Origin of the sequence: Algoriphagus sp. Y33 (assembly GCF_014838715.1) — a bacterium.
GTDB lineage: Bacteria > Bacteroidota > Bacteroidia > Cytophagales > Cyclobacteriaceae > Algoriphagus.
Genome location: NZ_CP061947.1, coordinates 5079728 through 5137398, shown reverse-complemented (window position 1 = coordinate 5137398; position 57671 = coordinate 5079728). Strand labels below are relative to the sequence as shown.

Sequence of the window (57671 nt, the reverse complement as noted above, 5' to 3'; positions counted from 1 at the left end):
CTAAGGTTGTGCCATACTTCCTATAGAAATTGATCGCAGGCTCATTCCAGTCAAGCACTTGCCACATCATTCCCGTACAATTTTCCTCCAAGCATTTCTTCATGATACGGTCAAAAAGCAGCTTTCCTGCACCATTGCCACGCTCGGATTGAGTGACCACCAGATCCTCCAGATAAATTCGCTTGCCTTTCCAGGTACTGTAGCGGTAATAGTAAATTGCAATGCCGACAATCTCCGAAGTCTCATCTTTCACGCATACAAACATTCCATAAACAGGATTTTCACCAAACCCATCTACCTCCATCATTTCAAGTGTATTGGACACTTGCTCCGGTGCCTTTTCATAAAGCGCCAACTCATTTATCAATTCCAATACCCGAGGAAGATCCTCGATTTTTCCTTCTCTTAGCGTGTACATGTTCAAAGTTTATAAAACCGTTTAATTTTGGGAAGGCTAATTTAATCAAATCCGAGAAACAATGTTTTTAGCAATAGATGCGGGAAATTCTAATGTGGTTTTTGCGCTGTATGATGAAGAAAATAAAAGTTGGAAGAACCATTTTCGGATCGAAACGCATTCTTCCAAATTCCCGGCCCAACTTCACAAAAAAGTACCATTGTATTTTTTAGAGCATGGGATCAGCCCGGCGGATATAAGAAGAATCGGTTTCAGTTCAGTGGTCCCTGAGATCAATGAACAGATTCTTCAGTTTTGCGAAAATTACTTCGGTACGTTGCCTTACCTTATTTCACCGGCAAGTTTTGAAAAACTACCAATCAGAAGTCTGCGTCCCAATGAAATCGGTACCGATCTGATGTGTAATGTGATGGCAGCTTATTCGTTGTATTCCAAGCCCCTAATCATAGTTGACTTCGGAACGGCACTTACATTTACTGTGGTAGATGCTTGCGGTGAGATTTTAGGGGTGAATATTGTCCCCGGATTAAAGACAGCCATCAAATCACTTTTCACGAATACCTCCAAACTTCCGGATGTAGCATTAAAGCTTCCGAAATCTGCTCTAGGCAAAAACACCATTCATGCGATTCAGGCCGGGGTTTTTTATGGCTATACGAGTTTGGTAAAAGGTATGCTAGAGACGATCTCGCTGGAAACTAACATGAAATTTACAGTAATTGCGACGGGCGGATTAGCTGAGATCTTAACCCCTTTGGAAAAAGTCTTTGATGAAATCGACAGGAATCTGACACTCGAAGGGTTGCGACTGATCACCCAAGCCAATGCTTAGATCACGTTGCTTCGCAAAATCAAATTGGGGTCCGGACAGTTAGCGACATATTTATCAACTTCCCGCTTGGAGCAGACACCAGGAAAGTCTCCAACATTTCCCATCAAATCCCAGATCACCTGAAAATGCAAGTGTGGTGGCCAATCACCATTCTCAGGAAATGGTCCTATATGAGCCAGTAATTCTCCGGCTTTTAGTTTTTGTCCTACTTCTAGGTTCTCAAGGTCAGATAGAAAAAGATGTCCATAAAGGGTATAAAGTTTCCTTCCAAAGAGGTCATGTTCCAATATAATAGTAGCGCCGTAGTTTCCGAAGCCGGCATTGTCCTGAAGACTGTGAACGCGTCCATTAAGTGGCAAAAAAACAGGGGCTCCTGCTTTAGCCCAAATATCAATTCCTAAATGTATATTTCGAAAATCTGCTTCCCCAGTCCCAAAGACAGCACTTCTGCGGTATATAGCTCTGTGTTCCAAGTATCCACCTATGCCATATTTGCTGCCGGAATTTTTTATCTGCAGCATTATATATTCATCAAATGCGGCAGTATTAGACAAGTCCAAACTCTCCAAATCAGGATTAGTGTGACTAAGATTCAATGCGAAGGTATTCTCATTGCTTAGTGTTTCGCCCATGATCGGGAAAAAATCAATCTCATTCCACTTCATGCAGGGAAGATAGGAATATCATCTAGTATTCTTAAGCTACCAAACCCAAATTTAGCTAATTTCAGCGCATGAAATCGAGCCTGCTTGGCGGCCGATAGGCATGACGCAAGCTGATCCGTAATGCGGGATTTTCCCTAATCGAGTTTGGGACAGATAATGACCACTGAAAAGAAAAAAGTTATAAAATACATGAAAATTGACTTCCCATCCCTTGCTGATATCCAAGCGGCACATGAACGTATCCAGCAGTTTATTCACCGAACGCCTATTATGACTTCATCAGCAATCAACGAAATTGCAGGGTGTGAAATATTTTTCAAGTGTGAAAACTTTCAGAAAGTCGGTGCATTTAAAGCAAGAGGTGCGGCAAATGCTGTAATGAAGCTTACCGATACACAAAAGGCTAAAGGAGTAGCAACACATAGTAGTGGAAATCATGCAGCAGCATTGGCAAGAGCGGCTACTCTTGCAGGAACCCCTTCCTACATCGTGATGCCCTCCAATGCTCCTGAAATCAAAAAGAAGGCCGTGAAGGGTTATGGAGGGATTATTATAGAATGCGAACCGACCCTTGAAGCAAGAGAAACTGCTCTGGAAGAAACCGTGAAAAAAACGGGAGCTACGTTTATCCCTCCTTACGACAATATGGATGTAATAGAGGGACAAGCTACCTGTGCATTGGAGCTAATCGAGGATCAAGAAGATTTAGATGTCATTCTAACTCCTGTGGGCGGAGGAGGTTTGCTTGGCGGGACTTCTTTAGCTGCGCATTACCTAAATCTCAGCATTGAGGTTATCGGTACAGAGCCTCAAGGAGCTGACGATGCTTTTCAATCCTTCCATGCAAACAAATTAATTCCTCAAACTGCTCCAAATACCATCGCCGATGGATTACGAACCTCATTGGGTGCTTGGAATTTCAAACTGATTCAAGCCTACGTATCTGACATACTACTAGCTTCGGATCCACAAATCATAGATGCAATGCGTCTGATCTATGAGCGGATGAAAATCGTTGTGGAACCTTCTTGCGCTGTCCCTTTGGCAGCCTTATTAGCTAATCAAGATAGATTCAGTGGCAAGAAAGTTGGAATTATCCTCTCGGGAGGCAATGTGGATTTGGGTAAATTACCTTTCTAGCGAATCCTATCTCTTGCCCATTGCCTCATAAATGATATCGTGGATTTCTGTACGAATTCCTTCTTTGAGCAATTTAGTATTCGTAGCATCTGGGTAGACACGGTTCGAAAGAAATACATAAATCAGATCATTGTCAGGGTCTGCCCATACACAGGTTCCTGTGAATCCTGTATGTCCAAAGGTGGATTTTGGAGCCAAGTCTCCTGCAGATCCACCCTTCCCTACTTCAGTGTTGGGCTTGTCCCAGCCCCAGCCCCTGCGACTTTGGCTGGATTGGTTTTTGGTGAATTTCTTCACCGTCTCCGGTCGTATGAGGTCCACTCCCCCGTAGTTGCCTTGGTTCAACATCATCTGCATCATTACGGCGAGATCATTTGCTTTCCCGAAAAGGCCCGCATGACCTGCCACTCCACCAAACATGGCCGCCCCCGGGTCATGCACATATCCCCGGACTAACCTTTTTCGGAATACTATATCATTTTCAGTTGGTGCTATATTGTCAATTGGCATCTTAAAAGCCGGGTTGAACGTCATGGTGCTAAGCCCAAGAGGCGCATAAAAGTTTTGATCTAAAAATGTTTCCATAGGCTGATTCACTATCCGTTCTACTACTGCCTGCATCAAGTACATGGTAAGGTCAGAGTATACATATTTATGCTTCCCCGCTCCTCTGGGAATTGGGGTGATTTTCGATTCCACAGTCCAGTGCCAGATACTGTCACGAAGGGCGTCCATTCCAAACATGTCGTTGGAAATGGGTCTTGTAAAACCAAGTGAAGACATTGGCTTGTAATAATCCCCGCGCCATTGACCTGCTTCTACTGTTCGGGCATAATAGGGAATAAATGCAACCAGCCCTGCTTCATGCGCCATTACATCTCTCAGCACCATCTTTCCTTTATTTGTGCCTTTGAGTTCGGGAAGATAATCTTCCAGAGAATTTCCCATATCCAACTCCCCGCGACTTTCTAGAAACATCACTGCTTGGGTTGTTGCCAATACTTTGGTGATGGAAGCCAAGTCATAAACTGTCTCAGAATTCACAGCAGGACTGGACGTGTACTCTAACTTCCCATAGGATCTCTCAAAAACCACTTTTCCATTTTTCACAACCAAAACATTTGCCCCAGGGGTAGCTTGGATTTTGATTGCCCGATTAGCCACTTCATCTATCTTATCGAGCGTCTTGCCATCCAGTCCTACACTTTCGGGAGTGCCATACGATAGCCTATTGATAGCCTTCATGTATCCTCCTACCCCAGCCGTAAACTCTCCACTCACCGTTACCGGCAAAATACCTGTTGCATTTCTGGCTCCGAAAAGTATCTGGGGAGCCAGCTCTTGGGTCACCGGATTATTTTCATAAGCAAATACGACATTCCCGATTCCCTCCAATTGCTGTGCGGCATATGCATTGCCAAAAAGCACCGTCACCACCTTTTGACGCTTTGCAAGATCCTTTATGAATTTCACATCACTATCAGAAATGCCAAATTTTCTTTTTGGACTGTTCGTCACACCCATTAAGCCGACTACTACTACATCGAAGTCTTCCAGCTGCTTCATGGTATTGTAATGAGTTGTCTCGTTAGCAGCCTTGGCTATACTGAAATGTTCAAATTTAGCGTACTTGGATAGGTATTTCTGAAAATCTTTTCCTTCATCACCTATGCTCAGGCTTGCAAAACGGGTTAGATCTAGGTTTTTGAAAGGAAGTAGATTGCCTTTATTCACAGCGACTGTGATGGCATCGGCATATAGCTCCTCAATGATTGTCTGCGTCTCAGGCGTATCCAGTCTCTCTGCAAGCTTATAGGTGTTGATGGGTTTGTACGCATTCAGTCCAGCCCAGTACTTAGCACGCAAAATCTTTTTTACCCTACGATTAATTTCCTTTTCAGAAATCCTTCCATCCGCTACTGCCGATTTGATAAGTGTTTTGGCTTTTAGTACATCCTGAGAATAGAGCAGAACATCATTTCCTGCCAGCAATGCCTTTAAATCTACTTCTCCAGGGGCATTGGAGATGGCGACACCCTTCATATTAAGCGCATCCGTAAAGATCAAACCCTGAAAATTCATCCGGTTCTGAAGTAGGTCTGTCACCACTTTTTTGGAAAGACTGGTAGCCATATTTCCCGCATCGTCTAGACTGGGAACATTTAAGTGAGCTACCATTACAGACATTAGGTTTTCCTTGAAAAGTTCCTGATAAGGGTATAAATCCACATCCCAGATCCGTTGCTCATGATTTTTGATCACCGGCAAAGAATAATGGCTATCGGCTTCGGTATCTCCATGGCCGGGAAAATGCTTTGCATTTGCAATCACCCCGTTGTCCTGTAGTCCTTTCATATACGAAATAGCATGGCTGGTTACTACTTCTCTATCTCCTCCAAATGCCCGGTACCCGATCACTGGATTTTCAGGGTTGGAATTCACATCCACCACAGGGGCGAAGTTGATGTGCATACCTAGTTCCTTAAATTGTCTTGCAATTTCCTTCCCCATAGTATACACCAAGTCAGGATTTTGCACAGCACCCAACGTCATCGCTTTTGGAAAATCGGGCACGGAATCCAGTCGCATACTAATTCCCCATTCTGCATCCATGGCTATCAGCAGCGGAGTTTTTGATTGAGCTTGGTAGTAATTGGTCAGACGTGCCTGTCGATTAGGTCCTCCCTGAAAAAAAATCAACCCACCAAGATTTTCTTTTTTTATGAGAGTGCTGATTTCATCTACATGCTTCTGATCCTTATTGGAGTAAGCCGCAACCATAAAAAGCTGACCCAAGCGCTCATCAAAAGTAAGACTACTGAAGACAGAGTCTACCCAATTGAGTTGATCCATTGAATCCGTGGTAGAAAGCGGATCTGCTATTTTTAATGATTCATCGAGTTTTCCCGAAGAAAATGTAAGAGCTATAATACCAACTGCGAAAATTCTCCAAAGCTTATTGCTCATTCTTGAGTAAATTTTTAATCCTTAACTTTCTAAATAAATTTGTGAACCGACCGATTCGATATCCTTTGGCTTTTGCAAACCTTCTAAGCCCAGTGGCTACTCCATTTACGAAGTTTAGAACTTCTTTAGTTGAAGATACTGAAAGATAAGGTAACATTCAGCCCTAAACCGGGTTAAAAAGGTGATAAATTTGATATCCGGTCAATATGCTGGAACTTATTCCCACGATGTGCTTTTAACTTAACGTGAAGCACACTTTAAAAATTACAACGTCATGAAATCGAGCATGTGGAAGACAATACACATTTGGATTATTATAATCCATGAGAGGTTGTCCCGAATCGAGTTCGAGACAGGTTCTCCCGTTTCTTTCGTCAAGGTACGGGTTATGGCCACTTAAAGAAATTTATAATCATATGAAATCGAGCATGACGATAACTTCACTCGTAGGGATGATTGTCCTACCTTGCGGGATTCCATATGACCACTTAAAGGAAAATATAAACATATGAAATTCCCATCTGTATTTCGCACCGCCGCTCCCATGAGATTTGATATCAAACCACGGTATTATGATCCGGTGCGTGAGGAGATCGAGCATAGAACCTCCCAGATCAAAAAAGACTTGGAAGCTCAGGGACTTCTGGAGAAAAGTGATGGAACCTCACGGGATTTCGGCTCTTATGGCGCAGGTATTCGTGGGTCCTTTGCGCAACATAAGGGGATAAAAGAGCGTGATGGAGCAAATATCTTTGCTTCTACAGCGATGATACGGACCTTTATATTTTTATTGCTTCTGGGATCTATTTTTGGGTACGTGTATTTGGGTCCTGTCATATTTGAGTACATGGGATACGCAGGGGCACTTGTAGCGGCGATCTATTTTTTCTTCAGGCTAAAACCCAAGAAAAAACATGAGTGATGTCATCCAGCTCCTCCCTGATGCGATAGCCAATCAAATTGCAGCGGGAGAAGTAGTTCAAAGACCCGCATCCGCACTCAAGGAACTTCTTGAGAATGCTGTGGATGCAGGTGCTTCCCAAGTGCAAGTGGTGATAAAAGAATCAGGGAAACAACTAATCCAAGTAATTGATAACGGGAAAGGCATGTCTGCTACCGATGCCCGTATGAGTTTTGAGCGCCATGCTACATCCAAAATCCGCAGTTCCTCAGATCTTTTTTCTATCAGGACATTTGGGTTTCGGGGAGAAGCGCTGGCTTCTATCGCCGCAGTAGCTCAGGTGGAATTGAAAACCAGACAAGCAGAGTCTGAACTGGGAACATTGATCCAAATAGAAGGATCAGAAGTGAAAAAGCAAGAACCGTTTGCAGGAAATGTAGGAACCTCGGTTTCTATGAAAAACCTGTTTTATAATGTGCCCGCCCGAAGAAATTTCCTGAAGTCCAATCCCGTGGAAATGCGTCATATCGTGGATGAATTTCAGCGGGTGGCACTTTCGTATTCTGAAATCGGATTTTCGTTGTTTCAGCAAGACCTGGAAGTATTTAGCCTTACGCCAGGCAAGCTTAGTCATAGAATTGTGGGGCTTTTTGGCAAAAACTACCAAGGACAACTTGTTCCCTGCGAGGAACTAACCCCTCATGTGAACGTGAAAGGATATATAGGAAAACCTGAAAATGCCAAGAAAACCCGGGGGGAGCAGTTTTTCTTTGTCAACAATCGTTACATCAAAAGCAGCTACCTGAATCATGCTGTAAGTTCGGCTTTTGAAGGATTGCTACAGCAGGATCAGCATCCATTTTATGTGCTTTTTCTGGAAATCGACCCTTCTCATATCGATATCAATGTCCACCCCACCAAAACTGAGATCAAGTTTGACGACGAACGGACAATCTATGCGGTGATTCGCTCTGCGGTAAAACAGGCTCTGGGGGCACATCATGTCGTTCCTTCACTTGATTTTAGTCTTGACGTGAATTTTAACGAAAAGTGGGACAAAGATCCTGAGAAAAAAGTGCAGGTGGATCGTGAATATAGCTACAAATCATTCAATACACCTGAATTCAAGCAGGCAAGTACATCGGGCTGGGAGAAACTATTTGAAGGCACCCAGCCAACTACGAGGGAAGTTAAACAAACTATCCAGCCCGAAGAGACGGAAGTTTTGACTTTTGAAAGTAGAGCAAAACCGGATGATGCCGGTGAATTTATCCCGAAACGTACTGAAACGGAATCTACCGGAGCTACTTTTCAGGTTGAACTTAGCTATGTAGTCGCCCAGATGTCCACAGGTTTTTTGATTATTGATCAGCAGACTGCTCATGAGCGGGTTCTCTATGAGCGCTATTTGCGACAGCTGAAACTCGCTCAAGGGACTTCACAGCAATGTCTCTTCCCTCCGACCATCAATCTCGGCCCCTCGGATTATGCGTTGGTGATGGATATTATGCCTGAACTCCACAGTTTGGGTTTTATGGTTTCAGAGTTTGGCAAGGATACAGTACTCATTCAGGGTGTCCCTGCGGATATACCTGTCAAAAACGAAAAAGAGCTTTTTGAAGGGCTATTGGAGCAATACAAGCATTTCAAAAGTGAACTTTCGCTCGATACAAGAGAAAATCTAGCGCGCTCATTAGCCCGCAAATCGTCCTTGAAAAAAGGGCAAAAACTAAATTCACAAGAGATGGAAACCCTGGTAGGTCATCTATTTGCCTGTCAAAACCCAAATTATGGATTGGGAGGGAACAAAACGTTCGTGAAATTAGATTTAAGCAGTATTCATTCCTTCTTCGGCAAATAGCATGTTTAGAAATATAACTCCTGTAGTCCAAAACCTACTGATCATCAACATTGGGCTACTTATCGTGTCCCAATTTATCTTTCCGCAGTTGAATCAGTGGTTTGCGCTTTATTATATTCACAGCCCTTATTTCAAACCATTTCAGTTTCTGACGTACATGTTTATGCATGCTGATTTTTGGCATTTGTTTGGCAATATGTTTGGATTGCTGATTTTCGGGCCTTTGTTAGAGCAGTTTCTGGGACCAAAGAAACTACTGATCCTTTGGATGGTTTGTGGTATAGGATCTGGGGTCTTATATTCTGGCTATACCGCTTACCGGATGAACAATCTGGAGGAAAAAGTAGCTATGTTCCAGAGCAACCCTGATCCGGAAACCTTCAATAAACTGGTAATCGAAAATCGTGGTTTTTTCAAGCGGACTGTATTCGATTTTGTGGATGATTATAGCCGCAATCCTGATGACCTAAATATAATCAGCCAGGCTAACCAAACTCTTGATGCAATTTTGGAGGTACAGAGAAACGTACCTATGGTCGGAGCCTCAGGTGCTCTTTTCGGGGTTTTGATCGCATTTGCGATGCTTTTCCCCAATACTCAATTATTCTTGCTCTTCCCCCCTATCCCCATCAAGGCAAAATATATGGTGCTTTTTTATAGCCTTTATACCATATATAACGTATTTGTGAATAATCCACTGGACAATGTGGCACACTTCGCCCACCTGAGCGGATTGGTGATTGGCGGAGTTTTGGTTTACTTCTGGAAAAAAGACAGAAACAGCTTTTATTAACTATGTACGGTAACTTTTGGGAAAATCTTCGGAATGCTTTTAAGCACAGTGACAATAGCCTTTACAAGCTGATTGCCATTAATCTTTTGGTGTTTTTCGTTGTGCTGATCTTTCGGGTGTTTATGACTATCGGTGGATTGGGTGATTTGTACACCACCGCGCTTTCATATCTGATGATGCCTGCTGCTTTACCGAGACTCGGTACACAGCCATGGAGTATTTTTACCTACATGTTTTTGCATGAGGGAATATTCCATATTCTCTTTAACATGCTTTTCCTCTTCTGGTTTGGACAGCTGATTCATCAGTTTCTGGGAAGTAGAAAGCTAGCCAATCTCTACATTCTTGGAGGTTTGGCTGGAGCACTTTTTTATGTACTGATATACAATTTGGCTCCTTATTTCAGTCAGTCTATCAATAGTTCCCTGATGCTTGGAGCGAGTGCAGGAGTATTTGCTATCGTGGTAGGAGCAGCTACCCTCAGTCCTAATACTACATTCTTCCTATTACTACTAGGGCCGGTAAAGATCAAATATATTGCGATCTTCTATGTGATTCTATCATTTGCCAATTCTGTAGGTGCTAATGCAGGCGGAGAACTGGCACACTTGGGAGGAGCATTGCTTGGTTATCTCTACATCATTCAGCTCCGTAAAGGAAATGATTGGGGAGTGCCTGTGCAGAAGGTTGGGATTTTTTTCGAGGATCTTTTCTCCGGGAGAAAAAGCAATGTAAAAGTCTCCTACCGTAAAGCAAAAACCACCAGTGGGGGTGGATTTTCCTCTTTCAAGAAGTCTTCTAAATCTACTTCTACACCCGTTAATTCCGGTGAGGCAACCCAAGAGGAAATAGATAAGATACTGGACAAAATCGCCGACAGAGGTTACGAAGCACTGAATAAGGAAGAGAAACGGAAGCTGTTTGAGTTTTCGAAAAAGTAGAATTTTAGCCGCAAAGAGCACAAAGAAAACGCAAAGGTCACAGCCAAGCTTGATCATTGATTAGGACGAATAGTGAATGTGGCTTATTATTCTATCACATAGTTTCTAGGCTCTAGGTTCTAGAATCTAATATCTTACATCTTGATACTTGCTACTCACTTACAATGGAATTGCCAACCCAACTCTAAATCCGACTTCTCTTGGAAAAGGGCTTTGGAAGCGAAACTCAGTACTTAGGCCAATAAACTCCGTCACGCGTACATACGCTCCCACACCCATATTAGCTCCTTTTTGGTTTCTTCTCGTACCTGCTCCATCCGGCTGGGTATCTACCCAAGTCTGACTATATCCTGCCATAAAATAAAGCTGGGAAGGTCCTTCTGAAACATAATACCGCAAATCGGCACTGAGGTTACTTTCCTTTCCCACCTGCGGAAAGACAAACGTATAACTGGGCATCAGGGCGAATTTGTCTACAAAGAAATATTCTATTCCAGCACCGACTCCGAAGTTATGGTACCTCAAACCATAGGTTCCATAGCCATGAAACCGTGCATTTCCCTGTTCCTGGGTTTGAGCTGCAGTGACAAAAGAGGGCATAAAAACTGTCCAAAAAATCAGTAAAGCCTTGTTCATAACGTATGTTTTTAAAATAGATTAGTAGTTAGATGGCTTTAGCGAAGAAAGCAAATCTCAGGCGGTATTCAGTTCAGCCACTTCGTTTTTATTGGCCAATTGTCCACAGGCTGCATCGATATCCTGGCCACGGGATTTTCTTACTTTGGCTATGATTCCCTGTGACTCCAATACCCGTACATACATGTCCACGGCTTCTTGCTTAGCCTGTCGGAATTCTCCCTCGTCTATTGGATTATATTGGATCAGATTGACTTTGGAAGGGATGATCTTGCAGAATTTTGCCAGCGCACGGGCATGTCTCTCGTCGTCATTGATCCCATCCCAAATCACATATTCGTAGGTGACTTTCCGTTTGGTCTTTTCGTACCAGTATTTTAGAGATTCCCCCAGTTCTTCCACGGGATTACTGTCGTTGATAGGCATCAAGCGTGAACGGGTTTCATTGATGGCTGAGTGAAGCGATACCGCCAAGTTGAAGCGAACTTCATCATCTGCGAGTTTACGGATCATTTTAGTCACGCCTACGGTAGAAACAGTGATTCTTCGGGGTGCCATTCCCAGCCCTTCGGGTGAGGTGATCTTATCTATTGCTTCCAGCACATTGGCATAGTTCAGGAGCGGTTCTCCCATTCCCATAAAAACAATATTGGTCAGTGGACGCTGAAAATAGGTTTCCGCTTCATCTTTGATCGCCACCACCTGATCGTAGATCTCGTCTGGGTTCAGGTTACGCATGCGCTTCAATCGTGCCGTGGCGCAGAAATTACAATCCAGGCTGCAACCCACCTGAGAGGAAACACAGGCAGTAATCCGCTTTGTCGTGGGTATCAGAACTGACTCTACGATCTTGTTATCATAGAGCTTTACCGCATTCTTGATCGTCCCATCAGAGGAATGCTGCATCAGATCCACACGGATATGGTTGATCTCAAAATGCGCTTTGAGCATTTCCCGTGTACTCAGCGAGATATTGCTCATCTCATCAAAGTTCTTCAGAGACTTATTCCACAGCCATTCATATACCTGTTTGGCGCGGAATTTCTTTTCCCCATGAGCCAAAAAGAATTCTTCCAACTGGGAAAGGGATAGCTTACGGATGTCTTTTTTCTGAATTGCTTCCATAGCACAAAGGTAAGACTTTTCAGACTAGCAAGTAGCTAGAGAAAAGCATCAAGATACGAGAGCCAAGATTTTAGAATCAAGGAATTTCGACTTGAAAGTAGAATTTGGTGAAATTCTAATTAGGTAATTTCCATGGGTTCTGGGAATAATTATAAAGTGTCCGATTTTGCATACCCTATACAGGGTGTTTTTAGTGAACTGACGATTTTTTCGTTTTAAAGATTTGGATTGAAATAATAATAATATGTTACGGCTAGCTAATCAGTCGGTTAGTCGCTCTTGGCCAAGAGGTAGTTAAAAAATTGAAATTTTAAAACCACGAAAAAAGTAATTTTAGGAATAGGAATCGTTGGCATGATGACTTTATCATTCACTCCAATTACACAGACTCCAGCAAGTGGAAGTTATTGGATACAAACGATTGATTGCACTGGAGGGGGAAGTGTAACACGCTGTAGATTTGATGGCTCCCAAACTTGTGATGTATCAGGTCAAAAGCATTGCGATGAAGTTGGAACAATAGGGTAATTAGGTAAGCTGCCTGTGGAAGACAGGCAGCTATAACACAGAATAATGGGCAAAACAACTATACTTTACTTTCTTGTTTTTTTTACTCTTTTGTCATGTAAGCAATCCTCCAAAAAAAGTATTGTAAATGAGAGAGTGATAAAAATTGATTTGGACAATTCCACCCAACAGAAGTTATCGGACATATTCAAAGGGATAAGTTATACTTTATTAAAAAGTGATGATGCTAATCCTTTGGTAGAGCCCTATCAAATTCATATAAATGACAAGTTTATTTACGTACAAGATTATTTTAACAGCAATGTACACAGGTTTGACAGATTTGGAAATATTGATTTTATATTTAAAGCCAACGGTCAAGGACCAGGAGAATACCAACAAGTGGAAGTTTTTCAGGTTAGGGAAGACACTCTTTTAATTTTAGATAGAAGTCTGAGGAAGATAGTGTCATTTGACACTGTCCAATCACTATTAACAGAGGAAAAAATTCCAAAAAATGCCTCTTCATTTATTGCGAGAAGTGGAAGAACCTTGTTTTTTATGAACAATATTAGGGACGGATCAGATTACAATTTTCTAGTATTTGAGGGAAAGGAACTTATTGAAGAAGCAATCGAAATCAGACTAGGGTTCGACAAATTTCAGTTTGGGGTCCGTAATGGTTTCAGTCCCGGTTTTGAGGGAGGATTTGTTTTTCCTATTCCTTATACAAGCCAAGTTGTTTTTTTCGACGAGAAGTTAAAATTCAAACAGCGTTTGGAATTTGATTTAGGGTTACAGGGTGTAAATGAATTGGATTTTATTAGATTAAATAGTGTTGATAGAGATACTTACCAAAATTTCATCAGGGAAAATCAGCTAGTGGAACACATTTCAATGTTTACTGCATTGGGAGATTTATATTTTATGTCTTTATACCAATATAATAAGGGCATACATTTTATCTTATTAGATAAAGAATTCAATATTTTGTCCCAAGTTTCTGGTTTTGAAAACGATATAGATGAAATGCGGATCAGAAATATCCCATGGACATACTACAATGATCAAGTGATTTATAGTATTAATTCTATTGATTTTTATAATGACTATGCTAATAAATTTGCTGGGGAAAAGGTAGAAATCGAGCCAGATAACATCCATGATTTTTTTCAAAAGAATAAGGAGGAATTGATGAATGACCAAACTGTATTGGTTTCATTGAAGCTTCGAAATGACCTTTCTTCTGTTTCTAAAGTACAAAGGTAAGCCTTTCTGGAGTAGGATGGAGATTTAACTATTTTAAAACTCAAGAACCACCAGCATGGTGATTGAAAATCTCTAACTAATGGACTTCCATAGAGTGATTTGGCTCAAAAATGTCCAAAACCATCTAATTCTGCTCATTCCTTCCACGTGCCGTATTTTTATTCAAATTGAGCTGGTCATCGTAAAACATGAAATAATTACTTGTGCATTTAAGAAGCTCATTTGAATTAAAGCATTTCTTGCCTGCCTTTTCCTTACTTTTGCGGCATGAATTACCTTTCGGTCGAAAATCTCAGTAAAGCGTTCGGTGAGCGCAAGCTTTTTTCCAATATCTCTTTTGGCATTTCCCAAGGCCAGAAAATCGCCCTTGTAGGCATCAACGGCGCAGGCAAGTCTACCCTGATGAAAATAATCATGGGCTTGGAGATTCCTGACACAGGTCAAGTTGGAACCAATCAACAGGTGAAAGTGGCCTATGTGCACCAAAACCCGGTCTTTGAGGGGACAATGAGTATTTACCAGACCATTTTCGATCAAAGCAATTCTGAAGTGCTCAAGGTGATCGAAGACTATCACAAAGCCATGCTGGAAGCAGAGCGGGGCATTGATAATTCTGATAAGATGTCGGTATTGTTTGAGAAAATGGACGCGTTCCAGGCTTGGGATTTTGAATATCAGGTGAAAGAAGTGCTCGGCAAACTGGGGCTTCATGATACAGATCTTCCTGTAGGGACACTTTCCGGCGGGCAGCGTAAGCGGGTTGCCTTGGCAAAAGCGATTCTGGAAAAACCTGATTTGTTGCTACTTGATGAGCCGACCAACCACCTTGATCTGGAAACCATTGAATGGCTGGAAGACTATTTGGCGAAAGCCAACCTTGCACTTTTTATGGTCACTCACGACCGCTATTTCCTGGAAAAAGTAACCAACGAAATCCTAGAACTCGATCAGGGAAAAATACATCGCTACCAAGGGAACTATGGTTACTTCCTTGACAAGAAAGAGGAGCGAATGGAGATCGAAGATATAGAACTCGAAAAAGCCAAAAGCCTATACAAAAAGGAACTGGATTGGATCCGTCGTCAGCCAAAAGCAAGAAGCACCAAGGCAAAATACCGCGTGGATGCTTTCGAAGATACCAAAGAAAAAGCCTCCCAAAAGCGTGAAGAACGTGATATTCAGTTGACTGTAACTACTCAGCGGCTTGGTAATAAGATTATAGAAATCGACAAGCTCCAAAAGTCTTTTGGAGACAAGCCCATCGTCAATGATTTCTCCTACACCTTTAAGAAGAAAGACAGGATCGGAATAGTAGGCCCAAATGGTGCCGGAAAGACTACTTTCCTCAATATGATCACGGGTCAGCTTGCCCCTGATTCCGGAACCGTTGCTATCGGGCAGACTACAGCTTTTGGTTACTACAAGCAGGAAGAAGGGAGTTTTGATGAGGAAAAGCGTCTGATTGACATTGTAAAGGAAGTCGCAGAAGTGGTGACGATCGCCGGTGGTGCTACGATTACCATATCCCAGTTTCTGACTCAATTTGGCTTTCCCCCAAAGCAACAGCATACGCCAATCGCCAAACTCAGTGGAGGAGAGCGTAGAAGACTTCAGCTATTGATGGTTCTGATCAAAAATCCAAACTTCCTAATTCTGGATGAGCCGACCAATGACCTGGATTTGATGACGCTGAACACGCTGGAAGAGTTTTTGGATACCTTCCCGGGCTGTTTGATCATCGTTTCCCACGATAGGTATTTCATGGATCGCTTGGTGGAACATTTGTTTGTCTTCGAAGGAGAAGGCGAGATCAGTGATTTTCCGGGAAATTATTCTGAGTTCCGCGAGACAGAAAAGAGCCAAGAATCTAGAACCAAGAGTCAGGAATTCAGAACCAAGAGTCAAGAAGAAAAGACACAAGCAACAAGTAGCAAGAATCAAGATGCTGAAGCCAAAGTTTCGGCTCCTACAAAGGCTAAAGCCAGTTTTAAGCAAAAGCAAGAATTCAAGGAGGTGAATGCTTCCATTGCCAAACTGGAAAAGGAAAAATCTGTTATTACCGAAAAAATCTCTGCGGGAATAGATGATCATGAGGAATTGATCAAGCAATCCAACCGCATGGGAGAAATCAATGCTGAGTTGGAAGAATTGGAATTGACTTGGTTGGAATTAAGTGAACTGGACGGGATAGAGTAACTGAAATGTTAAGCGTCATTGAGAACGACGAGGGAGTGAAGCAATCTCTTTTCAATTAAGCTGAAGGAAAGCTATAGGGCACGAAAAACACAATGGAAAGTAACAAAACCTATCATTTACTATTTAAGTACGGCCTATTGGGCATTGGTCTTTTAGTAATATTTGTGCCACTGCTGTCCTTTGTTTTTCCATCGGCAGTTGAGTTAAATGGAGAAGCTGGTGTTATGAGTCCAATTACAACTAGTGTATTTGGAATTATTGGAGTGATTCTCATAGTACTTTTCTTTTCAATCAAAGAGAAGTTTGCAGTTGTTGAGGTAGGGAATCAAACGATAACTATAAAGCAAAATGGAGAAGAAAAAATCTTCGAATGGTTAGCGATCGACTCAATTTCCCAATTTCATTTTATTTTTCCTCCGCTGTATAGCCTCAAAATTAAAGACAAGACAGTTTGGTTTAATACAGAGCCAAAATATACAAGTGTTGGTGGCTATACCACTGACCACAGCGAGATGGGGAATTTGATTAGAAAAAAGAAAAGAGAACTTGGGATTTAAAAATTAGCTCTAACTTCCTAGAAAATCCCCCCTGCTACCTTTAATTGATTCTCAAATCCAAATCAGCCAAGTAAGCCAAGGGGGAGTTGCCAAATTCGCGCCTCTTACCTCTAGATTCTCGGCTCTAATATCTCTAGTCCTGTTACTAGCTACTTGCTACTAATACAAAAACGCCACTTTCACTCCACCATACCAATTCCTAGTCGGAGCGGGCTGATAATATCTTCCGCCAAAGGCATTGAGATCGTTACCAAGTGAGTGGCTTTCATTCAGCAAATTGTCTGCCCCTGCAAATGCTTCCAGTTCCCACTTTCCCGCAAAGCTTCTTGCCCAGCCAAACCGTAGATTCACCAGATTATACGCATCCTGATAAACCGTATTGGCATCATCTAGCGGGATTTCATCTACATATTGATGTGTGAAATTCAAATAAACCCCAAATTTGGTGCGTAGATCCAATCGGTTGACCAAGGTGTTCGGAGCAACTCCCGTCAGGTCATTTCCCGAGAAGTCATTAGCTGCTTTCTGATAATCCTTGAACGTGAAATAATTACCTGTAAATGCTGTTCCAATCTTTAGATCACGGATAAAGGTGGTTTCATTTCTAATCAGGGCATAATCAATTGCTGCTTCTATTCCTTTTTGATTGGTGGAACCTGCATTCCTGAATAGAACTACCCCTTGAGGATTGGTATAGGTGGTAATTGTTTGATCGAGCTTGAAATAAAAAGCGGTTAGCTCCATATTCAACTTGCCTTTTCCCCTTCTATATCCTACTTCGTAATTCACTCCTTTTTCTGCTTCCAGGTCAAGGTTTAGACTCCCCTCATTCGTCCTGACTTCATCTACGGTCGGTGGGGAAAAGCCGCTGCTGATACTTCCATAGATTCCTGAATATTGATTAAACTGATAATTCAGCGCAAAGCGGGGAACCACTATCGGATCAAACGTTCTCTTCTGAAGCCCGATTGCTGCTCCGGAAGCATCGATCTGCCTGTCAATTTCCAAGCTGCTGAAATTTTCGCTGAGGGCAAAAGTCAGCATAAAGTTCTCCATTAAATTCCACTCAGCCTGCTGAAACAAAAATCCCTGGGTAGCCCGAAGTTTGTCTGCAAATCGTACCGTATCGGCTACTCCGTTTACATTTCCAAAGTTCTGCGCATCTGTCAAGCTAGTCTGGTATTCTCCGCCGGCAATTATTCTCAGATCTTTTCCTGCCAATTTCCCGTCAAACGTAAACTTGGTTCTACCCCCAAAACCATACCCCAACTCCTTTTTATAATCCAGAATAAAAGGATTTTCAAAATCATTGGTATTTAGATAGAGCGTAGTGGAATTCTTGAGCTTCGAAGAAAATCTATACAAATGTCCCAGAGAAGCGAAGACAGATTGCTGGGAAATGGAGCTGTTTTGGGTAGCAGATCCAGGTCTGGCCTGTGTTGGATCCTCTGCTAATTGATCAGAATTTAAAGGGCCGGGAATCTGGTATTTGAGATCAGAAATCAATAATTGAGTTCGGATTTCCTGCTTGTCTGAGACAGAGAGAAATCCTCCCAATTGGAAGACCTGCCTATCCATTGCCGAATGCTCGCGATAGCCGTCCGCTTTTTGGCTTACATAGGAAGCCTCAAATCCGCCTTTCCCCACTTGCTGGGCAACGCCCAATTTGTAGCGTGTCATCCCAAAGTCTCCCACCATAAAATCCGCTGAAATTCTTCCACCGGAAGGATTGGCCGGACTGTATAGATTGACTACACCACCATTACCGGCACCATAGATACTTCCCGAAGGACCTTTGATCACTTCGGCATTTCGGATATTGGATAGGTCGAGAAGATTCAATGCGGTGGTTCCATCCGGTGAAGTGAATGGAACTTCATTCCAATACACTTTCACATTTCGCACACCAAAAGGGGCACGGAGTGAGCTGCCCCGGATAGAAATTCTATAACTGGCAGGTGCGCGCTCTTCGATTCGGACTCCCGGCTTTGTGTTGAATGAATTAACAAGGGATGTTTCATTGAAGCGACTGAAGTCCTGTTCGGAGACCACGGCAATTGAAGCGGATTGTTCCAGCAGAGGACGCTCAGACTCAAAAGCAGAAACAGTGATCTCCGAGAGATGTATGATTACTTTGGTAAGTGTAATTATTACTAATTCCCCAGAGGAGACTTCCTTGGTTTCCCGTTTATAGCCCTCTACTTCGAATTCGATCGGTAGTTTCCCAGACGAATCAATTGTTATCTCACCTTCCACATTACTCGAAGACAAGTACCTGCCATTTGTACTAGCCCTTACATTTTCTATAGGCAGACGGGTGGATGCGTCCAGTACTTTGATATGGATCTGGGCTTGACACAAAGTTGAGATCAGTAATAATACAAGTGCAAAAATTTTATTCATGCCTACAAATTAACTGCTTTCTCCTGAAGTATGTAATTCAAAGTTATCAAAGGTTATTTTCAACACTTCAAAAGCACATTTCGCTTTCGATTTCCATCCAAAAGAGCTAATATTCCAGCTTAATTCACCTAATAATGAAAAATACACTTTGGCTGGTACTGTTATTAGCCCTTTCTTTTTGCACTGAAAAAGCAGCTCCACCAACCCCTGTTTTACCTGTTCCTGAGCCCCGTCAGATTGCTTGGCAGGAACTGGAATATTATGGTTTTTTGCACTTCAATATGAATACTTTCTCTGATAGAGAATGGGGATTTGGCGATGAAAAACCGGAAATGTTTGACCCCTCTGACCTTCAGCCCAGACAATGGGCAAAAGTAGCGGCAGAAGCAGGAATGAAAGGATTGATCATCACGGCCAAACATCACGATGGATTTGTGCTGTGGCCGTCTGCATATACAGAGCATTCTATCAAAAACAGTCCTTGGAAAGATGGAAAAGGCGATTTGATCAAAGAGCTTGCTGAGGCTTGCAAGGAATACGGATTGAAGTTCGGGATTTATTATTCGCCTTGGGACAGAAATCATCCGGACTATGGCAAGCCGGAATACATTACTTACATGAGAAATCAACTGACCGAATTGCTTTCCAATTATGGGGAGATTTTTGAAGTTTGGTTTGATGGCGCCAATGGTGGTGACGGCTATTATGGCGGGGCAAATGAAACCCGGAAAGTAGATAAATTGACCTATTATCAATGGCCGGAGGTTTACCAACTCGTTCGGGAATTGCAGCCGAATGCTGTGATGTTCAGTGATGGTGGCCCGGATGTACGATGGGTTGGAAATGAACACGGAGAGGCTTTTGAAACAAACTGGGCCAACCTGATGCGTGACTCTGTCTATGCAGGAATGCCTGATTATCCCGAAAAATATGCAGCCGGGCAAGAATTCGGCACGCACTGGGTGCCGGCCGAAACGAATGTTTCCATACGTCCGGGATGGTATTACCATACCTATGAAGATCACAAAGTCAGGAGTCTTCCAAACTTGCTAGACATTTATTACAACAGTATAGGAAGAAATACCTCTTTGCTGATCAACTTCCCCGTGGACACCAGAGGTCTAATTCATGAAAATGACGTGGACGCGATCATGAAACTTGCTGCTAAAGTGGAAAAGGATTTTGCTGTAAATCTGGCATCGAAAGCTACGGCAAGGGCGAATGATGAGCGGGGAAAAGGCTATGAGGTCAAAAACGTATTAGACGAAGATTATGAGACGTATTGGACCACTTCTGATGGAACAGAAGAAGCAGAGATTAAACTGGAATTTGGAGAAGAATTAAGCTTCAATCGCCTTATGCTCCAAGAATATACCCCACTTGGACAGCGGGTAAAATCCTTTGTTTTGGAAAAAGAGGTAAACGGAAGCTGGGAGAAAATTGCCGAGGGGACTACAGTGGGTTACAAAAGAATCTTAAGATTTCCTGATGTGACAGCAAGTACTGTCCGTGTTCGGTTTACGGATGGCAAGGATATTCCGTTAATCTCGAAAGTCGGGATTTATGATGCTCCAAAATTGATCATCCCTCCTACATTTTCCAGAAATAAGTCTGGAGAAATTACACTTTCCAGCCCTGACCAGGGACTTAATATTTATTATTCACTTGATGATTCTGATCCCAATGCAGAAAGTCAACAATACACTAATCCGTTCAAAGTCGATCAAGCAACAACTCTGAAGGCCATTTCAGTAGATCCCGTTTCGGGTAAGATAAGTGAAGCGGAGAGGATAGATGTGGATATTGCCAAATCCAATTGGAAGGCCAGTCAGGCAAACGGTGAACTGGCAATAGATGAAAATCCGGAGAGTTATTTTGAAAGTGGTGATAATAACCTGACTATCGATCTGGGAGAAGAACTCATTATAAAGGGCTTCACGTATATGCCTATGCAAGGAAGATATCCTAAAGGATTCATCACCAATTTCATCTTTGAGGTAAGTACAAACGGCAATTCATGGAAACAGGCTGCTTCGGGAGAATTCTCTAATATTGTGAATAGTCCAATTGAACAAACCATCCGTTTCGATGGGGTAAAAGCAAAGTTCATTCGCCTGAGAGCAAGTAAAACTGCGGACGGAAATGCGGCGACTTTCGCAGAAGTGGGTGTATTGACCAAATGAATCTTATTGCTCCTCCTATAGTATATTATGGCAAATAAGAACCGATTTGGCTAACTTAAACCCCAGATTTATCACCCTACAATCTAGAACCTATGAACAGACGAATTGCACTTAGACATTTGGCGTTGATTTCGGGAGGGCTTGCCTTGATTCCCTCCTGTGATTTTAGTGCTGAAGATATATTGGCAGCTTACAACAACCTAAAAGTAACGGCTTCCCAAAAGCAACTTTTGGGAGAAATATCTGATGCAATTATTCCTGCGGGAGAATTAAAGGGAGCACTGGATTTGGAAGTGCCCGACTTTATACTTGTGATGGTAAATGATTGTTTGAGCTCTGAAAACCAGACTCTTTTTACCAGTGGGCTTGCTGCATTCTCCGATTTTGCCAAGAATCAAGGAGGTAAAAAGTTTGGCAAACTCAGCACTAAGGAAAAAGAAAACCTGATTCAGGCGGGCATAGACCTCCAGCCTGCTGAAAATGCGGAAGGAGAAAAGGATAGTGCTGTCTCTTATTTCCTAAATACCACAAAGAGACTTACCATGCAGGGATATATGGCTTCTGAGTACATTCAGACGGAGATAATTCCTTTTTCACTTATACCTGGGCCATATAATGGCTCCGCTTTAATCTCAGAAACCCAAAAATCCAGAATCAATGGCTAATTTGAATATCCAAAATAAACAAGAACGAACATATCAGGCCATTGTAGTAGGCTCAGGTGCCAGTGGAGGATGGGCAGCGAAGGAATTCGGTGATTTGGGTGTGAAAACTCTTTTGTTGGAGCGGGGAAGAAACGTAGAGCATATCAAGGACTACCCTACTACCAATATGCTTCCTTACGAATTTAAGCATAGAGGAAAGCTTTCGCAGAAAGTTCTCGATGAGAACCCGATTGTAGCCAAGTGTTATGCATTTGGTGAGGATTCGGAGCATTTTTTCGTCAAAGACGCTGATCAGCCCTATGTACAGGAAAAGCCTTTTGATTGGATCAGAGGCTATCAGGTAGGAGGGAAATCCCTACTTTGGGCAAGGCAGGTGCAGCGCTGGTCAGACTATGATTTTGAAGGGCCGGCGAGAGATGGATTTGCTGTAGACTGGCCGATTCGATACAAGGACATAGCTCCATGGTATAGCCATGTAGAGAAGTTTGCCGGTGTGTCGGGTAATCTGGATGGCCTCGATGTGCTGCCCGACGGAGAATTCTTGCCGGGCTACGACCTGAATATTGTTGAGAAGCATTTTGCCCAGAAGATGAAAGAAGTCTACGGTGACCGACATATGATTTCTGCTCGCTGTGCTCACATTCATGAGCCCAGACCGGAATTTACGGTACAAGGAAGAGCATCTTGCCAAAACAGAAACCTTTGTCAGCGTGGCTGCCCTTTTGGGGGATATTTCAGCAGTAATTCATCCACTATTCCATGGGCGTTGAAAAGCGGAAATGTTACGTTAAGACCGGATTCGGTAGTCCATTCGGTAATTTATGATGAGGAAAAAGGCAAGGCCACAGGGGTGAGAGTGATAGATGCCCATACCAAAGAAATGGAAGAATTCTATGCGGATGTAATCTTCATTAATGCTGCTGCGACCAATTCTAATGCTATTCTGATGAATTCCACTTCAGCAAGGTTTCCAAATGGGCTGGGAAATGACAGCGGAGTTTTGGGGAAATATTTTGCTTTCCACAATTACCGGGCTGGAGTGAGCGGTGCGTACGACGGTTATATGGAATATACCACATCCGGAGGACGGCCTACAAGCGGCTATATTCCTAGATTTAGAAATGTGAAAAAGCAGGAAACTGATTTTCTTCGCGGCTACGCAGGCGGTTTTAGCGCATATCGGGGTGGAGGCTATGTGGCGGATGCTAGAGTCGGGATGGAATTGAAAAACAGCATGCTGAACCCTACTCCTCCTGATGGTCCGTGGAGAGTAGGATCCCATATGATGGGAGAGACGATTCCAAAAGAATCCAATTTTATTGCTCTGGACACGGAGAAACTTGATCCTTACGGACTTCCCACATTGAAATTCAATGTAGCGTATGATGACAATGATGAGAAAATGATCATTGATTATCAAGAGCAAATCTCAGAAATGTTTGAAAAAGCAGGTTTCACGGACATTTCAGTACGTGATGACCACCGTGTGCCCGGATTGGATATCCACGAAATGGGTGGTGTTAGAATGGGCAGAGATCCTAAAACCTCCATGCTTAACGCAAACCATCAGCTTCATGCCGTGCCCAATGTGTATGTCACTGACGGGGCATGTATGACTTCCACTGCTACCCAGAACCCCACGTTGACTTATATGGCTTTTGCTGCCAGAGCTGCACATCATGCAGTAAAAGAAAGTAAAAAAGGATAAGTAATGGATTATCCGCAATGATGCCAATAGCCATATTTTCTTTGTTTTACTGGCTGGAAGACCCTCTACGGCGAGGAAGACCGACGACTAGAGTGACCTAAATGATAAATTTCACCAAATCCTTTGCTGCTTAGTGGTAGAAAAGCGGATATTATACATTAATAATAACTTAAGTGACTAGCTAGCAAAAACCCTTGGGAATAGATTTTCTCAAGGTTTTTTTTGGAAACCTGTTTTAACCTGAATAATTATTTTGTTAGAAGTACTGATATTCAATAAAATACAGCCATTATTTCATAATAAATCGATAATTAACAGCGAAATTGAACAAAACGGGAGTTAATGCGTGTTAAAAACCAGGTTAATAAACCAGTCCAGAGTATTATGAAAATAGGCATTGTTTGCTACCCGACTTTCGGAGGTAGTGGGGTAGTTGCGACAGAACTAGGCAAAGGTCTTGCGAAGATCGGTCATGAAGTTCATTTCATTACCTATAAGCAGCCGTCCCGGTTAGACTTTTTTAGCGAAAATCTATACTATCATGAGGTAGACATAAAGAGTTATCCTCTTTTCGAACATGCCCCCTATGAACTTGCGCTTGCAAGCAAAATGGTAAGTGTGGTGAAATATGAGAAGCTTGATTTGCTTCATGTTCATTATGCGATTCCCCACGCCTCCGCAGCCTATATGGCCAAGCAAATTCTAAAAACCCAAGGCATTCAAATTCCGGTAGTTACCACACTTCACGGTACTGACATTACCTTGGTAGGGAAGGATCCCAGCTATGAACCGGTGGTTACATTCAGCATTAACCAATCTGATGGAGTGACGGCTGTATCCGAGGATTTGAGAAAAGAAACCTATGCGTTCTTTGATATACAGCGGGAAATTGAAGTGATTCCTAACTTCATTGACTTGGATCGTTTCAAAAGGCAGAAGAAGGAGCATTTCAAATTAGCAATCTGTCCAAATGGTGAAAAGCTACTAGTCCATACCTCTAATTTCAGAAAGGTAAAACGGGTTGAGGATGTAATTAAGGTGTTCTATGAAGTTCGAAAAGAAATTCCGGCAAAATTACTGCTAGTAGGTGATGGTCCTGAGCGTGATAAAATGGAGCGTCTTTGCCGTGAATTGGGAGTTAGCGATGATGTGCGTTTCTTAGGGAAATTGGATGCGGTGGAAGAAGTGCTTTCAGTTGCGGATCTATTTTTGATGCCTTCTGAGAAAGAAAGCTTCGGCTTGGCGGCTCTTGAAGCGATGGCCTGCGAAGTGCCAATCCTTACTTCCAATGCGGGAGGAATCCCTGAACTGAACATAGACGGAGTTACGGGGTTTGTCTCCGCGATTGGTGACATTCAGTACATGAAAGAAAAAGCACTCTTTATTTTGGATGATGCAAACCTGTCCACCTTCAAGAAAAATGCGCTTGCTAGGGCGAAAGAGTTTGATATTTCAATGATTTTACCGCACTATGTGGCTTATTATCAGAAGACAATCGAATCAACTATGGTGGAAATTTGATCATTACCTGATTATTGTCAGTAAAATCACAGGGACTAAAGACAGTTTTAAATTATCTTTGCAGAATAAAGCCCAATTGAGTGTTGGGTGATTAAGTACAGTTTTATTAAGTAACGTATGAAAAAGATTGGAAGATTGGATAAACCGGATAATTTCGGAACAGCCCGGATGTTCTCCAACCCTATTCTTGAAAGAATAACACGTACTCCTATTTGGATGCCTATCACGATGTTTATCATTTTGGGGGCCGTTTCCATATACTTTGGAATTGAAAAAACTTCAGTGGGGGTAGGAACAGCTGTGTTGCTGTTTGTGGTGGGTTACATTGGATTTACTCTTGTGGAGTACATGATGCATAAGCATTTTTTCCACATGGAGCCTAATACGCCGATAAAGGACAAGTTACAATATACGGTGCATGGGGTGCATCATGATTATCCCAAGGATAAAGACAGATTGGCCATGCCTCCGTTTGTAAGTGCAGCTTATGCAGCCATCCTCTATCTGATATTCAAATTAACTATGGGAGACCTGGCTTACTACTTCCTGCCGGGCTTTTTGCTTGGATATGCGCTGTATCTGGGAATTCACTATTTGGTGCATGCTATTCAGCCTCCAAAGAATTTTATGAAGGTTCTCTGGGTACACCATGCAATTCACCATTACAAGGATCCCGATGTGGCCTTTGGAGTAAGTACACCATTATGGGATTATATTCTGGGGACAATTCCTAAGAAAGACTAATTACCAAGAACCTCCCTCAGTAAAGGGAGGTTTTTTTCTTAAAGCCTTTTAATCGTGAAAGACGCAAAGGTTAGCAGAGGGCACAGTATTAGAATAATAGTCTGGCTGAACACCGCCCGCAAGTAGGTATATCCTTTCTTCCGTAAGAAGTTAATCTTCATGAATATTTTTCTTGAGCATCAATGACAAAAATTTCTATAATAGGTCTCGGATGGATAGGATTGCCTCTAGCGCAACTTATGATCAAACAAGGCTATGACGTAGTAGGGAGCACCACCTCGTCTGAAAAGCAAACCAGGCTTAAAGCCAGTGGTGTAAATGCGATTCAATTTTCACTGGTCCCTTTTCCCCAAGGGAAAGGGTTTCAGGAACTTTTTACGAGCGAAGTATTGGTCATTAATATTCCTCCAAGATCCCGCACCACAGACGGAAAATTTTATTTGGAGCAATTGAAGTTTTTGAGAAGTATGGTAGATCAATCCGGCATCCGTAAAATCATCTATGTATCCAGCACAGGTGTATATCCTGACGAGAATCGCCAGGATGCCTATACAGAGGAAGAGGAAATTACTGCGGCTACCACCGGAAATCTCACCCAACTGAAAGGAGAATTGACATTTCAAGGGGTTAGGGAGTTAACCATAGTGAGGTTTGGAGGATTGCTGGGCGATGATAGAATTCCCGGCAAGTATGTCGCTGGACGTGATAATGTAGCGGGACATACCCGTGTAAATTTTATCTACCGAAATGATGCTACACGAATGCTAGCCTGGGTCATCGAAAAGGAGATCTGGAATACTACTTTGAATGGTGTAGCGCCTGTACATTCCCTACGGAAAGATATCTATGAACGTAACGTGCTTGATCTTGGATTAGAAGCCCCAAAAAGCTACCAAAACTCTTCTATAGAAAATGACAGGATTGTTTCAGGAGATAAAATCCTCAGGGCAGGATTTGAATTTGACTATCCGGACCCCTTGGACTTTCCCTATTCACTTTAACTTAAAGAGAAATATTCCTCAATTAGGACTTTCCACCTGCCGGTTACGTAGGCTATGAATACAGCAAGAATGAAGTGTGATTAAAATAGGGCTTCGACTCAGCCAAGAAGGTGCGTAGTCTGAGAAGCTTTGACTTGACCTCAGGCAGGCACTTAATTTGCCAAACTTAGACGTTTCTAAAAACGCTCCCTCTAATGCAATTTGGCTCCATTTGGCACCTTCCGCTCTACTGAAGTTAGGACTATCCCTTCTTCACTTGATTCAAATCCGGTAATCAAAATCTCAGACATAAAATCTGCTATTTGTCTGGGAGCAAAATTACAAACGCATACGACTTGCCGACCTATTAAATCCTCACGGTGATAATGGACAGTGACCTGGGCGGAGGATTTCTTCACGCCAATTTCCTTACCCAAGTCAACCCAAATTTTATAAGCCGGTTTGCGGGCTTTTTCAAATGGTTCAACCCTCACAATCGTTCCTACACGCAATTCTATTTTGTCGAAATCTTTATAGTCAATCGTTTGCATAGTCAATTTTTTTTATAATTTTAGGAACCTTTTACAAAAACCCAGAGTAAGATATAAGGTAACTACTTCCAACTATGATCTCTACATCAAAATTTCCTTTTAGTAAAATCCTCTTTTGCAGCATTGCTTTGCTCGGAATGTGCATTTATTCAGGAGATTCGATGGCCCAAAGCGAGCAGGAGAACTCAGAAATGGATAATGCAAGACCCATTGACAAGCTATTGATAGAAAATAGTTCAAGTGGCAGTGATGTACAAACCCAACACAGTCAACCTTCTGCTACAACGCTAACCGGCACCAAATCTACTGCTGTCAAAAAGGATAGTCATGTAAGCGGCGAAGGTAAAAAGAACGAAACAGCTCCTTCTACACTGTCATTTAATATTTTTCTCTATATAGTGGACAAATTCAAAGCAGACTAATCAATTATCTGACAGAAATTTCTCTAACTCCTGAAGACTTATCATCCCCTCATAATAAGCTCTCCCAAAAACACTGGCAGACACTCCCATGTCCCTAAGTCGCTTAAAATCGTCAATACCTCTTACCCCACCACTTGCCGCAAGATGAATTTCAGGAAATTTATCTCTGATACTCTGAAAGAGAGCAAAATTAGGACCTTCCATCACACCGTCTCTCGATACGTCAGAACATTTCAGGTATTTGAGACCTCGTTCATAGAAAAAGTCAATATGGTCGAACAGATCAATTTCGGTTTTTTTTAACCAACCTCTGATTTTGATTTTATAGTCCACAGGGTTGATATCAGCCGCTAGATTGATTTTTTCGCGTCCATAAGAAAGAATAAATTGAGTAAAACGTTCCGGGTGATTAGCTGCTACCGAACTCGCAGTAATGGTGGAAGCTCCAAATTCAAATGATTTGATTACGTCACCGTCAGTGGTAATTCCGCCTGTATAATCAACTTTCAAGTCAGTATATCCTGCTATTGCTTCTAGGATATGGTAGTTTTTGGGCTCTCCTCTACGGGCCCCGTCCAGATCCACCAAGTGAACCCTTTTAATTCCTATACCTTCAAATGCCTGAGCGATTTCTAAGGGATTGGTTGATATCACTTCCTCAGTGGAAAAATCGCCTCTTTTAAGTCGAACACATTTGCCGTTGATTAGCCATATAGACGGTACGATTTCAAACATCTTTATAATATTCAGGTTTATTAGCAGTAATTGGGGTTAAGAGCTTGTTTAAATGTTGTTTTTGAAGCCGAGATTGACGCATTTTTCGTTCAATCGAGACTCATTTTCTGGGTCGTAGCCACAGCTACATCCCGGAAAATAGCCGAAGAGTGGGCGAAAGAGGCGCAATCGCAGGCCAAAGGATAAAGTTTAAACAAGCTCTAAGCTTAAAGATAGCAAAATGGTATTACACTTTAACCTGAAATATGGATTAGAAATTCTACGCCACGGCGCACAAGTTATTGCAGCCATTAATTGCTTCAAAATCAGCCATTCCATTGCCGTTTTCGATTTCATCATATCCACCGCAGCGCACTCACTCTCCAAACAGCCCGATTTTCTTGAAATTATTGCCTTCATAACGAAACCTAATGCATAATCCCCATTTAAAACTTAACCAATATGCAAATCTTTTACTAGTATTGAAGACAAAGCTTTCTTAAGAGCTTTGATTAATCCGTGTTTGGGAATTTTTCAATAGGTTAATTTAGCTATTTTTCCTTTAGCACCCGATGCCCATACAGAACCATCAGCATGTCCCATTTTCACTGCATGGAAACCCTCATTGGATATGGGCTGCCAATTAATTCCTGCATCAGTGGAATAATCCGAGCCTGATGGACCTACAGCGATCAGACATTTATGCATAGGAAAATAAACTACACCCGATCGATATCCATCCGGCCCCTGCTGTGGTTTTATCCATTCCTTACTTTCAGAGATAAAAATTCCTGCAATACCTTCCTGCATATCTTCATTCAGATAATCTCCGCCTACTCCAACTATTTCCCCACCGCCCATGCTTGTTATGGAAAAAATACCCTGGGAAGATTCTCCTTGTACGAAAGGGGAATTGTACTTTTCCCAAGTAGCTCCCAGATCTTTGGAAAAATGGAGGTTGGACTCCGTTCCTCCCGTACCGAGCCAAAGCAGGTTCCCCTCAGCAAGTAGTGAGGTGGCACTGGCAGCAAAGGCAGCTTCTCCATCCACTGCTCCGGGCAGAGAATCTATAGGATACCAAGTATTTCCCTGATTGGCAGTTTGGAGGATTGTCCATTTTCCATCAGAGGGATCCCCTACTACAAATCCACGAGTATTGGAGGCAAAGCTGATACCGTCCAAAAAGGCATTTTCATTCTCTTGATGCTTTAGAACCCAAGATTCTCCCCCGTCTTCCGTTTTGTAAATCACAGCTGGCTGCCCTGCTGAGACTACAATCGCAGTCATGGCATCAAAAGCATGAATCGATCTGAAATCCACAGTGTCCAAGTCTGCAACTACACCATGATCCCAAGTCTTTCCCCCGTCTATGGTTCTCAACCATACTCCATTGCTTCCGCTTGCCCAGGCTATTTCATTGGTAAGTGGAGAAAGACCTCTTAAGGAAGATTCGACAGGTGTCTCAAGGATATCCCAGCCGCTTGGTTTATCCGCTAAGTTTTCCTCAGATTTTTTACAGGAAAAAAGCGCTACCAATAATGATAGCGCCAGTACTTTTCTTTTGATCATTTCTATTCTAAAATCAGACTATGTCAACTTTTCTATAGGCTTGGATTAATGCTTTTTCTCCTTCTACTCCCGGTAACGCATTGCCATGCTCCATACCCATCACACCTTTGAAACCTTTTTCATGGATGAATTGGAATACATTGCTATAATTGATTTCTCCGGTTCCTGGTTCCTTTCTGCCTGGATTATCTCCTATTTGGATGTAAGCTATTTCATCCCAGGTTTTTTGCATCGTGGCAATCAGGTTTCCTTCATTGCGCTGCATATGATAGATATCGTACAGAATCTTACATGCTGGGCTATCCACAGCTTTGCAAATCATATACGACTGATCAGCATGACGTAGGAAAAGATCGGGATTGTCACTCAATGGTTCCATCACCATTACTAATCCTTCTTTTTCCAATACCTCGGTGCCACGCTTGTAGGCTTCAATGACATTCCCGGTTTGCACACCCATCGGTAGATTTCTTTCGAAATAGCCGGGAACTACAGTCATCCATTTTGCGCCGACCCGCTTGGCTACTTCCACAGATTTCTTGCATGTGTCTACAAACAACTCTTCATGCTCTTTTTTGCCCGTGGTAAGGGAGGTCTTCCAATTCTCGCCCCCGTCTATTACAAATACACCCATTCTCATTCCAAGAGATTCAAGTGTTTTACCGATAAGCGTTTGCTCTTCCACAGACCGTCCCAGCATCCCGTTGTCTTCTAGCGATCTGAAACCTTGGTCAGCCATAAATTTCAGCTCGTCTACAATTCCTCCAGGAGCAGAATTCTTAAACATCCCGAAATGCGGCGCAAAATCCATATTGAAGGTAGGCTCCGCTTTGCCTGCGGCAAAGGACGGCATACTCATAGTCCCGGAAACCCCCAAAAAGGTGCTTCCCAAACCAACTTTCTTTATAAATCCTCTTCTTTCCATGATTAAATTACTTTGGTTTTTCCCGGGATTGCATGTGGATAATAGCCGTCTTGTCCAGGCAATATTTTTGGCATAGCATCCCAAGCCAGTGTTTCGGGCATTAAGTCTATTTGACCGTTTAGGGCTTCATCCCAAGTGAGCGGCTTGCCTGAATAAGTGGCGTACCTCCCCATAATCGCAGTCATGGTACTTTTCGCTGCATTTTCAGCGTCAGCAAACTTATATTCCCCATTGAACAATGCATCCCAAAGCAGGTCATGCTCTACCTGGTATGGATTTGGCTGATCTTTTCGGTCATGGTCATAGAGCACGTTGCCTTTCCAGTCTTTAAGTACACCGTGATTTCCTGCGCTTAGAAATGCAGTTCCTTTTGTCCCTTGGAAGCTTTCGTCTACACGATTTTGAGCACCGGGGAAGTGACGGCACTCACTGTGGATCACTGATCCGTCAGCATAAGTATAAGTCAAGACATGGTGGTCATAGATTTCTCCATTTTCCTTGCCAGTCCGAATAAGTCGGCCGCCCGTACCTTCCGCTTTCACCGGCGTACCCTGTTTTACCCAGTTGGCGATATCGATGTTGTGTACATGCTGTTCATTTATGTGATCTCCGCAGAGCCAGTTGAAGTAGTACCAGTTTCTCATCTGGTATTCCATTTCAGTCTGTCCAGGCTGACGCTCTCTTACCCAGACTCCGCCATCATTCCAATATACTTGGCCATTGATGATATCACCGATATCACCATTATGAATGCGTTTGATTGTCTCGATGTAGTTTGCCTGATAATGTCTCTGAAGACCAACTACTACGTTTAGTTTTTTAGCTTTTGCTTCTTCGGCTGCTTTCAGGACTTTTCTGATGCCTGCAGCATCTACAGCTACGGGCTTTTCCATGAAGACCTGCTTGCCTTGCTTCACGGCTTCTTCGAAGTGCATCGGGCGAAATCCCGGAGGTGTGGCAAGGATCACTACGTCTGCTTGAGCGATCGCATCTTTATATGCATCAAAACCTACAAATTTCATGTCCTCAGAAACAGCAAGCTTGTCTCCATATTTTTCACTTAATGCCTTATGTGCATTATCTAACCGGTCTCTGAAGGCATCTGCCAGAGCGACTATTTTGATGTTATGACCTGTTGCCAATGCTTGAAAAGCAGCACCTGTACCACGACCGCCACAGCCGATAAGAGCTAATTTCAATTCATTGACAGGTGCGGCATAGGCACCTGGAAGGACAAAGGGTGCAGTCATCAATCCGCCCGTAACCAGTGCGGAGGTTTTGATGAAATCCCTGCGGGAGTTTTCTAATTTCATAGTATGGATATTAAGGGTTAGTAATCGGTAATCGGGGCAGCTTGATAGTAAGCCATAATTTCTTCAGGACTAGGAGGTATAAGTGGCCTTACTAGTCTCAAGCCCAAGAATGGCGCTTCCGGAAACCACCATTGGCTTTTGGGTATCTGAGGATCTATTCGTTTCCAATCTGCCGAACTCACATAGCGCTTGGTAGAACTTATTTCGGAGGCTTCTGTATCGTAGCTTCCTCCCCGTACCACCCTTGGATAAAGTGCTGTTGAGGGATTGAGTGGATTGGAAGCAGATGAGGATGTATAGAATTCAGGATCATAATGATCTGAAGTCCATTCCAGCACGTTGCCATATATATCATAAAGTCCCCAAGGATTCGGCTTTTTTTCACCAATAGGGTGTGTAGTTTCCGCAGAATTTTCTTTGGTCCAGGCATATTCACCCAGCTGCGAAGAATCATCTCCGAAAAAGAATCTTGTTTCTGATCCGGCTTTGGCTGCATATTCCCATTCTGCTTCTGTGGGAAGTCTATAGAAAATCCCCGTTTTCAGATATAGCCAATGGCAGAATTGTATAGCTCCATATTGGGTCATTCCTATTGCAGGCTTGCCCTCCTTGCCCATCCCAAAGGTCATGTCCAAATACGGCATGCTCGGTCTGCTCAATCCATCCACGAGGTCACCAATAGGGCCTTCGGAAATAGCAAGCTCATAGTTTTTGTCCAAGAAAAGCTCAAAAGCATCCCAAGTCACCTCATGGGTTCCCATCCAAAATGCGTCAATTTTTACTTTATGGGCGGGTTTTTCATCTGCATTTGCTGAACTTTCGGAACCCATCATGAAAGTTCCTTCCGGAATGGGAGTCATCCGGAAAATCACGCCTGTCCCGGGGATTTTCTGGTTGTAAGATTCAAAATTGGCTGTATTCACATTAAAACTCATTAGTATCAATGCAGCTGCCACTAGGTATTGCCGGGTTGTTTTAAACATGTTCTAAGAAAAAATCTTTAGCATTAAATATAATAGGGTTCGGGCTGAAATTTAGTCCGTTTTTGATGGATGGAGCGAATAGATGCTTACCGTAGATTCATCTGAATAGATAAGGAGTAGCCCGTTACCGGAACTGATTTTTCTGACATTCCCGATAATGTTCAATCCACTTTGGGATTTGTTGATATTCGTAAATTCCCCTTTTCCATCCCCAAGCAGAACAACTCCATGATTTGCGTCATATTTTCCGAAATATAGTTTGCCATAGCCAATATTTCCTCCAAGAACCATGTCTAAATTCCCATCGCCATTTACATCTACCGCTTCCGATGCAAATACAGGAGAGAATTGAGCTTGTAGGGGAAGTTGATTAGGAACAAATTTTCCTGTAGAATCCCGAGCAAAATAAGTAGTCTCAAGGCGGTTTATGAATATGGAATTTGTGCCCTCTCGCTCCTGTGGGGTAAATAGCTCATCCATCTTCACAGTGGAAAATGATTTGAAATCCAAGTATCTCTTTTTGAGGAAAAGAACCTGTCCCAAAATTTCGTCTCTGCCGGCGGCAGGGTATTTTTCCCCCTGTATATAATATCCTAAGAAAGCATCAACAGAGCCATTTCCATCAAAGTCCTTGTAAAGGATTTCTGCAGGCTGGGTGGGGGATGCTTTGATTTGGGAGTTGGTCCCAAGATTGCCTGCCAGCATCTCCACCTGTCCATCCCCGTCCCAATCTGCCAGAGTCACGTCATTCCAAAAACCAAATTCATGCTTCTCGAAGAAATCCAAAGTCGTTTCTTTCCACTGATTATCAAGGAAAGAAAATACCTGAATAGGCATAGCCTCGCCCAATACGATCAATTCCGGATTTCCGTCCTGATCCAGATCTGCAATACCTGAGTCTGTCAGCATCCCCATATTAACAAAAGTGGGAGCAAGTTGCTTTGTTTGATCGGTAAACCTTCCTTTCCCGTCATTGATCCAAATCCTTGCTCCAAGGGAAGTAGGAAACTGACCCGGATTGATGCGGGCACCCACAAATAGATCGGGGATTCCATCAAAATTGAAATCAGCCACTTGTAAAGTACCTGTAGGAAATGCCTCTGCCGGAAGAGCACCGGAAGCTAGTGTGAAATTACCTTTTCCATCATTGAGATAAAGCCGGTCCTGCAATGCATCGTCTCCTACGTTGAAGTCATAGACACCCCCGCTGGCTACATACAAATCCATATGACCATCCCCATTTGCATCGAAGGCAACAGCATCTGTGTCTTCGGATTTGGCTGCTGATGTGAACGCACCGGTATTCTGTTTGACAAATGACCCATCGGGGTTTTGCATAAGGATGGAAGCACCTGCATCAGACCCCGCTCCCACGAACAAATCTTCGCGCCCATCTCCATTAAAATCGGCAAAAACCATCGCTTTGCCATTTCCTGAAACAGGATTGATCAACAAAGGCTGTCTTTTGTAATCATTGAAATCTCTACCTTGGATATTTTTTAGAATTGTTTTTTCAGTTAAAAATACCTCAGTAGTAACGGGCTTGATGCCGGAGGAATTTATTGCATCATTTTCACTTAATTCCAGCAGTTGATTTGAGGTGACTTGATATGTTTTGGAGATCTTTCCTCCCGGCCAGGAGACTATAAGAGAGTCTATTTCGGTGAAATCCCCCAGTCCAAAATGAAGAATGGTTGACACTGAAGACTGATAGCCGCGATAGGGGTTCTGTTCTAATAGTTGTATAGTGCCGCTGGCAAAGAGCTCGACTTTAGCTCCGAGAGCGAAGGAATTTTTTGCTGATCCCGAAAGCTTCACTTTCAGGTAATTCCCTCCTTTTAGTTGGGCAGTTTTATTTTCATAGATAGCTGCAGGAGCATTGATATTATTTACGATGAGATCAAGATCCCCGTCATTGTCAAGATCACTGTAGACGGCACCGCTGCTATTCAGCACCTGGTTGATTCCCCATTCCTTGGTTTGGTTTTGAAAAGTTAGGTCTCCGCTGTTCTGAAAAATGTAATTGGTCAAGTTTGAAGAGGGCATGTTGTTGACCATATTCAGCAAATCTTCGCGCTTGAGTTTTCCTCCGGAGGTCTGGACATAATTGTCCATGTATTTCAGAAAGTCCTGATTGTTATAATCCCTCAAGTAGCCATTGGTGACAAATAAATCCTTCCAGCCGTCATTGTCAAAATCTGCCAAAAGAGAGGCCCAGCTCCAATCCGTATTAGATACGCCTGCCAACTGCCCAATTTCCTGAAAAATCCCGTCTCCGGAATTTAGGTGCAGCATATTCCGCATGTACTGATGATGGAATCCCCTGTTCACATTCAATTCAAACAGTTCAAAATTATCTGGGGAAAGAAGCAGTTTTTGTCTTTCATTGCTCTCAGGAAGCATGTCGAGGGTGAAAATATCCAGTAACCCGTCGTTATTGAAATCAGCGATATCATTTCCCATGGAGAAATGGGAGGTATGACCCATACGTGCCAAAATTTCATCCTTAAATGTGCCGTCTTTCTGATTGATGTAGAGATAATCGGGCATGGAATAGTCATTTCCGATGTAAATATCCGGCCAGCCATCTTGATTGATATCTGCCACGGCTACTCCCAGTCCATAGGAAAGGCTTGAACTGGAAATTCCTGCCTCTAGTGTAATCTCCACAAATTTCCCATTCCGATTCTCGAAGAGCTGTGAGCCGGCTTCGTGCTTCTCCTGAAGCATTTTTTTAGTCAAACTCACATCCTGATTCTGGATGGATTGAGTGTTGTGGTTTAGGAGGAAAAGATCCAAATCTCCATCAAGATCAAAATCAAAAAAGCTAGCTGAGGTACTGGGAGCATTGGATGCTATTCCGAATTCTTCCGCCATTTCCTTAAAAATAGGAATTCCGTTTTCATCATTTCCTTGATTTACAAAAAGTTGATTGGTCCTTTTCTCAGTAGGTAAGTTCCCGGAATAACATTGATAGATATCCAATTTATTGTCGCCGTTGATATCGACAAATACTACTCCTGTCTTCCAAGGGCCCTGTCTTCCGGTTGCCCCGGAAACTTGGGCAGTTTCTATAAATTTCAGATCCCCCTGATTCAGGTAAAGCTGATTTCCGCTTACGTTGGCAGAAAAATAAATATCCTCCAATCCATCTCCGTTCAGATCGCCCACGGCTACCCCACCTCCATTGTAGAGGTACTCATACATCAGGACATTGAGGTTGAGGTTCTCCTCGATTCTATTTGAAAAAGTAATTCCTGTTCGTTCGGGGGGCAATAGATTAAACAGAGGAGTGGAGGCTACCTGTGAATTGTCAGTTGGGCTCGACGTGTCGGATTTAGAGCAAGACATTATCAAAATGGCGAGTCCAACTAGTGTTATAAGGGTTCCTTTTGTCATGATTTAAAATAAGCTAAGCCACCCCAGAAGGAGTGGCTTAGATTTAAAATTAAGAATAAGTCTGATTAATCGAATCCTGGATTCTGTACAAGGTTTGAGTTCCTGTTAATCTCATCTCTGTGAATAGGTATGAAATACATTTTATCCAGCCATAATCTATTTTCTTTTCCAGGATCAATCGGCACCACTTGATACTCATAGTTATAAACCCCCGGATCATATCTATAGGTAGAAAGTGTTTGACCGGATTTGAGCGTACCCGTGATGCTAATTGTATTTGCTTGACGACCAAAGGTCTCCTCAGCAATCATCCAACGACGAACATCATGGAATCTTTGCTCTTCGTAAGCCATCTCAATTCGTCGCTCATTTCTATAGCGCTCTACCAATGCATCGCCCGTATCGGTGATAGCAGGCTGACCAACTCTAAATCTAATTTGATTTAACCAGTTTCGTGCCTCTTCTTCCTGTCCCAGTTCCAGAGATGCCTCTACGTAATTTAGCACAACCTCAGTGTATCTGATAATAGGCCAAGGAACTTCCTGCCAAGTATTTTGGTCAACAATAGCCGGATCAGCATCGATGAATTTTCTAAAATAGTAACCAGTGTAACTGCCATTCCAATCCTCAATAGAACTGTTTCTGGTGTCTAGCCCAAAGTGGGTCACTTTGGTGCCGGAGCCATCGGTTACTTCATATGTCCCCGTCTGTATTTGTCCCAGTGGATCTTTTGGCATATTGGCAGTGGATCTTGGCTTCCATTGAGCTCCATCATAAAGCACAGATGCATAGAATCGGGCATCTCTGTTTTCATAAGGTGTAGAAGCATGAGCTGGATTTGACCAGTCAAACTCAGTCCCGTCCATCATTTCATAGTCATCCACCAGCAATTGTACAGGAGTATTTCCAGCCCAGTTGTTATAGCCATTTGGACCATTGAATAAGCCTTGACGACCCCCATCTTCCTGCTTGGCATTGATGAAATATCTACCCAAAATAATCTCATTCTCCCCACCATTTCTGGCCATGGAGTTATTGATGTAGTTTTGGATACCGTCCTCATGGGATACAGGAGAGGAAAGTCCAAATAGATTGCCGGATCCTTTCTGAATAGCTTCCATGGCAGCAGCTTGGGCTTTTTGCCATCTTTCGGTTCTATTGCCTGATGTATACGCCAGTAAGTCAATATCACTAAACCCTGACAGTGTGGTTGCATTGCTCTGCGCTGTAGGTGCATCATGAAGGTCACTTGCAGCATACAGAAGGACTCTTGACTTCAGTGCCAAGGCAGCCAATTCACTTGTACGACCTGGTACCATACTCTTTCCTTCCAACAAAGTGGCCGCATCATCTAAATCGGCTATAATGAAGTTGACAGTTTCTTCCCAAGTAGCTCTAGGCTCTTCGTAAGTCTCTTCTCCAAGTTCATAAGGGCGGGCAATCAAAGGTACTCCTCCAAAATAGCGTGCTAAATCATGGTAGTAGTAAGCTCTCATAAATTTGGCTTCACCCAACAATCTGTCTACAATTCCACCGGTATTGTCAAACTGGGGATCAGAAAGATTTTCGATTGCAATATTTGTCCTACGGATATAGCTATATAGTCTTTGCCAATTATAGGTCCTACGAGCGTCACTATTCCACCCTACATCAGCAGAATTTATTCTAGCTTCCGTGATGTTATTAAGACCACGTCCAGGGTGTGTGAAAATCGCTTCATCAGTTAAGGATGCAAGCATTTCTTCATTAAAACCACCTTGGCCAAATCCTTGGTAGATACCCGTCACAAAGGCCTCTGCCAATGCAGGATCTGTCCAAACTGCAGATTCAGATACTTCCCCTAGTGGGTCAGTATTTAAGAACTCATCATTACAACTTGCAAGCGTATAGCAAGCTGATAGCATTATTACTAAGTGTTTTATATTTCTTTTCATTAGTTCGGGTTAGTTAAAATGAAACAGAAAGACCTGTGTTGATTACCCTTGCCTGAGGATAATACTGTCCGGTGGAGTTATCTGATTCCGGATCATAAACTTTCAACTTATCCCAAGTAATCACGTTCAATCCGTTCACGTAGATCCTGGCATTTTTAACGCCTATTTTCTCACTGATATGGGCAGGAATATTATAGCCAATTTCTATGTTTTTCAACCTTAGGTAGTCAGCTTTTCTAAACCAATAGGTGTTCCCTCCTGAATAATACTGATCAGATCTGTTTGCGATTCTTGGGTCTACGCTACTTGGATTATCAATCGTCCATCTGTTCTCATAAATGTCAGATAGGTAGTTACCGATATTTCCGGACTCTCCAGCGCTTACATATTGTCTTGCACCCATCGCTCCCTGAAACAGAATAGCCAAATCAAACCCTTTCCAGTTTGCATTGATGTTTACACCTCCTTGGAATGTAGGGATATTGTTTTGATCCATGCGCACTCTATCGTCCGGAGTGATCTTGCCATCTGGAATCATCACAAAATTGCCGTCCGCATCTCTACCACCAATATCTTTGTACTTCATATCACCTGGACGTAGGTTATTGGTGATGGCAGAATAGTCCAAGGACTCAGCGTCAATTTCTTGCTGATCTCTGAATACACCATCGTATTGGTAAACAAGCTCTGTGTTCATAGGCTTTCCGGTAGATCTTTGCCATTCCGGTGCTCCCGGGGACTCATCCCAGAATAAGATTTTGTTTTTAGCAAACCCTCCGTTGGCACTGATAGAATACTGAAATTCACCTTTGCCACCACGGATGCCCAGATTTAGATCAAATCCTTTGTTTTCAACTTCTCCTATATTCTCGGCGGGAAGGGTAAGCCCAGTAGATTGAGGGACAGAAGCATTTTTTCTCCAAAGGATATTCGTTCTCTTATTGTAGAACAAATCAAATTCGAAGAAAACCTTACCCTGTAGGAATTGACCTTCAAATCCTAAGTTGGAGTTATTGGCAATCTCCCAGGTAATGGCATTGTTTGGAACTCTGGTTTCAAATAAGGTTTTCGCCTCCACCCCATTGATGATATAGGAATCAAATCCGTAAGTAGAAAGGAATTGATATTCTTGAAGCGTTTGAGTACCATCCCCGTTACTATCAAAGAAGATTTGGTCATTACCCAATTGCCCCCAAGAACCCCTAATTTTGAAGAAATCAAATGTCTTGCCTAAGGAATTTTTCCAGAAGCCTTCCTCAGATACTACCCAGCCAAGCATTACTCCCGGAAAGAAACCATATCGGGTATTCTCAGGAAAAATATAAGAACCGTCATATCTCCATAGAAATTCTGCCAGATACTTTTCTTGGTAATTGTAGGCTACTCTACCGAAGTAGTTCAAACGGGATCTTTCAAAGGCTCCTCCTCCATTATTCTTTTCCAGATCACCTCCCGCAAACATCTGATCAATAGAGGTTGAGATAAAATACCTTCTGAACGCATTGAAATTATTACTTTCAATTGTCTCCCGGTTCACACCTGCCACTACATTCAGTGTATGTACGTCACTAAAAACCTTATCGTAATTAAATACACCGCCTAGAAGAACATTTAATTGGTTGATATTCTCTTCTCTTAATCTTGGCTCTGCAGGACCTCTTTGGCTTGGCACCAATACTGGAGTAACTCCATCATCTTCAAAACCAGTTCCCATCTCATAAAGCGTCCAAGGTGTTTCCCATCTTTTGATAAATCTCATGGATTTATCAATGGCTGCGGTACCTGTAAATTTCAGCCCTTCTACTCCAGGTATTTTGATTTCCAAATTACCGGTAGTCTGAACGTAATCTCTTTTGTCACGGTCATAACCGGTTGCATTGGTAGTGATCACCACCGGGTTTTCACCGTTTTCGATATCCGGACCCGGTAACCCGTTTGGCCAAAAAGCAGGCTGGTTTGGTTTTCCTCTCATCTGCATTCGGAAGATCGCCCCCGCTCCTCGGGTAGGGTAGAATCTGTACTCCTCTCTAGCCACAATTCCCAGCCCCACTTTTACATACTTGTTGATAGTTGCATCTAGATTGATGCGGAAATCATACTGTTTGTAGCCTGTAGCAGCGTTTTTATAGTATGCATCCTGATTTTGGTAACCGAGAGAAGTCAGATACTTCACGTTCTCACTACCGCCGACCAGTTGTAGATTATACCTACTCTGAGGAGACCAATTGCGTAAAGTAGCATCATACCAGTCTGTATTTGGGTAGTTCCAAGGATCGGAACCATTTCTATACAACTCCAATTCTGCAGGAGTATAAGGAGCAGATCTTACTTGTCCATTTGGTCTGGTGTATTCTCCACTTTCCTTATAAGCGGAATTGGCAGCAGCCCATTCTGAGGTAGGGAGTGCATAGATATCCAGATCATTCAGCATGCCTGCGTACTGGGCAGCATTTGCCAACTCAGGGACAACGGTGGGCTGGGCAAATCCTTGATTCATCTGGAATGTAAGCTCCGGAGCACCTGTAGCACCCCTTTTGGTAGTTACGAGAATTACACCGTTTGCAGCTCTTGATCCGTAAATCGCTGCAGAGGCATCTTTTAGTACTGAGATACTCTCAATGTCATTCGGGTTCAATCGCTCAATTCCTCCTGCTCTGTCAGGAATTCCGTCTATTACTACCAGTGCACTATTGTTTCCAAGTGTGTTCGACCCTCTAATTCTGATATTGGATCCATCATTACCGGGTTCTCCACTTCTGTTTACCGCTACAACCCCTGACATACGGCCGGCAATAGAGTTGGATAGATTCATTGCGGGTGACTTGTTTAGGTCCTTGCCTTTTACTGTCGCCACGGATCCTGTAATCGTTTCCTTTTTTTGCTCCCCATATCCTACCACAATGACCTCTTCGAGAGACTTGGTGTCAGGTAATAAGGTTAAATCAAACGTAGAATTATTGCCAACCGGGACTTCCATAGGAGCAAAACCTATAAATGAGATCACCAGTATGTCTTCAGGACCTGAAACAGTAAGAGAAAATTTACCGTCAATGTCGGTTACTGTACCGTTTGTAGTCCCCTTGACGAGGACAGAGGCACCGGGAAGAGGAAGATTATCTTCTCCGGAAATAAGCACACCAGACACCTCCCGGGTCTGTGCGAACGCTGCGCTAATCAGCCCCAGACAAAATATCAATGTCATGCTGAATAGCTTAAAATGAGTAAAGTTTCTCATTAGCATAGGGGTTTACTATTAATTAATATAATTTAACAATCTAATGTCCCCCAATGCTTTGGCAATACCAAACTGTTTTTTGCCAAAAAATGACTGTTTTTTAACAAAAAAACCACACAACTATAAAGATGGTGTAAAAAATATGATTATCCCATGAAAAAATGGACAATTGATAGATATTCAGAATAAAATTCTGTTAAAAAAATATTAAAAATTGCCCCACAGTCGCATTTCAATCGATTGTTATAAGCGATTCACCACTGCTTTTTTAGGGATTTTTATAGACCATATTCCTCTCAGATTTCCCACCTCAAAACCCTTTGCCAGATCTTCCGAATAAAGAGAATCTATCTTGTTCAAAACAGCTTCAGATATATCATTTGTCGGATCCCCATGACATGACAAACAAAATTCGGATGGAATAACAATTGCTTTGGTATAAAGCAAAATGTCCCCATCTTCTATACGCTGTATATTTGGTCCATTTTCGATGCCATTTTCCACATTATATTCATACGCTTCAAGGATTGGCAATTCATCATCCGTGGGTAAATTGTCTTGATTTCTGGCGCGGGAAGATGTCCGTCGGATGGAAACTCCATGTTTCCGACTCAGCTCTTCTATAATAGGAACAGCATTTACATTGCAAAATTCCAATGCTTCGGTAAATCCTCCTTCTCCAACAGCTTTGTGAAGGTTTGCCATCAGTTGCTGCTGTGCTTCGAGGCTAATGGAATCTCCCCAGACCATAGCCTCTTGGATAATTTGCGCATCGGATAACTTTTTTGCTTCCATAGCATTGTTCACTTCATCAAAAACGCTTTTGGAAACACGCTCTTGAGGACCACATGAGACTAAAATTAAGGCTGTAGCTATAAAATATAAGAAATGCTTCATAAGGGCTGTAGTTAGGAACAGCTAAAAATACAAATCATCATGTGATTTTGCCCTAAGTTTCTAAATCGAGTGTCAGTAATACTAAAGAAGCAAAGCCCGTCACTTTGACAAGACCTTAAATAACTTATTTTTGTTTAATTCAACTATGCTTATGCAAAAAATCGTTGGTCTATTTGTATTAGGGATGTTGCTCAGCACAGAACTTTTTTCCCAAACCTGGGCCAGAATGCAAAGCTGGGGATTGGATTTGGAATCTATTGCCTGGGTGGATGAATACGTGGGCTTTGCAGTAGGCGAAAATCTTATTATCCGCACATTAGACGGCGGGAATTCCTGGGAAGAATTATCGGTAAATGCTGATGGGAAATTATTGGATCTTTCCTTTTGGAATGAAAATACAGGTGTTGTGGTAGGAGAAAATGGGTTAATATTCAAGACGCTGGATGGGGGTGATACATGGAGCCAGAAAGCATCCGGAACCCACCAGGCACTGAAAAGCGTAGCTATTTCCTCTGAGAATAAAATATTGGCGATATCGGATAGCGGAGAGATGTTGCTTTCTGACTCTAAAGGAGAGACATGGACGAAACTGAATTCCGGTACAGACCAAAGTTTGAATGATATAGTCTTTATCAATTCCGACACTGCTTACGTAGTAGGAAATCAGGGGCTGGTTCTGAGAACTTACGATGGAGGGAATCGGTGGGCATCACTAAATTCAGATTTGGGAAAGAATCTTAATGGAATCGCTTTTTCCTCTCCACTTGTAGGCTATGCAGTGGGAGATGGGGGAAGTATTATTAAGACCCTCGACGGTGGAGAGACATGGGTGTCCCAAGTTTCACCGGCAACGTCGGATTTGAAAAAGGTCGCAATTAGCCCTTTGGACATCCGTATAGTCACAGTGGTAGGCGAGGAAGCAACTGGACTTAGATCTACCAATTCGGGCGTTACTTTTGGCAAGGCTAACCTAGGAGCTAGCAATACCAGGGATTTGAATGCCTTAGCTTTCAAGCCGGTCAGTAACCTAGTTTTTGCCGTCGGGGAAGATGGTTATGTCATTTCATCGACCAACGCCGGCAGTAGCTATATCCAGCGACTGGCGGGAATTCGAAATGATTTCTCCGCAGTAGATTTCAAATCTGATCGGGCAGGACATATTACAGGACAGAAAGGTGCTGATTACGTCACAAGCAACGGTGCCACCAGCATAGTTTATCGGCCACTTCCGGAAGAGACTGACATCGTTGGGATGGATTATTGGAGTACTGCTTTTGGCTATGTGGGAGTTGCGGAAGGCAAGATTTTTAGAACATCCAACAGCGGTTCATCTTGGGCATCTGTCCCTGCCCAGACTTCAGAGACGATTACCGGCTTTTATCTTTTTGCACCTTCAGTTGTATATGTCACAGGAACGGGTGGATATATCGCCAGATCGTTTAATTCGGGTGGAACATGGGATGCTGCCGGCATTCAACCAAACACAACCGAGAATCTACGGGACATTACATTCTTTGATTATCAGATAGGTTTTGCCATGGGAGACAATGGGCAGATCAGCTGGTCAAATGGTGGAAGCGTTTGGGAAAATCTCCCAAAGCTTACTTCAGAGAAGTTAAACGCCCTCTCAAAACTGGACTCTAGTACTGCTATAATAGTCGGTGATGCCGGAGTTATTCTCAAGTCGGAAGACAAGGCCAAGACTTGGCGTATGATTGAGGTTTCTTTTAAAGAAAATTTTAATTCTGTCGATTTTTGGGATGAAAACCTGGGTTTTATAGCAGGAGATAATGGAATGATTCTCCAGACAAGGGACGGGGGAGAATCATGGGTAGAAATACCCAGTGGAACCAGTCGCAATATTAAAGGAATTAGTGTGGGGACTCCTACGGTGGCTTATGCTGTTGGGGATGATGGTACCATCTTAAGGTATGAATGCGTTGCGCCCACAGGTTTGAGTGAGATTGCGGGGGCAAATCAATCCTGTCTTGGCGTGGGTAGTTATTCTGTAGAAGACACCGGTGTTCCTGGGGCTCAATTTGTTTGGAGGGTAGATGGAGGTGAAATTATTTCAGGACAGAGCACGGCTAAGATAGAGGTGTTATGGAAAATCACAGGACGTAATGGGGTGTATGTGAGTATGGAGAATTTCTGTGGAAATGGCAAGACCTCTGCCTTGGAAGTGATCGTATCGGCCATGCCGGGAGATATTCCACAGATCGAAGGTAATGGCTCTGTTTGTTTAGACGAAAGCATTGTTTACTCAGTCCCGCAACTAGGGGGCGTAGATTATATGTGGGAAGTAAGCGGAGGAGAAGTGGTAGAAGGGCAGGGTACATCAGAGATCCTTGTAAATTGGAATTCGCCGGGAAGTCAAGAGCTCAGGCTTGTCCAAGAAAATTCCTGTGGAAAGGCTGATCCTATTCTAAAGGAGATTACTGTAAACTTGCCTCCCGAGCAACCCGGGGAAGTTCGGGGAGAGGTTCAAACGGGGTTATGGGAAGTAGAATACGCCGTACCAGCCCAGAACGCAGTGAATTTCCAATGGACTGTTTCCGATGAAGGAGGGGTGATTCTATTGGGTCAAGGAACAGAGAAGGTGACTGTGCTTTGGGTGAAAGAAGGTGATTTCCAGCTTACGGTCACCCCTGAAAATGAATGTAACGAAGGTGTGTCGCGAATTCTTGATGTAAATGTCGATGTAATTACTGCCCTTCCCGAAAAGACGGATTTAAGTGTGCGTATATACCCAAATCCTTCTTCAGGAACAGTAAATCTGCAATTGGGAGGAGGAAATTATATCAGTTTGGAAGTAATTAATGCCTTTGGGCAAGTGATTCAGACTATAGGGATGAGCAATGCTACCAAGGAAATCAGCTTGGAGCATCTGCCCAGAGGAATGAATTTAATCCGACTCTATACTACTGGATCGGACGTGTTGGTAAGAAAGGTAATCGTGAAGTAAGTATAGGCTATACTTATTTTTCAGGATAGTACCTGTATTTTTTTGGTTATTGTTCTCCCCGGATATTTACATATTGGAAGATGTCTCCCACGGTGGTGTTTTTCACAAAAGCCTTTTTCAAAATAGCCTCTGGGAAATAACCTGCTTTTTCCAAGACATTCATGGATTGTCCGTTGAAATCATAGACTTGGGCAAAAATGCGCTCGATGTCGAATTTCTCGAAAATATACTTGGTGTACAATTTCACAGCTTCAGTCGCAATTCCCTTGCCCCAAAAGGGCTCACCTATCCAAAAGCCCAACTCCATGTTGGTGCGGAGTTCATCTTTCCCCCGCTCAGAACCTATAGACCCTGCCAATCTTCCCTCAAATTCCACAGCAAAATTCTGTGGAGGGTTGAACTTCTGATTATGCTCTATCCAATAGCGTGCATCATGGATTGTGTAAGGCTGAGGATAGCTGTCCTTTAGATTCATTGCAATCTTCGGATTATTGGCCAAGGGATAGAGTTGATGAAAATGAGCCTCATTCCAGGTCACTAGTCTTATTTCTCTTTCTCCGGTAATAATCATAAAAGTCAGATGGTTAATTCTTCAAGATAACAGGCTAATCGCAGAATCAATAAATTCTAAGCAAATTTATGCAAATGCCCAGCCTATTCTTCTAATCCGCTGGTGTTCATCCTGTCAAGATTTTCGGCAAATCTCAATGCGGATATAAAATCCTCAATATGTCCATCCATTACCTCGGGGAGGTTATACACAGTTTTATTGATTCTATGGTCTGTGACTCTTGACTGTGGATAATTGTAAGTTCGGATCTTATCAGATCTATCTCCGGAACCGACCATAGATTTGCGCTGAGCCCCCACGGCATCATTGTGCTTGGCCAGTTCGATTTCGTAAAGGCGCGATCTCAGCACTTTCAGGGCTTTTTCGAAGTTCTTGATTTGAGACTTTTCATCCTGACAGGTCACAATCAGCCCTGAAGGTTCGTGGGTCAGACGTACTGCCGAGTATGTGGTATTCACAGATTGTCCACCTGGACCTGAAGAACAATAGGTGTCTTTTCGCACATCGTTCATGTCTATGTTTACTTCCACTTCATCCATCTCAGGCAATACTGCCACAGAGGCGGCAGAGGTGTGTACACGTCCCTGGGATTCTGTCGTAGGTACACGCTGTACACGATGGACTCCAGACTCATATTTCATCCTTCCATATACATCATCCCCTCCGGAAATAGTGGCAATGATTTCTTTATATCCTCCTGCAGAACCAAATGTCAGATCGAGTACGGTTAATTTTAAATTTTGCATTTCGCAGAAGCGCTGGTACATACGGAATAAATCCCCTGCAAAAATGGAGGCTTCATCACCGCCCGCTCCTCCTCTGATTTCCAGAATACAATCTTTGGCATCATTTGGATCCTTAGGGATCAGCAATTGCTTCAGTTCATTCTCGAGCGCTTCTTTTCTGGGTCTCAGCTCTTCCAATTCAGCTTTGGCCATTTCCCTGAAATCAGGGTCTTTTTCTTTATCCAGAACCTCCTTGGAACTGACGATATTCTGCACGACCAAATTGTACTCATCATAGACTTTTACAATTTTTTCCAAGTCCTTGTATTCCTTGGTCAGCTTGGCATATTTGCTCATGTCCGTCATGGATTCCGGCAGAACTATTAATTGCCCGACTTCCTCGAAGCGTTCTTTGATTGATTGTAATTTGTCCAGCATAGTATTTAAATCGCTGCGCAAAAGTAGGCAAATTTCCCGGGAGGCAGAATATCAAGCGTAACTAATAAAACAGAACAGTAAGAGGTGCTGGAGAATTTGAAATGAAATACTTTAGAACACTATTCTGTTCTGTCCATTGCGTCTGACCCCCGGTCGGCAAGATTTAAATTGATTGGCAGTTGTAGCCTATTGAGTTGAGTGGAGCCAATAATGATGACCAAGATGGACATTTTTCCATCAATGTAGGAATATAACATCCTTGCCGATTTAGCAACTTTCTCAAATTGGCATAAAAAATTCAATGAAAATCACCGATCCTATTTTTATTTTGATCAAGGGAAAGAGGGTTCAACTTGTGGGCAAGTCCTTTATGATGCATCCAATAATCCAGTTCCCTTACTTCAGAAACTTTTAGTAACTGTTTTGCTTTTTTATATTCTTTCTCAAGCAGCTTTTGATCAAAACTTACTTTTTCGAGTATGGTTTTATAGTAATCCAGAAAAGAGCTTTTATTCATTTTTGTACAACTTTTTGTTAAACATCATTCCTGTAGAATCTAGCCTAGAAAGATGCTACCCGATGCTATAAAATGGTCTACTTATCAAGTAGTTTTTAGTGGCGGGGAAGCTTCATATTTACCGGAATATACTAGCGTACAACTCCTTTGGAAAGTTTAGTTCCAAAAGAAATTAGAAAAACAGTGTGGGCAGTCTTTTGAGAACTGCCCACACTTAAGTTAGGTGATTTGAATAGTTCTTGCAGGTTTTCTCTTAGCCTCTTCCCGCTTCGGAATGACTAGGTGAAGGATCCCCTCTTGATACTTTGCCTCAATTTTGTCATTCTCTACGGTATTTGGCAAGTAGAAGGATCTTTTAAAAGAACGATAGCTGAATTCCCGCCGGGTATAGCCCACGTCGTCATCGTTGCGATTCTCTGAATTTTCGGTTACTTCAGCTTGAATAGTTAAGGTATTGTTGTCTAGTTCCACTTTAAAGTCTTCCTTTTTCATGCCCGGGACAGCCATCTCTACCCGAAAATCATTCCCGGTTTCAGCGATATTTACACGGGGTAGGGTGTTGCTTTCGCTTGTTCGGCCGATGCCGGCCGAATCCAACCAATCAAATAAACCTCTGCTGGGAAAATCGTCGAATAAAGTGGTGGCAGGGCTTAAACTGTTTCTTTTCATTAATGTGTTCATTGCTTTACAATTTTAATAGTTCAACAAATAAACGTGCCTAATCCGATAAGTATCCTGATCTATACATGACTATCGAAGGAGGCGACTAACAAAAGAATCGCGATTCCGTGAAGTAAAAAAAACAAGTCAAATGCCAATTTGGATTTGAGTAAATTTTGTCAGTTTTTCACTGAAAAAATGACAGGTTTTAAACATCGCAACTTACAAGTTTTTTGATGTTTTCTCTTCTGTACTTTTGTCTTGAAAGTAAGGTGTTTTATGAAAATAAACCTGTGTAGGTTTTTAGAAACCAGCCGACATTCAGGATTCACAAATCTTTAGAAAACTCCATAGCCTATTAATCCACCCGCTCTTGCGCGGTCTTAACGTCAACAATTTTTTCAGAGGTAATTGAATTGCTGCCAGTGTAGATTCTGGGGAGAGTATCTTTTACTCTTTCTGACTTTAAGAAATAAGGAATCCAAATAAAAAGACCTCAACCGCTTGCACGTCCTGTTTCTTAATGTCGTAATTAGATGACTTTTTCTTCCGCTTCAATCCAATCCACACTCACAATCCCTATTTTTTCTGTTTTTCCTCTCAATAGGACCTTGTCGAGTGTTTTGACTTTCATGCGTGGATCTATCCCAAGTCTCTCTATCACATAGTCAGAAACTATAATGTTTTCTTTGTAATCATTACACACACCTTGTATTCGGGCAGCTGTATTTAGCGTGTCACCGTGATATGCAATATCTTTCTTTATTTCTCCTATCTCCACAGCAGTTACCTTACCCATATGCATACCGGCCTTGAACTCTGGAAGTAAACCGTAGGTTGTTTTGTAATGCTCTGCCCGGCTCAGAAACTGTTGTTTACAGGCAAAATAAAAACGGATGCAGAAGTGGTTCTTTACCCCTACGGAAACAGGCCATGTAACAACGATTTCGTCTCCCACATACTGATAAACCTGTGCTCTGAAGGGAAATAGCACTTTGTTGATATCCCAAAAACAGTCCCTTATAAAGGAACTATATTTCAAATGCCCCAACTGTTCGGCGATGGTGGTGGATGATTTCAAATCCATAAACATAAAAATCCTATTTTCCTCTTTAGGATTGCGGTACCTGCCCAAAAGCAACGGTGCCAATACACCCGGTCCATACTTCTTGTTGACCTGGTTGACAAAATTGATAATCAAGGTCGTAAATAAATAATAGATCAGCAGCAAATAGAATGAAAGTCTCCATGATTCCTCATTCAATAGGGCAGAAGGGCTACCGACTGATGGTACAATCAGAAAGTCAAAAAGCGCAAAACGCAGCAAAAACAACAGAAGAATCAAAAGTGCCAATGATCCGAATGCCTTAATAAGAATCACTTTTCCCAGCGATAGCTTTCTAAAGAAACTTCTGTCAAGAAAATAATCCGATACCCCTAAGCTAATTCCATAGAGCATGCCCAAAGCCATAGCTACCAAAATCAGGGAAACCGGACTCACGAACAAAGGCAGCTTGAACTGTAACGCAATTATTTGCGACAGCAGACTGACAATTATAGCAAGGAGAAGGTTTGCAATAGTCCAATAACTTACCTGAGTGCCTACGTACGCCACTAGCGGATATCTGGCAGTAAAGTCTTGTGCCACGGAAGTGTATTCAACAAATCGCTTCGGCATGTTATCCGGATTAATGATGAGATTGATAATGCATGATTGGGCTATTGTATGGCTTAAATGGTAAGCACTTTACCGAGTTTCAAAATCATCAATTGATTTTTCATTGAATCAACGAAGAAGGCGCATACCCGAAATGTTTTTTGAAAGCATATGAAAAATGCGACAGGTTTTCAAAGCCCACTTCATAACAAACCTCGATGGGTCTCTTTTTCTTTTCCACAAAATGGTAGTGTGCCAGCTCCAGACGCTTTTGGGTGAGCCATCGTTGGGGAGTGGTATTGAATGCTTTTCCAAAATCACGTTTAAATGTAGTGAGACTTCGCCCTGTAAGGTAGCCGAACTTCTCCAAAGGCAAATTGAACATGAAGTTCTTCTCCATATAGGTGATCAGATCGATTTTTCCCGGTTCTTCGAAATTTGCTAATATATGGTCAATTCCTTTATCAATGCTTCTTAAAATACTGATCGCTTCAACAATCTTCAAAGAAGCAATCTCCTCGGGAAGTTCTTTCATATCGAAGTACGGAATCAAAGAAGAGAGGCAGCTTTCCAATAAGGGATGGTCGCGATAATGAAGGATTCGCTGCTCTGTTGCTTTGACTTTAACGTTAAGTTTACCATAAAATTCGCGTAGTCTGCCTGTAGAAAGATGCATGACCACACTTTTGTGTGGCCTGCCATCTTTCGGATAATTGATAATGGTAGCAAGTTGATTTCTAGGGATAAGGAAAATATCTCCTTTCTTAAATATATACGTGGCATCGGCCTGCACAATCTTGGTTTCTCCCGAAATGAACCACACCAGCATGTGATGATCGAACATGATGTCCGATTTAAAAAACTTGTCCTCATAGGAGGAGAGCTTAATGTCATCTGTTATATATTTTGCTTTAAATTCCATGATATCGTTTAAGATACACTTTTTCAGTAGTCCTATGATACAAAATAATCAGCTCATGTCGATTACATACTGAATTCCACTCCGGTGATTTCCTCACTCCATTTCCACAGCCTGCCGGCAGCAGCTTTATCCAATGAATAGGCCTTTACCCCGGCAGACATGGCACTGTCTTGGGCTAGTTCGGCAATATCTCCATCTTCACAATAGACACCTCCTATTCCATTGAGCTGCGGTGAAGTGGCACACCATACTGTAGTGGCAGCACCTTGTGGAATAGTTTTCAACGAGGCAGCTACTTCCGGTAGTATATTGCCTTCGGCATCACAGAAACCCATTTTCCGGAATAATTCCAGCGGTGCCTCTCTTCCCAATTCCGTTCCGCCAATGGAACCTGGATGAACGCTGTACACTCGTATTTTTGACTCGTGTGCCCGATTGTCCAACTCAAGTGAAAAGAGATTCACTGCTGTTTTGGACTGACCGTATCCTTGTAGTGTTTCATATTCTCTAGTCAGAAAATTAGGATCCTCAAAATTGAATGGGGCAAACTGATGTCCGTGAGAAGAGACATTCACTACTCTGGCGCCATTTGCTTTCTTAAGTGCCGGCCACAATCTGGCAGTAAGCTGAAACAGCGCTAAATAATTGGTTGCTAATTGCGACTCAATACCCCGTCTGTCTCTGCGCAGCGGAACCCACATGATCCCCGCATTATTGATCAGTAAATGAAGGGGTCTGCCCGATTCAATGAACTTTTGGGCAAAGAGGTCAATAGAATCGGGATTCATTAAGTCCATCTCCTCCAATTCCACGTTGGCAATGCCGTCGAGATTTCGTTTTGCTTTCTCCATGGTTCTTGCAGGTACAATGACAGTGGCTCCCGCGGCAGCCAGTGTTTTGGTAGTTTCCAGTCCGATACCCGTGTTTCCACCTGTTACGATGGCTATTTTCCCTATAAGATCAATACCGTTGATCACCTCAGTAGTCGTAGATTTGGCGTTAAATCCAGAACCAATTGGTTTCTGCAATGCGCCCTGATAATTGTTTTGTCTCATGGTCTTATTTGTTTTTGATTAAGACAAAATTAGGAGTGTTTAAAGTAGGTGACTTTGTTCAAACGTCCGAATTTACTTTGTTTAAAAGACCTTTTTTTGACGAGTCAATCTGATAGGCAAGGTTAGGAAGTGCAGGTATGTGATTTCCTCTCTCTAGGAGATATAGGATCACTAAAAGTCAAATCTTCCGTTGGTCACAACTTCACAATAGGATTTGGGATTTTCTCTTATTTTTACCCTAACCACTAGCCCAACCTTAAAATCATATGGAAAATAATTTTGTCAGAAACGCAGCATTGAGCTGCTCAATACTCCTACTCGTTATAATAAGTTCGGCTAAAGCGCAGACCTACGCCGATAATGGAATGGTAGTCTCAGACCACGTGATCGCCTCACAGGTAGGTGTGGATATCCTCAAAAAAGGGGGGAATGCTATAGATGCTGCCGTAGCAACGGCTTTTGCGTTGGAAGTGACTCATCCCGAAGCCGGTAATATAGGTGGTGGAGGCTTTTTGGTGTTTATGAAATCAAATGGAGAGGTAACCACTTTTGATTTTCGTGAAAAAGCACCTTTGGCAGCAAGTCCAACCATGTTTCTGGATGAAAAGGGGGAAATAAAGGATAATTCAAATCATAAAGGGCTTTTGGCCGTAGGAGTGCCCGGAACCGTCGCAGGGTTATATCAAGCGCATCAGAAGTACGGAAAACTTCCTTGGTCGGAATTGGTGAAACCTTCAGTGAAATTGGCAAAAAAGGGGTTTACAATGTCCTATGGTCTCTACAATGCAGCTATGCGAATGACAAACCGGGATCCTTCCGAAGATATAATGAAGAATTACTTCAGGGGAAAAGATGGGGAGATCGTAAAGCCGGGAGAAACTTGGAAGCAGTCTGCGCTGGCAAAAACACTAAAAGAAATCCAAAAGAATGGAAGAGATGGGTTCTACAAAGGCTGGGTGGCGCAGGAAATCGAAGACTATATGAAAGCCAATGGTGGCATCATCACACGCGAGGATCTGGAAAAGTACGAAGCTGTGGAGCGGGAGCCTCTGAAAGGAACTTTCAATGGATATGATATTTACTCCATGCCTCCACCAAGTTCGGGCGGTGTTGCCTTGATCGAGATGATGAATCTTATGGAAGAAGCCAATATTTCAGAGATTGAATTCAACTCTACAGCCTATGTTCATCTGGTGGCAGAGGCAATGCGAAGAGCTTTTGCTGATAGGGCAGAGTTCTTGGGAGATCCTGATTTTAATCCTGATATGCCTTTAGACAGGTTGCTTTCGAAGGAGTTTGCAAGGAAGCGATTTGAAAATCTTGATATGAACAAGGCGTCTGTCAGCGACCCTACAAAATTTGGACATCCTTATGGGGGCGAAAATACCACCCATTTTTCAATAGTAGACAAAGAGGGCAACGCGATCTCAATGACTTATACGTTAGAGAACTCATATGGCGTAAAAATGGGATCAGAGAGGCTGGGCTTTATTTTCAATAATGAAATGGGAGATTTCAACCCTGTGCCGGGCAAGACGACTTTAACCGGACAAATCGGGTCAGATCCTAACTTAGTGGCACCTGAAAAGCGTATGCTATCCAGTATGACCCCGACCATCGTAGCAAAAGACGGGAAACCCTATCTGGTAATAGGCAGTCCGGGAGGAAGGACTATTATCAACACGGTTTTCCAGACAGTACTGAATGTTTTGGCCTATGATATGCGAGTGGATCGGGCGATAGAAGCCATGAAAATCCATCATCAATGGTTGCCTGACCGTATACTGTATGAACGTGATCTGCTATCACCTGATACCAGAGAGGCACTGGAAAAAATGGGACATACGCTTGCGCCTACTACCAATATAGGCGTACTGATGGGCATTACTTACGATGCTTCCAAAAGGCTCTACACCGGTGCTTCGGATTCTTCCAGTGAAGACGGCGGTGCCAGAGGCTATTAAGGCTACTAATTACCATGGATAAAGAAACGGGGTTAAAGCGGGAAATAGGTGTGCTGGGGCTCTCGGCTAATATCATCAATATCATTGTTGGAGCAGGAATTTTCGTGTTGCCGGCAATAGTGGCCGAAATCATGGGGTCCTCGGGGATTTTTGTTTACCTATTCTGCGGATTCTTGATTTCTATGGTTATGCTGTGTTTCGCAGAAGCGGGAAGCAAAGTAACCCGTTCAGGAGGAGGATATGCCTACGTGGAAACTGCCTTTGGTCCCTATCCCGGGTTTTTGGCTGCAGTATTTATGGTAATGGGCAGTGCTTTTTCTGATGCGGCAGTAGCAAACGCATTAATAGAATTAATCGGGTTGGCATTCCCGGTTTTCAATACTCAATTCATACGGATTATCCTCTTGTTTTTGATTTTTGGGGGCTTGTGCTCACTGAATGTAATTGGAGTCAGGCAAGGAATTGGATTGGTGAAAATCAACACTGTTGCGAAACTTACCCCCTTGATTTTGCTGATATTTTTCAGCTGGGAAGATATTTCTCTTGCCAATTTATATTGGGATACAGCTCCTTCATTTGCAAGTTTTGGGGAGGCATCCCTGATATTATTCTTTGCTTTTCAGGGTGGAGACGCAGGACTTACTGTGGGAGGTGAAATCAAAAATCCGCAAAAGACAGTTCCCAAGGCTATTTTCATTGGCATATCTTCTGTATTGATCCTCTACATTCTAATCCAGACTGTTTCTCAGGGAGTCCTGGGAGACCAGTTGCCGCAGTTTAAGGAAGCTCCCTTAGCCTCCGTTGCCAGCGTAGTTTTCGGCCCAATAGGCTACACACTCTTATTGATCGGAGCAGGAGTATCGATGTTTGGTATGCTAAGTGGAGAAATTTTGAACCTGCCGAGAGTGATCTTTGGTTTGGCAAGCGACCGGGTTATTCCTTTGGAAAGATTGGCCGCTATCCATCCCAGATTTAAAACTCCTTATGTCTCGATTTTACTTTATTCAGGAATTGGTTTTACTCTAGCTGCTATTGGCGGTTTTCGCCAGTTGGCTGTAATCGCTTCAGCAAGTATGCTTTTGGTATATTTTGGAGTAGCCTTAGCTGTAATCAAGTTAAGGAAAAGGGATGAAGGGGTTACCGAGAATTTCAAAATTCCATTTGGACATACCGTTCCCGTTTTATCAGCAGGCATTATCCTATTTTTCCTTTCCAATCTAACAGGTTATGAGAAGACAGGAATCCTTATTTTTATACTGATACTTACTTTAATTTACTACTTAGTTAAGCTGCTTTCAAAGCACAATAAAGAGCACGAAAATCCCCTTGGGTAATGAAACCTTAAAGCTTCCCACGTGTAAGAGGCAATAGAACACTTATACTCATCGATGTCCGAATCTGCTTTGATTCCGGGTATTCAGAAGTATTCACTACTGAATTTATTGTTATTTTGCCTGGCACTTATGTCTTTGTTTTTAATACAACCCCAGTTTACATGGATTATATACTTCTGATTATTGCCTTTAGGTATCTGCAAACCCATGAGCAGACGAAAAAGGTTTATCCTGAGTGGCAGAAGACTTTTCTTCAATGCCTAATAGCAGGATGTGTTCTGTTGCTGGTTCAGGTGTCCTTTCATGCCATAGAAAGTTTCTTGACGTGGGTATCCTATGCAGCAATTTTATATCTAATATATGCGTCATATAGTCAAAAGGTGTTCTCTCCGCTGAAACAGTACGTGTATACCTTTTTGCCTTTGGTGATAACCTATATTCTTCAGGATTTCATAGAATTAATTGCCCCTGAGTTTTATGATAGCTATGAGGGGTGGTTTGAGACAGCGGAGTTATTTGCCTGGATATGGCTGATCGCACAACTTATAATCAACCGTAAGCAGCGGAAAGCTTTGGAAATAGAGCGAATAAAAGCTGCTCAGCAAGAACTTCAATTCAAACAATCGCAGAAATTAAAGGATGCGTTGGAAATACAGGTGGCAGAACGGACTTCAGAAATTACCGCTCAAAAAGAGGCCTTGGAGAAGACACTTTATGAACTTAAAGCTACCCAATCCCAACTGATACAATCCGAGAAAATGGCTTCTTTGGGCGAGCTCACAGCAGGTATTGCCCATGAAATACAAAACCCTCTGAATTTCGTGACCAATTTCTCTGAATTGAATAAAGAGCTTCTTGAAGAATTGAAAGTTGAATTGGAAAAAGGGGATCTTGAAGAAATAAGGCTAATAGTAAGTGACCTAGAAGGCAATGAAGATAAGATTATCCATCACGGAAAGCGGGCGGATGCTATCGTGAAAGGAATGCTTCAGCATAGTCGAAGTAGTACTGGGGTGAAAGAGTCTACTAACATCAATGAATTGGCAGATGAATACCTTCGCCTCTCCTACCATGGACTTAGAGCCAAAGACAAATCTTTCAACGCAAGTATGGAGACTGACTTTGACGAGACTGTGGGCATGGTAAATGTCGTTTCCCAAGAGATAGGAAGGGTGATTTTGAATCTGGTCAATAATGCCTTTTATGCAGTTTCCGAAAAGAAAAGGCAGTTGACTGAACTGGGAAATTCTGGGCTTGTGGATGACTACAAACCCACGGTATTGTTAAGTACCAAACGAACTGCAACAGGTGTTGAGATTAGGGTGAAAGACAATGGGACAGGAATGCCTGAAGAGGTTAAAGACAAAATCTTCCAGCCTTTTTTCACTACTAAGCCAACTGGACTGGGAACGGGTTTGGGGCTTTCATTGAGCTATGATATTATAAAAGTACATGGAGGAAAACTGACTGTAACCAGTCAAAATAACACTAAGGAAAATGGAAAAGATTCCTGGACCGAATTTCTTATTTTCCTTCCGGAATAATTAAGGAATCCAGAGGAAACTTTGGTATTTTATCCCAAGAGGGATAGTTTTCCCGGATTTGAAAATACATTGCCAATCATACTATCAACACCATGACAAAAATATTAATCGTCGATGACGAGCGGGATATAGAGCTGCTTTTTCGCCAGAAATTCAGAAAAGAAGTCCGAAGTGGGCTTTTGGATCTTGCGTTTGCCTTTTCTGGTGAGGAGGCTCTCAAGTTACTTGTCAGCGAACATCCACCTGAAGTCGTTTATGTGTTTTCAGATATTAATATGCCCGGTATGACAGGGTTAGAGTTACTAGATAGGATTAAAAACAAATTTCCGGCTATCAGCGTGAGCATGATCTCTGCTTATGGGGAT

44 protein-coding genes (2 of these 44 running past the window's edge) are annotated in these 57671 nt (G+C 42.6%); 21 read left to right on the top strand and 23 right to left on the bottom strand.

The genetic code is table 11. The features are described 5' to 3' along the window. Nucleotides 1–418, bottom strand: partial view of a GNAT family N-acetyltransferase gene (locus tag ID165_RS20985; RefSeq protein ID WP_192347382.1) — the 5' portion only. 59 nt of this gene lie to the left of the window's left edge; the window shows 418 of its 477 coding nt (coding positions 1–418); its start codon is at nucleotides 416–418; the stop codon falls past the left edge of the window. 61 nt (nucleotides 419–479) lie between these two features. Between ID165_RS20985 and ID165_RS20980 the strand changes: the two genes are divergently transcribed. After that, nucleotides 480–1250, top strand: coding sequence for a type III pantothenate kinase (locus ID165_RS20980; protein ID WP_192347381.1), 771 nt, complete (start codon nucleotides 480–482; stop codon nucleotides 1248–1250). On the opposite strand, the gene ID165_RS20975 is transcribed toward ID165_RS20980, so the two are convergent. Beyond that, nucleotides 1247–1915, bottom strand: a complete 669-nt coding sequence (locus ID165_RS20975) for a peptidoglycan DD-metalloendopeptidase family protein (protein WP_192347380.1) — start codon at nucleotides 1913–1915, stop codon at nucleotides 1247–1249. The genes ID165_RS20980 and ID165_RS20975 overlap by 4 nt on opposite strands. A gap of 189 nt (nucleotides 1916–2104) precedes the next feature. On the opposite strand from ID165_RS20975, the gene ID165_RS20970 reads away from it, so the two are divergent. Continuing rightward, nucleotides 2105–3055 (top strand): pyridoxal-phosphate dependent enzyme, encoded by a 951-nt coding sequence (locus ID165_RS20970; RefSeq protein WP_192347379.1) that lies wholly within the window; start codon nucleotides 2105–2107, stop codon nucleotides 3053–3055. 6 nt (nucleotides 3056–3061) lie between these two features. Here ID165_RS20970 and ID165_RS20965 read toward each other — a convergent pair whose 3' ends face one another. After that, complete coding sequence (locus ID165_RS20965; RefSeq protein WP_192347378.1) at nucleotides 3062–6022, bottom strand: glycoside hydrolase family 3 N-terminal domain-containing protein; 2961 nt, start codon at nucleotides 6020–6022, stop codon at nucleotides 3062–3064. Nucleotides 6023–6530: 508 nt separating this feature from the next. Between ID165_RS20965 and ID165_RS20960 the strand changes: the two genes are divergently transcribed. From ID165_RS20960 to ID165_RS20945, 4 genes are read left to right on the top strand one after another with little or no spacing between them, the layout of a single operon-like run. Then, the gene (locus ID165_RS20960) at nucleotides 6531–6944 is read left to right on the top strand and encodes a hypothetical protein (protein ID WP_192347377.1); all 414 of its coding nucleotides are present in this window, start codon (nucleotides 6531–6533) and stop codon (nucleotides 6942–6944) included. Further along, nucleotides 6937–8784 carry a DNA mismatch repair endonuclease MutL gene (gene mutL / locus ID165_RS20955; RefSeq protein WP_192347376.1) on the top strand — a complete coding sequence of 616 codons (1848 nt, stop codon included), beginning with the start codon at nucleotides 6937–6939 and terminating at the stop codon, nucleotides 8782–8784. The genes ID165_RS20960 and mutL overlap by 8 nt, the downstream gene beginning before the upstream one ends. Before the next feature lies 1 nt (nucleotide 8785). Further along, nucleotides 8786–9577, top strand: coding sequence for a rhomboid family intramembrane serine protease (locus ID165_RS20950; RefSeq protein WP_192347375.1), 792 nt, complete (start codon nucleotides 8786–8788; stop codon nucleotides 9575–9577). A gap of 2 nt (nucleotides 9578–9579) precedes the next feature. Beyond that, a complete protein-coding gene (locus ID165_RS20945) occupies nucleotides 9580–10518 on the top strand; it encodes a rhomboid family intramembrane serine protease (RefSeq protein ID WP_192347374.1) in 939 nt (312 codons plus the stop codon). A gap of 159 nt (nucleotides 10519–10677) precedes the next feature. On the opposite strand, the gene ID165_RS20940 is transcribed toward ID165_RS20945, so the two are convergent. Beyond that, nucleotides 10678–11154: an outer membrane beta-barrel protein gene (locus tag ID165_RS20940; RefSeq protein WP_192347373.1), complete on the bottom strand. Its 477-nt coding sequence runs from the start codon at nucleotides 11152–11154 to the stop codon at nucleotides 10678–10680. 57 nt (nucleotides 11155–11211) lie between these two features. Further along, nucleotides 11212–12279: a 23S rRNA (adenine(2503)-C(2))-methyltransferase RlmN gene (gene rlmN, locus ID165_RS20935; RefSeq protein ID WP_192347372.1), complete on the bottom strand. Its 1068-nt coding sequence runs from the start codon at nucleotides 12277–12279 to the stop codon at nucleotides 11212–11214. Nucleotides 12280–12852: 573 nt separating this feature from the next. Between rlmN and ID165_RS20930 the strand changes: the two genes are divergently transcribed. The 3 genes from ID165_RS20930 to ID165_RS20920 all read left to right on the top strand — a co-directional run bounded on the left by ID165_RS20930 (nucleotide 12853) and on the right by ID165_RS20920 (nucleotide 16808). Beyond that, complete coding sequence (locus ID165_RS20930) at nucleotides 12853–14055, top strand: 6-bladed beta-propeller (protein WP_192347371.1); 1203 nt, start codon at nucleotides 12853–12855, stop codon at nucleotides 14053–14055. 267 nt (nucleotides 14056–14322) lie between these two features. Continuing rightward, nucleotides 14323–16251, top strand: a complete 1929-nt coding sequence (locus ID165_RS20925; RefSeq protein WP_192347370.1) for an ABC-F family ATP-binding cassette domain-containing protein — start codon at nucleotides 14323–14325, stop codon at nucleotides 16249–16251. A 92-nt stretch (nucleotides 16252–16343) separates the two neighbouring features. Next, nucleotides 16344–16808, top strand: a complete 465-nt coding sequence (locus ID165_RS20920) for a hypothetical protein (protein ID WP_192347369.1) — start codon at nucleotides 16344–16346, stop codon at nucleotides 16806–16808. A 159-nt stretch (nucleotides 16809–16967) separates the two neighbouring features. Here the strand turns inward: ID165_RS20920 and ID165_RS20915 are convergent, their stop codons facing one another. Next, entirely contained in the window at nucleotides 16968–19211 is a 2244-nt protein-coding gene (locus tag ID165_RS20915) for a TonB-dependent receptor domain-containing protein (protein WP_192347368.1), read from the bottom strand. A gap of 134 nt (nucleotides 19212–19345) precedes the next feature. On the opposite strand from ID165_RS20915, the gene ID165_RS20910 reads away from it, so the two are divergent. The 6 genes from ID165_RS20910 to ID165_RS20885 all read left to right on the top strand — a co-directional run bounded on the left by ID165_RS20910 (nucleotide 19346) and on the right by ID165_RS20885 (nucleotide 27033). Continuing rightward, nucleotides 19346–21394 carry an alpha-L-fucosidase gene (locus tag ID165_RS20910; protein WP_192347367.1) on the top strand — a complete coding sequence of 683 codons (2049 nt, stop codon included), beginning with the start codon at nucleotides 19346–19348 and terminating at the stop codon, nucleotides 21392–21394. Between the two features lie 92 nt (nucleotides 21395–21486). After that, nucleotides 21487–22059 carry a gluconate 2-dehydrogenase subunit 3 family protein gene (locus ID165_RS20905; RefSeq protein ID WP_192347366.1) on the top strand — a complete coding sequence of 191 codons (573 nt, stop codon included), beginning with the start codon at nucleotides 21487–21489 and terminating at the stop codon, nucleotides 22057–22059. Next, nucleotides 22052–23767: a GMC oxidoreductase gene (locus ID165_RS20900; RefSeq protein WP_192347365.1), complete on the top strand. Its 1716-nt coding sequence runs from the start codon at nucleotides 22052–22054 to the stop codon at nucleotides 23765–23767. The genes ID165_RS20905 and ID165_RS20900 overlap by 8 nt, the downstream gene beginning before the upstream one ends. A 384-nt stretch (nucleotides 23768–24151) precedes the next feature. Beyond that, on the top strand, nucleotides 24152–25288 hold the full coding sequence (gene bshA / locus ID165_RS20895) for an N-acetyl-alpha-D-glucosaminyl L-malate synthase BshA (RefSeq protein ID WP_192347364.1): 1137 nt from the start codon (nucleotides 24152–24154) through the stop codon (nucleotides 25286–25288). Nucleotides 25289–25405: 117 nt separating this feature from the next. Continuing rightward, nucleotides 25406–26032, top strand: coding sequence for a sterol desaturase family protein (locus ID165_RS20890; RefSeq protein WP_192347363.1), 627 nt, complete (start codon nucleotides 25406–25408; stop codon nucleotides 26030–26032). A 182-nt stretch (nucleotides 26033–26214) separates the two neighbouring features. Next, nucleotides 26215–27033 (top strand): NAD(P)-binding domain-containing protein, encoded by an 819-nt coding sequence (locus ID165_RS20885; protein ID WP_192347362.1) that lies wholly within the window; start codon nucleotides 26215–26217, stop codon nucleotides 27031–27033. Nucleotides 27034–27224: 191 nt separating this feature from the next. Here ID165_RS20885 and ID165_RS20880 read toward each other — a convergent pair whose 3' ends face one another. Beyond that, nucleotides 27225–27563 carry a tRNA-binding protein gene (locus ID165_RS20880; protein ID WP_192347361.1) on the bottom strand — a complete coding sequence of 113 codons (339 nt, stop codon included), beginning with the start codon at nucleotides 27561–27563 and terminating at the stop codon, nucleotides 27225–27227. Between the two features lie 74 nt (nucleotides 27564–27637). Here ID165_RS20880 and ID165_RS20875 point away from each other — a divergent pair, with 74 nt between their 5' ends. Continuing rightward, a complete protein-coding gene (locus ID165_RS20875; RefSeq protein WP_192347360.1) occupies nucleotides 27638–27985 on the top strand; it encodes a hypothetical protein in 348 nt (115 codons plus the stop codon). On the opposite strand, the gene ID165_RS20870 is transcribed toward ID165_RS20875, so the two are convergent. The 9 genes from ID165_RS20870 to ID165_RS20830 all read right to left on the bottom strand — a co-directional run bounded on the left by ID165_RS20870 (nucleotide 27986) and on the right by ID165_RS20830 (nucleotide 42954). Further along, complete coding sequence (locus tag ID165_RS20870) at nucleotides 27986–28720, bottom strand: HisA/HisF-related TIM barrel protein (protein ID WP_192347359.1); 735 nt, start codon at nucleotides 28718–28720, stop codon at nucleotides 27986–27988. Nucleotides 28721–29233: 513 nt separating this feature from the next. Beyond that, nucleotides 29234–30268, bottom strand: coding sequence for a YCF48-related protein (locus ID165_RS20865; protein WP_192347358.1), 1035 nt, complete (start codon nucleotides 30266–30268; stop codon nucleotides 29234–29236). Between the two features lie 13 nt (nucleotides 30269–30281). After that, nucleotides 30282–31193: a hydroxypyruvate isomerase family protein gene (locus ID165_RS20860; RefSeq protein WP_192347357.1), complete on the bottom strand. Its 912-nt coding sequence runs from the start codon at nucleotides 31191–31193 to the stop codon at nucleotides 30282–30284. A gap of 2 nt (nucleotides 31194–31195) precedes the next feature. Continuing rightward, nucleotides 31196–32506 (bottom strand): Gfo/Idh/MocA family protein, encoded by a 1311-nt coding sequence (locus ID165_RS20855; protein WP_192347356.1) that lies wholly within the window; start codon nucleotides 32504–32506, stop codon nucleotides 31196–31198. A 17-nt stretch (nucleotides 32507–32523) separates the two neighbouring features. Next, nucleotides 32524–33489 carry an SUMF1/EgtB/PvdO family nonheme iron enzyme gene (locus tag ID165_RS20850; protein WP_192347355.1) on the bottom strand — a complete coding sequence of 322 codons (966 nt, stop codon included), beginning with the start codon at nucleotides 33487–33489 and terminating at the stop codon, nucleotides 32524–32526. Nucleotides 33490–33540: 51 nt separating this feature from the next. Next, on the bottom strand, nucleotides 33541–36888 hold the full coding sequence (locus ID165_RS20845; RefSeq protein ID WP_225586860.1) for a VCBS repeat-containing protein: 3348 nt from the start codon (nucleotides 36886–36888) through the stop codon (nucleotides 33541–33543). A gap of 65 nt (nucleotides 36889–36953) precedes the next feature. Then, nucleotides 36954–38822, bottom strand: coding sequence for a RagB/SusD family nutrient uptake outer membrane protein (locus ID165_RS20840; RefSeq protein ID WP_192347354.1), 1869 nt, complete (start codon nucleotides 38820–38822; stop codon nucleotides 36954–36956). A gap of 13 nt (nucleotides 38823–38835) precedes the next feature. Then, nucleotides 38836–42057, bottom strand: a complete 3222-nt coding sequence (locus ID165_RS20835; RefSeq protein ID WP_192347353.1) for a TonB-dependent receptor — start codon at nucleotides 42055–42057, stop codon at nucleotides 38836–38838. A gap of 243 nt (nucleotides 42058–42300) precedes the next feature. Continuing rightward, entirely contained in the window at nucleotides 42301–42954 is a 654-nt protein-coding gene (locus ID165_RS20830) for a DUF3365 domain-containing protein (protein ID WP_192347352.1), read from the bottom strand. Between the two features lie 151 nt (nucleotides 42955–43105). On the opposite strand from ID165_RS20830, the gene ID165_RS20825 reads away from it, so the two are divergent. Next, nucleotides 43106–45919, top strand: coding sequence for a YCF48-related protein (locus ID165_RS20825; protein WP_192347351.1), 2814 nt, complete (start codon nucleotides 43106–43108; stop codon nucleotides 45917–45919). A gap of 46 nt (nucleotides 45920–45965) precedes the next feature. Here ID165_RS20825 and ID165_RS20820 read toward each other — a convergent pair whose 3' ends face one another. The 7 genes from ID165_RS20820 to ID165_RS20790 all read right to left on the bottom strand — a co-directional run bounded on the left by ID165_RS20820 (nucleotide 45966) and on the right by ID165_RS20790 (nucleotide 52464). Further along, nucleotides 45966–46490 (bottom strand): GNAT family N-acetyltransferase, encoded by a 525-nt coding sequence (locus ID165_RS20820; RefSeq protein ID WP_192347350.1) that lies wholly within the window; start codon nucleotides 46488–46490, stop codon nucleotides 45966–45968. A gap of 83 nt (nucleotides 46491–46573) precedes the next feature. Further along, a complete protein-coding gene (gene prfA / locus ID165_RS20815) occupies nucleotides 46574–47653 on the bottom strand; it encodes a peptide chain release factor 1 (protein ID WP_192347349.1) in 1080 nt (359 codons plus the stop codon). Between the two features lie 298 nt (nucleotides 47654–47951). Next, nucleotides 47952–48170, bottom strand: coding sequence for a hypothetical protein (locus tag ID165_RS20810; protein ID WP_192347348.1), 219 nt, complete (start codon nucleotides 48168–48170; stop codon nucleotides 47952–47954). Nucleotides 48171–48389: 219 nt separating this feature from the next. After that, on the bottom strand, nucleotides 48390–48851 hold the full coding sequence (locus tag ID165_RS20805; protein ID WP_192347347.1) for an Hsp20/alpha crystallin family protein: 462 nt from the start codon (nucleotides 48849–48851) through the stop codon (nucleotides 48390–48392). A gap of 511 nt (nucleotides 48852–49362) precedes the next feature. Continuing rightward, a complete protein-coding gene (locus ID165_RS20800) occupies nucleotides 49363–50508 on the bottom strand; it encodes an adenylate/guanylate cyclase domain-containing protein (RefSeq protein ID WP_192347346.1) in 1146 nt (381 codons plus the stop codon). Nucleotides 50509–50608: 100 nt separating this feature from the next. Beyond that, complete coding sequence (locus ID165_RS20795) at nucleotides 50609–51409, bottom strand: helix-turn-helix domain-containing protein (RefSeq protein WP_192347345.1); 801 nt, start codon at nucleotides 51407–51409, stop codon at nucleotides 50609–50611. A gap of 62 nt (nucleotides 51410–51471) precedes the next feature. After that, nucleotides 51472–52464 carry an SDR family NAD(P)-dependent oxidoreductase gene (locus ID165_RS20790; protein ID WP_192347344.1) on the bottom strand — a complete coding sequence of 331 codons (993 nt, stop codon included), beginning with the start codon at nucleotides 52462–52464 and terminating at the stop codon, nucleotides 51472–51474. Between the two features lie 266 nt (nucleotides 52465–52730). Here ID165_RS20790 and ggt point away from each other — a divergent pair, with 266 nt between their 5' ends. From ggt to ID165_RS20770, 4 genes are all read left to right on the top strand, one after another. Beyond that, nucleotides 52731–54428 carry a gamma-glutamyltransferase gene (gene ggt / locus ID165_RS20785; protein ID WP_192347343.1) on the top strand — a complete coding sequence of 566 codons (1698 nt, stop codon included), beginning with the start codon at nucleotides 52731–52733 and terminating at the stop codon, nucleotides 54426–54428. A 14-nt stretch (nucleotides 54429–54442) separates the two neighbouring features. After that, the gene (locus ID165_RS20780; protein ID WP_192347342.1) at nucleotides 54443–55762 is read left to right on the top strand and encodes an APC family permease; all 1320 of its coding nucleotides are present in this window, start codon (nucleotides 54443–54445) and stop codon (nucleotides 55760–55762) included. 161 nt (nucleotides 55763–55923) lie between these two features. Continuing rightward, complete coding sequence (locus ID165_RS20775; RefSeq protein ID WP_192347341.1) at nucleotides 55924–57306, top strand: sensor histidine kinase; 1383 nt, start codon at nucleotides 55924–55926, stop codon at nucleotides 57304–57306. Nucleotides 57307–57398: 92 nt separating this feature from the next. Continuing rightward, nucleotides 57399–57671: the 5' portion of a response regulator gene (locus tag ID165_RS20770; protein ID WP_192347340.1), read on the top strand. Its footprint extends 111 nt past the window's final position; only the first 273 of its 384 coding nucleotides appear in the window; its start codon is at nucleotides 57399–57401; its stop codon lies beyond the right edge, outside the window.

Bases quoted from the DNA above. Each gene is read 5' to 3' on its own strand.
- ID165_RS20920 (WP_192347369.1), top strand. From the start codon at position 16,344: ATGGAAAGTAACAAAACCTATCATTTACTATTTAAGTACGGCCTATTG.
- ID165_RS20960 (WP_192347377.1), top strand. From the start codon at position 6,531: ATGAAATTCCCATCTGTATTTCGCACCGCCGCTCCCATGAGATTTGAT.
- ID165_RS20850 (WP_192347355.1), bottom strand. From the start codon at position 33,489: ATGTTTAAAACAACCCGGCAATACCTAGTGGCAGCTGCATTGATACTA.
- ID165_RS20775 (WP_192347341.1), top strand. From the start codon at position 55,924: ATGGATTATATACTTCTGATTATTGCCTTTAGGTATCTGCAAACCCAT.
- ID165_RS20865 (WP_192347358.1), bottom strand. From the start codon at position 30,268: ATGATCAAAAGAAAAGTACTGGCGCTATCATTATTGGTAGCGCTTTTT.
- ID165_RS20905 (WP_192347366.1), top strand. From the start codon at position 21,487: ATGAACAGACGAATTGCACTTAGACATTTGGCGTTGATTTCGGGAGGG.
- ID165_RS20830 (WP_192347352.1), bottom strand. From the start codon at position 42,954: ATGAAGCATTTCTTATATTTTATAGCTACAGCCTTAATTTTAGTCTCA.
- ID165_RS20945 (WP_192347374.1), top strand. From the start codon at position 9,580: ATGTACGGTAACTTTTGGGAAAATCTTCGGAATGCTTTTAAGCACAGT.
- bshA (WP_192347364.1), top strand. From the start codon at position 24,152: ATGAAAATAGGCATTGTTTGCTACCCGACTTTCGGAGGTAGTGGGGTA.
- ID165_RS20870 (WP_192347359.1), bottom strand. From the start codon at position 28,720: ATGTTTGAAATCGTACCGTCTATATGGCTAATCAACGGCAAATGTGTT.
- ggt (WP_192347343.1), top strand. From the start codon at position 52,731: ATGGAAAATAATTTTGTCAGAAACGCAGCATTGAGCTGCTCAATACTC.
- ID165_RS20810 (WP_192347348.1), bottom strand. From the start codon at position 48,170: ATGAATAAAAGCTCTTTTCTGGATTACTATAAAACCATACTCGAAAAA.
- ID165_RS20975 (WP_192347380.1), bottom strand. From the start codon at position 1,915: ATGAAGTGGAATGAGATTGATTTTTTCCCGATCATGGGCGAAACACTA.
- ID165_RS20950 (WP_192347375.1), top strand. From the start codon at position 8,786: ATGTTTAGAAATATAACTCCTGTAGTCCAAAACCTACTGATCATCAAC.
- ID165_RS20970 (WP_192347379.1), top strand. From the start codon at position 2,105: ATGAAAATTGACTTCCCATCCCTTGCTGATATCCAAGCGGCACATGAA.
- ID165_RS20875 (WP_192347360.1), top strand. From the start codon at position 27,638: ATGATCTCTACATCAAAATTTCCTTTTAGTAAAATCCTCTTTTGCAGC.
- ID165_RS20790 (WP_192347344.1), bottom strand. From the start codon at position 52,464: ATGAGACAAAACAATTATCAGGGCGCATTGCAGAAACCAATTGGTTCT.
- ID165_RS20880 (WP_192347361.1), bottom strand. From the start codon at position 27,563: ATGCAAACGATTGACTATAAAGATTTCGACAAAATAGAATTGCGTGTA.
- ID165_RS20840 (WP_192347354.1), bottom strand. From the start codon at position 38,822: ATGAAAAGAAATATAAAACACTTAGTAATAATGCTATCAGCTTGCTAT.
- ID165_RS20825 (WP_192347351.1), top strand. From the start codon at position 43,106: ATGCAAAAAATCGTTGGTCTATTTGTATTAGGGATGTTGCTCAGCACA.
- prfA (WP_192347349.1), bottom strand. From the start codon at position 47,653: ATGCTGGACAAATTACAATCAATCAAAGAACGCTTCGAGGAAGTCGGG.
- ID165_RS20800 (WP_192347346.1), bottom strand. From the start codon at position 50,508: ATGCCGAAGCGATTTGTTGAATACACTTCCGTGGCACAAGACTTTACT.
- ID165_RS20820 (WP_192347350.1), bottom strand. From the start codon at position 46,490: ATGATTATTACCGGAGAAAGAGAAATAAGACTAGTGACCTGGAATGAG.
- ID165_RS20890 (WP_192347363.1), top strand. From the start codon at position 25,406: ATGAAAAAGATTGGAAGATTGGATAAACCGGATAATTTCGGAACAGCC.
- ID165_RS20900 (WP_192347365.1), top strand. From the start codon at position 22,052: ATGGCTAATTTGAATATCCAAAATAAACAAGAACGAACATATCAGGCC.
- rlmN (WP_192347372.1), bottom strand. From the start codon at position 12,279: ATGGAAGCAATTCAGAAAAAAGACATCCGTAAGCTATCCCTTTCCCAG.
- ID165_RS20980 (WP_192347381.1), top strand. From the start codon at position 480: ATGTTTTTAGCAATAGATGCGGGAAATTCTAATGTGGTTTTTGCGCTG.
- ID165_RS20845 (WP_225586860.1), bottom strand. From the start codon at position 36,888: ATGACAAAAGGAACCCTTATAACACTAGTTGGACTCGCCATTTTGATA.
- ID165_RS20835 (WP_192347353.1), bottom strand. From the start codon at position 42,057: ATGAGAAACTTTACTCATTTTAAGCTATTCAGCATGACATTGATATTT.
- ID165_RS20965 (WP_192347378.1), bottom strand. From the start codon at position 6,022: ATGAGCAATAAGCTTTGGAGAATTTTCGCAGTTGGTATTATAGCTCTT.
- ID165_RS20860 (WP_192347357.1), bottom strand. From the start codon at position 31,193: ATGGAAAGAAGAGGATTTATAAAGAAAGTTGGTTTGGGAAGCACCTTT.
- ID165_RS20915 (WP_192347368.1), bottom strand. From the start codon at position 19,211: ATGAATAAAATTTTTGCACTTGTATTATTACTGATCTCAACTTTGTGT.
- ID165_RS20780 (WP_192347342.1), top strand. From the start codon at position 54,443: ATGGATAAAGAAACGGGGTTAAAGCGGGAAATAGGTGTGCTGGGGCTC.
- ID165_RS20925 (WP_192347370.1), top strand. From the start codon at position 14,323: ATGAATTACCTTTCGGTCGAAAATCTCAGTAAAGCGTTCGGTGAGCGC.
- ID165_RS20805 (WP_192347347.1), bottom strand. From the start codon at position 48,851: ATGAACACATTAATGAAAAGAAACAGTTTAAGCCCTGCCACCACTTTA.
- ID165_RS20885 (WP_192347362.1), top strand. From the start codon at position 26,215: ATGACAAAAATTTCTATAATAGGTCTCGGATGGATAGGATTGCCTCTA.
- ID165_RS20855 (WP_192347356.1), bottom strand. From the start codon at position 32,506: ATGAAATTAGAAAACTCCCGCAGGGATTTCATCAAAACCTCCGCACTG.
- ID165_RS20910 (WP_192347367.1), top strand. From the start codon at position 19,346: ATGAAAAATACACTTTGGCTGGTACTGTTATTAGCCCTTTCTTTTTGC.
- ID165_RS20930 (WP_192347371.1), top strand. From the start codon at position 12,853: ATGGGCAAAACAACTATACTTTACTTTCTTGTTTTTTTTACTCTTTTG.
- mutL (WP_192347376.1), top strand. From the start codon at position 6,937: ATGAGTGATGTCATCCAGCTCCTCCCTGATGCGATAGCCAATCAAATT.
- ID165_RS20940 (WP_192347373.1), bottom strand. From the start codon at position 11,154: ATGAACAAGGCTTTACTGATTTTTTGGACAGTTTTTATGCCCTCTTTT.
- ID165_RS20795 (WP_192347345.1), bottom strand. From the start codon at position 51,409: ATGGAATTTAAAGCAAAATATATAACAGATGACATTAAGCTCTCCTCC.